Genomic DNA, 57671 nt, shown 5'->3' with positions numbered 1-57671 from the left:
GCACAGTTCTTCGTCGTCGATGGAGACGCTGACTTTGCCGTCGATGGGCGTATCGCATTCCTTGACGGAAATGTCAGGGTAACGGGCTTCTTTCCCGCTGAGGGCAGCGAATTCACGGGACAGGCCGACCATGGAGAAGCAGTCGGCGCGGTTGGCCGTCAATTCATATTCATAGACGACGTCGCGGACCTGCATGTATTCGGCAGCATCGACGCCAAGGGGCGTATCGCTCGGCAGGATCCAGATGCCTTCTTTTTCTTCCGGCAGGAGCAGGCTGTCATCGAAGCCGAATTCGTGAGCCGAGCAGAACATGCCGTTCGACAAGACACCGCGAAGCTTCGAGCGCTTGATTTTGGTACCGCCCGGCAGATGAGCGCCGTGGACGGCGACGGGCACGATTTGGCCGACGCGCACGTTAGTGGCAGCCGTTACGATTTGGAGCTGTTCGTCCCCCATGTCGACCTGGCAGACGACGAGTTTATCGGCGTCCGGATGGCGATCGATTTGAAGGATTTTGCCGGTCATTACTTTTTTGACGTCCCGTCCCCAATATTCAACTTGTTCGACAGGAATACCGGCCATCGTCAATTTATCAGCAAAAGCCTGCGGGTCTTGATTCATATCGACGTCGACATACTCTTGCATCCATGTTAAAGAACTTTTCATTATCTTTTCCCTCCCGAAACTAGAACTGGTTCAAGAACCGCATATCGTTTTCATAGAACAGACGCAGGTCGTCGATGCCGTATTTCAACATGGCAATACGTTCGACGCCCATGCCGAAGGCAAAGCCCGTGACGACGTCCGGATCGTAACCGTTCAGCCGCAGGACATTGGGGTTTACCATGCCGCAGCCGAGGATTTCCAGCCAGCCCGTATGAGAGCAGACACGGCAGCCTTCACCGCCGCACATGACGCAGGAAATGTCGACTTCGGCACTCGGTTCCGTAAAGGGGAAGTAGCTGGCGCGGAAGCGGACTTTCGTATCGTCGCCGAAGATGTCGCGGAGAAAGTCTTCGAGCATGCCCTTGAGGTCGGAGAAGCGGATGTTCTTATCGATGATCATGCCTTCCATCTGATGGAAAACCGGCGAATGGGTCGCATCGTAGTCGCAGCGGTATACCTTGCCGGGGGCAATGATTTTAAAGGGTTCGTTGGGCTTATGGGACTGAAGGGTCCGGGCCTGCATGCCTGACGTATGGGTTCTCAGGAGGATGTTGTCGGTGATGTACATCGAGTCCTGCATGTCTCGTGCCGGGTGGTCTTCCGGCAGATTGAGGCACTGGAAGTTGTAGTAGTCCGATTCGATATCGGTCCCTTCGACGATGGAAAAGCCCATGCGCAGGAAGGAGTCTTCCATAAGGCGCAGGGTCTGATGGAGGGGATGTTCGTGGCCCGTCACCGGTTTACGGCCCGGCAGGGTGATATCGATTTTTTCTGATTCGAGTTTCGCAGCCAATTCCTTGGCTTTGACTTCTTCCAACTTGGCATTCAGCTGTTCTTCAATGGCGCTGCGTGCCGTATTGACCAACTGGCCGACTTTCGGACGATCTTCTTTGGAAAGGTTTTTCATTTCCTTCATAATCGCCGTCAGTTCCCCTTTTTTCCCCAGGAACTTGACGCGGATATCTTGGATATCCTGCAAATGTTCGCTCTTGGCGAGCTCTTCCATTACGGCCGTTTTAATGGCCTCAATCTTTTCACTGATCATGGTTTTCCTCCTACTGGCAAGTACATAAAAAATAGACTCCCGCCCCCTAAGGGGCGAAAGTCTTATCCGCGGTACCACCCTACTTGATTCTCTCATATCCTGTAACGGGAACACCCGTCCTGCCTACTCCGTTCAGCAGGAGACTCTAAAGTGAACGCATGAAGCTTCCGCCTCCGGGCTCTCAATCATGACCCGGATTCCCTGTAAACGGAAGTCCCTTCATGCCCTCTTTATCATCGTCATAATAAATCGCTGTTCAATTCACGATACATTGTATCAGTAAAGTGTCTTATTGGCAATAACTAAGCGCTGAATCTGGTTAGTGCCTTCATAGATCTGCATGATCTTGGCATCGCGCATGTATTTTTCGACAGGGTATTCCTTGATGTAGCCGTACCCGCCCATAACCTGAACGGCGTCGGTCGTAACCTGCATGGCGACGTCAGATGCGTTGCATTTGGCAATGGCAGCTTCACGGCTGAAGTCCATGCCCTGGTCCTTCATCCAGCATGCGCGGTGGACGAGGAGACGAGCGCCTTCGACCTTCATGGCCATATCGGCAATCATAGCCTGGACCATCTGGAAGGATGCGATCGGTTTGCCGAACTGTACGCGAACTTTAGCGTATTCACAGCAAGCCCGGAAAGCAGCTTCGGCAATGCCGACGGAAACGGCACCTACGAAGGGACGAGCAGCGTCGAGGGTTGCCATGGCGATGCGGAAACCGCTGCCTTCGCGGCCGAGACGGTCTTCAACAGGGACGAAGCAGTTGTCGAAAATGAGTTCCGTCGTGTTGGACGCACGGATACCCATCTTATTTTCTTCCTTACCGATGGTAAAGCCCGGAGTGCCCTTGCGGACGATGAACGGCGTAAGGCCGCGAATACCGCCGGTTTTACGGGTATTGGCAAAGACGACAAAGATTTCGGCTAAACCGCCGTTGGTGATGAAACATTTCGTACCGTTCAAGAGATAGCCTTTGCCGTCTTCCGTCTTCGTGGCCCGTGTCGATACGGAGCCTGCGTCGGAACCCGTGCCCGGTTCCGTCAGTGCGAATGCAGCCAGGTTATCTTCATTGATGACGTCAAAATAGCGCTTCTTCTGGTCGTCGTTGCCGGCCAGGATGACCGGGTACGAAGCCAGGGCATTAGCAGCTACCGTCGTTGCGACGCCGCCGCAGCCTTTCGCTAATTCTTCATAAACACCAGCAATGGTGATGGCATCCAGTCCGGCTCCACCAAATTCTTCCGGAATAGCGACGCCCAATAGCCCCTGTGCTGCCAATTTTTCCAAAAGCCCTTCGTGGAGCTTTCCCGTTTCATCCATTTCTGCAGCGTAGGGGACGATTTCTTTTTGCACCAAGTCGCGGACGACTTTGATGATATCTTTCTGTTCGTCGTTATAAGCAAAATCCATCTTGTACTAACCAACCTTCCCTGTAATACGTGAATATCATATTAATCGATTCTTTTTAAAATGTAAAAGGACGACCGCCCCTTTACGACGACAGTACCGTCGGCACCGCGGCATTCACATTCGACGACAATCGTATTCCTGCCGTGATGGATAACCTGTCCGATACCGGTAATGTGCTCGCCGCTGTTGACACTGCGAATGTAATTCATATTGATTTCCAGGGTCGTCACCTGAAAACCCATCGTCCGGCAGGCCATGCCCATGAGGGTATCACAGAAGGCTGCCAGAACACCGCCTGAGGCGATATTGCGATAATTACAAATGTGGCGGCTGATGTGAAAGCCGACGCGAACGCGGCCGACAGCCACCGTTTCGATGGTGCAGGGCATGCTCTTAAAATACGGCGTCCTGGCATAAATGCCTTCGATGATGGCATGCATTCTGGCAGAATCGGACACACCGATGCCGTTTTTTTGCTCATCCATTGGCCGTACCCCCTTGTTCTTCGCCGCCGTAAGGTCCGGTTACGAAAAAGGTTCCCTTGCCATGCGCTAAGTAGCGATTGTCATTATCGTAAAAATCACAAAGAGCGACCATCGTCGTGCGGCCGTTGTGAATGATCTTTGCTTCGGCACGGATGACCGTATCGGCAAAAGCCGGGCGCAAGTAGTTCATGCCCAGATCCAGGGTCAGGACGGCCTTGCCGTGAACGGCACAGGCAGCTTCCATCGCTGAATCGGCCATGGAGTACAGCACGCCGCCGTACATCGTACCATTGGGATTATCCCATTTTGAGCCCTTATTCTCAAAGGTGAGAACAGTACACTCCTGTTCAGCCTTGGCTACATGGAACTGCATAAAGGTGTCAAAAGGATTTCTGTTAATCTCATGCTCTAACCATTCGCGATCCATTATGACTCCACTCCTTAGGCTAATACATAAATCCCTTATATTTTACTATACGAACAATCATCCGTCAAACAAAAAACAACGATTTATGCCCCTTAAACTGAACTTTAAGAATGGGAAAAAACAAGGTCCCGCATAGTGGCACGAGCCTTTATGCGAGACCTTATCACTGTGACATGCCTGACCTGGTCTTTACCCCCACACTCGCCTGCCGGGACCCTTGCTCATAGACTTTTGTCCCCCACTAATAGTCCTCTCGCGTTTTATGACGCGGCAGGTCTTACTTCTAGGCCGCACTATGATCAGTACCGCTTTGGGCACCTTACGTGGATCGCTTCGTCTGCGACTGACATCGACTTTCAACCACAGCACATGTCATTGCTACATTATACGGGACAGGCTGCCCCATTGTCAACGTTAGAACTTATAGCCCATACCGACCTGCCAGCCGCGGACGTCGTCATCATAGTTGTCGACATCGACGCTGCTGCGGCGATATTTGAGATGAGCGTCCCACTGCGGCGTAATGTCGTAGCCGACGCCGATTTCATAGGTATTGACGTCATCGCCGACACCGATGGAAGCAAAGCCCTGCCAGCGTTCGGCAATGGGAACCTGGCCGCGGACACCGATCTGGTAGCCGTAGGATTTTTTCGTGTTGTACGTATCGGTCTTAACGTAGGAAGCACCGGCATAAGCCGAGAGGTATTCCGTCAGGCGGTAATTGCCTACGAGATAGTTTTCATTGATCTTGTGGGAATCGTCGCCCTTCGTATAGTTGTTGATGTACTGTACATTCCAGCGGTCATTCAGAACGTAGGTGACGTCGCCGCCGGTAAAGCGGCTGTCGGCGTCGCCGTGACCTTCTTTTTGGTCAAAGCCATAGTTGATGTTCGCTTTCAAATCACCGGGCTGCTCGTTTTTGATAGGGGCTGCCCACGCTGCTGACGTAATGGCAAATGCTGCCAGTGTCGCCGTTAAGATAAATTTTTTCATGACATGACACCTCCAAATAGAATACAAGATTTATGTTCTTCCATAATAGCGGCTCAGGAGTTCTTCGCCTGCGGCGATGACCTGGCTCATGGGAATAACCGAAATACCTTTATAGTTGCCTTCGCGGATAATTTTCTTCATGCTCTTGCCGACTTCATAATGGTCCGTCGATTCCAGGACGATGGCCCGGTCCGTATAGGGACCGTAGAGCTTGGGATTGCTCGGCCCGTAGAGGGCGACCAAGGGCACCCGTTGGCTGACGGCGATATGCATGGGACCGCTGTCGTTGGTGATGAACAGGGAACACCTGCGAATGGCTGCGGCCAGTTCGCCGATGGTAAAGGCCCCGGTGGCCACAATGGGCTTCGAGGTCATTTCCCCCGTCGCTTCGCTTACCATATCGCGGTCCATATCGCCGCCGAAGAAGACGCATTTGAAGCCTCGGCGGCCAAAGTAGTCGGCCACGGCGGCAAACCGCTTGGCCGGCCACCGTTTTTGAGGAACGGCGCTGCCGATGTTGAAGCCGATGAGGCTGTCTGCCGGCGAGACGCCGTGGGATTCATAAAATTCAGCTGCCTTGTCATCCCAAGCTTTCGACGTGACAAACTGCAGGCCGTCGCTGCGATAGTCGTCGATGCCGAGCTGGGCCAGGACGTTGATGTACATATCGGCGGCGTGGAGATGGATGCGGTCCAGCCGCGTATAGCGGTTCATCAAAGGACGGGCCAGGAAATGGCTCATGCCGACGAATTTCTTAGCATGGATGACGGCTGCCAAAAACGACGTCCGTTCATTGGGATGCAGGTTAATCAGAATATCGTAGTGCGCTTGATGCAGGCGGCGGCCGATATGCCACAAGGCGCTGATCGAATTGTCCTTCCCCTTTTTATCGACGGTAATCAGGTGATCGATATCGGGGTTGTAGCGGACGACATCGGCAACCTTCTCGTCGACGACGAGGGTGATGTCCGATCCTTGGGCGTGGCGGCGCAGGACCTGCAGAAAGGGCGTAATCAGAATGAGATCGCCAAGATGCATGAGAAAGGTGACAATTATTTTCTTCTTGCGTAAGTTAATCATGATTCCACCTTCTTCAATACCTCTTTAAAAAGGTTCCACACCATATCGACGGTAATCTGAGCCATGCAGTCCGGATCGTCTATGAGCGGTTCTTCCGGCGTGGCTTTCGACGTCGGCGAAATGACGAGATGGATGTAAGAACGGTCACTGCCGCCGTAGGGGCCGGTCCGTTCGGGAGACGTCGGCCCGAAGAGGGCGATGAGTTCCTTTTTAAGGGCGTTGGCTATGTGAAGAGGCCCCGTGTCGGCACTGATGTAAACCAGGCTTTCATCGATGGCCGCCAGGAGTTGGCGGAGATCGGTCTTACCGGTATAGTCAAAGACACGGCCCGATCCGTCCCCTTCTTTGAGGACGCGGCCCTTCTCCTGGTCGTCGCCGCCGCCTAGGATGACGGCTGACAGTCCCTTATCGGTCAGGCGCTGCAAAAAGCGGCTCCAATAGTCAAGGGGCCATTCTTTGACGTCCCAGCGGGCACCGGGAACGACGGCGACGTACGGCCCTTGAAGGCCGTCTTGTGACAGGCGCCGGCGCCAGGCCTCCTTCTCTGCCGTAATATCCGGCAGGGGAAAAACCAGGTCGTCGACACGGCCGCCTAAGGCCCGAATCGTATCGAGGTAGCGCTCGATGACGTGGTCGTATTTATGGTCTCCGACCAGGCCTTTACTGACCAAAAAGCTCCCTTCGCGCATTTCCCAGTAGCCGTATTTTTCTTTGGCACCGCTGAGGAAGGCGACGACGGCACTTTTAGCCAAGCCCTGCAGGTCGAGGCAGAGATTGAAGTCGTACGCATGGAGTGTATGGCGCAGTTCCATCCAATACGACGGGGATTTCAGCCGCTTTTTGTCGACATAGATGACGTCGTCAATATAGGGCTTTCCCGGCAAAACCGGGGCGAACTGTTGATGGACGGCCCAAACGATGCGGGCGTCGGGGCAATTTTGTCGCAGTGCATGGAGCGTCGGCAGCGAATGAAGAACGTCACCAAGGGAACTCATCTTGATGACCAATATGTTTTTATACGCTTTCACGTTCCTTCCTTTCTGTGACAATAGCCTTTACAAAATCATCGAGCCTGCCGCCGGTGAATAAGTAGCCGTCCATGCCGGCTCGGCGGCCGCATTCGACGTCGAGGGGCATGTCGCCGATCATAAACGATTGGGACAAGTCGATATCGTAATCGCGGGCGGCTGCCAGAACCATTCCCGGTTCCGGTTTTCGCCAATCGCTTTTTTTATCGTAATCTTTTATCGGCGCCCCTTCGAGGTAGGGGCAGTAGTAAACGGCGGTAATCGTCCCGCCGGCAGAAGCGGCCTCACGACACATCCAGTCATGAAGGGTCTTTACATCGTCTTCGGTGTAATAGCCGCGGGCCACGCCGCTCTGATTGGTGACGACGATGATGGCATAGCCTTCGGCCGTCAGATAGGCCAGGGCTTCTTTGGCGCCGTCCATCCATTCAAAATCCTTGATGAATCCTAAATAAGACTTATCGACGTTTAAGACGCCGTCGCGGTCGAAAAAGACAGCCTTTCTCATGCGAAATAGCCGCCGTTCTTTTCGAGGATGCTGCAGTATTCCTTAACGGCTTCCGACAGGATGGTAAAGCCCTTGTCATAACCGGCTTTCATGAGGTTTTCCGTATCGGCCTGGGTATAGCTCTGATATTTGCCCTTGAGGACGTCCGGGAAGGGAACGTATTCGATGTGGCCCTTGCCGCAGTAGTCGATGACGCCCTGGACGAATTCATTGAAGGTATGGCCGATGCCGGTACCGCAGTTATAGATGCCCGACAGTTCCGGGTGTTCCCAGAAGTAGAAGATGACGTTTACTACATCGTTGACGTAGATGAAATCGCGGATCTGCCCGCCGTCTTCGTAGCCTGCCGTCCCTTTAAAGAGGGTGATCTTCCCCGTTTCCTGGAGTTCGTGGTATTTCTGGTAAACCAGAGATGCCATCTTGTCCTTATGGTTTTCCTGAGGTCCGAAGACGTTGAAATAACGGAAGCCGACGATCTGGCTCTTGGCGATGGGCTGGACACGGCGAACGAAGCGGTCGAACTGGAGCTTGGAATAAGCATAGGGATTGAGGGCTTCTTCGCAAGACGGATCTTCGCGGAAGCCGTTCCGGCCGCTGCCGTAAGTCGATGCCGACGATGCGTAGAGGAAGGGAATCTTCCGGCTCATGCAGTAGCGCAGGAGATTCTTGCTGCCTTCATAGTTGTTTTTCATCATGTAGCGGCCGTCGTAATTCATCGTATCCGAGCAGGCCCCTTCGTGGAAGACGACGTCGATGTAGCCGCAGTCAAAAGTATCGTCGGCCATCTGTTCATCGAAGTCGGCGTAATCCATATAGTCAAAGAAATCGAGGCCCTGAAGGTTGCGGCACTTGCGGCCGTCGGTCAGGTCGTCGACAATGAGGATGTCGTCGATTCCCCGATTATTCAGTTGCTTTACGATATTGCTGCCGATAAAACCGGCACCGCCTGTTACTATTTTCATATTTTCCCCTTCTTTACCAAATCAGCTATTTTCTGAACGAGTCCCGTCGTAGAGTACCCTTCTTCAAATGAAATGATTTCTACGCGCTTTACGGACTCGCGGCCAATGACTTCATCGGCCTTATAATCGCCGCCTTTGACCAGGATATCGGGACGGAGGACCTCTAAGAGTTCCTTCGGCGTATCTTCGTCAAAGATGACGACGTCATCGATGCATCCCAGGGCTCCGAGCAGGACGGCCCGGTCTTCCTGAGCTACGAGCGGTCTCGTTTCCCCTTTGAGGCGCCGTACGGAGTCATCGGAGTTGAGGCCGACGACGAGGTGCTGTCCCAGCATGGCTGCCTGCTGCAAATAGAGAACGTGGCCGCGATGGAGAATGTCGAAGCAGCCGTTCGTAAAGACGACGGTTTCCCCTTTTTTCTGCCATTCCCGGATTTTCTTGGCCATTTCATCCCGCGTAAGGGACCGATAAGGCTGCCAGCGGACGGGGTGCCAGTCTTCCCACAATTTCAGGAGTTCATGGCGATGGATAGGATAGGTCCCGACTTTGGTCACGACGATACCGGCTGCGGCATTGGCCACCTGCAGGCTGGTGCGGATCGACAAGTTGCCGGCAATGGCCGATAAAAAGGCGGCGGCGACGGTATCGCCGGCACCGGAAACGTCGAAGACTTCCTGGGCTGTGGCCGGATTATTCCAGACTTTGCCGTCTTTTCCGACGACGGTAATGCCCTTTTCGGAGCGGGTCACCATGAGGTGAGCAAAGGAGTATTTTTTATACAGCTCGCCGGCTGCTTCGACGACGGCCTGACCTTCATTGGCCACGAATCGTCCCAAGCAGTCGCTTAATTCTTTCATATTCGGCGTCACGAAGTCGGCCCCGTTATACTTGCTCCAGTCGCTTCCCTTGGGATCGACCAGGATGGGAATATGGGCATTATTGGCCGCTTTGATGACGTTTTGAGCCAGAGAATCGGTGAGAACGCCTTTTTTGTAGTCCGACAGGATAATCCCATCGAGGCCGGTTTCCAGCTGATCTTTCAGCCAGGCCAGAAGGGTTTCCTCTTCCGTTTCAGCCAAGGGCGTTACTTCTTCAAAATCGAGGCGAACCATCTGCTGCCGCGAGCCGAGGATGCGCATTTTCGTCGTCGTCGCATGGCCTTTTCGCACGACAAGGCCTGAGCCGTCGATGTGGGACTCGGTCAATAATTCGTGGAGCAAGTCGGCGTTTTCGTCGTCGCCGATGAGACCGCCCAATAAGACATGGCAGTCCAAGTTAGCCAAGTTGGATGCGACATTGGCCGCCCCGCCTAAGACCGACGTCATATGATCGACTTTATTGACCGGCACCGGTGCTTCCGGTGAAATGCGTTCGACCTTGCCAAAGATGTAGCGGTCGACCATAATATCTCCGATAACGGCAATTTTCAGGTTCGGCAAGACATGATAAAAAAAGTGGTCGATGTAATTTTCTGTCATAGCGTTCCTCGATTCAATCTCTTATTTTTGTTCTTTCGTACCCATGAGATACTTCAATTCAGCCATAAAACTTTCCAAGTCGGCAAACTCGCGGTATACGGAAGCAAAGCGGATATAGGCAACGGCATCGACAGAGCGAAGTTCGCGCAAAACCATTTCCCCTATTTTTTCACTGGACACTTCCTGAGCCAGTGTGTTGCGGATATTGCGTTCAACCTTGGTGACAATCTCTTCCAGCTGCCGGCGCGTGACTTCCCGCTTGTTGCAGGCCCGAAGCAGGCCGTTGATCAACTTATTGCGGTCAAACAGTTCATGCCGTCCGTCTTTCTTGACGACGATGAGCGGGACTTCTTCGACCATCTCATACGTCGTAAACCGGCGGCCGCACTGCTGGCATTCGCGGCGGCGGCGGATAGCTTTGCCATCATCGGTTGCCCGTGAATCGGTTACTTTTGTATCTGCACATTGGCAAAATGGGCATCTCATCCTTCTTCCTACCTTCTTTCCGACGATATTTTCAAAAAAAGCGGGTCCGCCGGGATCCGCTTTTTTTCATGCTGATTATCTCATCCACGCAGGAATTTCTACGCCGCCGGCACTATCTTTTTTATCGCCGGATTTTGTCGTTCCGCCCGTTCCCTGTCCGAAAGAAGGAATCGAAGACGGTTCTTTACCGAAACCCGTAGCGACGACCGTAATGCGGATCGAATCTTCCATGTCCGGATCGATGACCGAACCGAAGATGATGTTGGCTTCCGGATCAACGGCTTCAGCCACTTTTTCAGCAGCTTCGTTGATTTCGTACAAGCTGACGTCCGGACCGCCGGTGACGTTGAGCAGGATGCTCTGCGCGCCGTCGATGCTCATTTCTAAGAGGGCACTGTGAATAGCACCGTCGACAGCTTCGACAGCACGGTTTTCACCGGAACCGATGCCAATGCCCATGATGGCTTCGCCCTGGTCGGACATGATGGTCTTGACGTCGGCAAAGTCGAGGTTGATAAGACCAGTCGTCGTAATCAAGTCGGAAATGCCCTGAACGCCCTGGCGGAGTACGTCGTCAGCGACGAGGAAAGCGTCTTTAAGAGGCGTCTTCTTGTCGATAATCTGGAGCAGTTTATCATTAGGAATAGTGATGATGGTATCGACTTTTTCCTTCAAGTAGTCGGCACCTTTTTCGGCAACTTCTCTGCGGCGCTTGCCTTCAAACAAGAACGGCTTGGTAACGACAGCGACCGTAAGGGCGCCCATTTCCTTAGCACATTCAGCTACGATAGGCGCTGCACCGGTGCCGGTACCGCCGCCCATGCCGGCCGTAACGAATACCATATCGGCACCTTGGAGAGCCTTGATGATTTCTTCTTTACTTTCAAGAGCTGCCTGTTCACCGACCTGGGGGTTGGCGCCGGCACCGAGGCCTCGGGTCAATTTTTCGCCGATCTGAATCTTAACATCGGCCTGGGACACTTCCAGTACCTGGTCTTCCGTGTTGACCGAGATGAACTGGACCCCCTGCAACCCACTTTCTATCATACGGTTGACAGCGTTGTTACCGCCGCCGCCGACACCAATTACTTTTATATTCGCAAACTCTGCCATATCGCATTTTCCTCCTTCGGACTCTATACGCACACCTTGTGCAGTAGGATTCTTTATTATTTTACACTATCTTAGAAAAATTATCTAGCTGTTTTTAAAAATCAAGGCCCCAAGCCTGTTTATTTTGCCTTGATGGACGGGGCTCTGAGATCGGTATCGATATACTGGACGTTGATTCCGTTGTTCCGAGCTTCCGTCAGCAGGGTTTCGGTCATCTTAGCCCGTTCGGCCGGATCGTCTCCCCGGCCGAGGCGGATGGGAACGGAATCGGTCGTATAGGCGACGATGCTTTCAGGGTTGCCGACGTTTACTTCAGCAATCGTCTTGAGCAGATCCGGCGGCAGGCTCTGGAGGTATACCATAGCGGCCTGGAGGGTCGGATCATTAATCGTATCGCCAAGGAGCAGGTTGTCGACTTTCTTGCCGGTCATGATGGGCAGGGAAACGCCTTTGATCTGCGGTTCTAAATCGATGACCCGGCCGGTCTTGTCGACGTAGGCAAAGCCGTAGAGCGTCGTAATGATGGCAGCCGGCTTGCGTTCGGTCATGTCGATGCGGATCGTCGCCGGAAATTCACGGGTGACGGTGGCATCGGCAATACGCAGGTCTTTTTTCAACCGTTCTTCGATGCCGTCCGTCGACAGCTGGACGACGTTGACGTAGGAATAGGCTCCGGCGGCGCGGTAGACATCGTCAAAGGACATGTTTTCATTGCCGTCGACGATGAGCGTGCCAAAGGGAACCGGTGCCAGCCGCAGGAAGAGCCAGACGGCAAAGATGCCGATAACCGTAAGGATGATCGTGCATCGGCGCCGGTGAGCCTGCGCTTGTTTCTGCTTCTTTCTCTTTTTCTTCAGTCTGGCAGCCTGACGCATCTGCTGGCGGCGACGTTCCTCTTCTTCAGCCAGTCTCCGATCCTCATCGCTGCCCAGGGGATCCCGGTCAAGATGAGGAGGCACAAAGACGTCATGAGGATCGTTCGGCACCACCGCTCGCGGCCGCCTTCCCGGATATGGATGCTGTTTCATCAAAATTTACCTACCGATGCTTCGAGCAAAATCTTTTCGCATAAATCTTCAAAAGAAAGGCCCATGGCCCGAGCAGCGTCGGGAACCAAACTGGTCGCCGTCATGCCCGGCACGGTATTGATTTCAAGTACAAAGGGATGGCCTTCTTTATCGGTCATCATATCGACGCGGGACACGCCGCTGCAGTGGCAGAGGCGGAATACCTTTAAGGCCAGGTCCTGCATTTCCTTTGTCAGAGCCGGTGAAATGGGCGCCGGGCAGATGTGCTTGGCAATCCCCGGTTCGTATTTCGAATAGAAATCGTATTTCCCCGTGCTGGAGACGATCTGGATGACAGGAAAGGCCAGGTCATCCATGACGGCAACGGTAAATTCATCGCCGTCGATAAAGGCTTCAGCTACGATGGATGCGCTGTACTTAAAGGCTTCTTCAAGGGCCGGTTCCAGTTCTTCCCGCGTCGTTACGATGACCGTACCGATGCTCGAGCCCTGGCCGGACGACTTGATGACCACGGGCAGGGAAAACTGTTTTTCGATGTCGGCCATAATAGCCTGGCGGTCATCACTGGCAAAGTAGTAAGCAAAGGGAGCCGTCGCAATGCCGGCGCCTTTGAAAGCAGCCTTGCTCATGACCTTGTTCATGCCGACGGCACTGGCCATGACGCCGGGACCGGTATAGGGAATGCCGATCATTTCACACAGGCCCTGAAGGACACCGTCTTCGCCGTAACGGCCGTGAAGAGCGTTGAATACGACGTCGATTTTCTTTTCTTTCAAAGTTTCGGCCAGGGTGTGCGGAACGAGTTCAATCGTTTCGATGGCATAGCCTTTTGTCTTCAGTGCTTCGGCAATGGCAGCTCCCGTGCGGCGCGATACTTCCGCTTCGGTCGAAGGGCCGCCGACGACGACGGCAATATGTTTACCTTTCATGTCTTCCATGCGTTATTTCTCCATTTCTTTCGCTTCGGCAATGTACTGTTCGCCGACTTTATAAATGTCTCCGGCCCCCATGGTGATGACTAAATCGAGGGGCTGGGAGTTTTCTTTCAAATAGGAAACCAAATCTTCTTTATGAGGAATGTAAATGACGTCTTGTCCCGTCGTTTCCTTGACCTTTTTGGCAATGAGTTCGCCCGACACGCCGGGAATGGGATCTTCACCGGCACTGTAAACGTCGGTCACGATCAGTTTATCGGCCTTGGCAAAGGCGCTGCCGTACTGGTCGAGGAGGAGCTGGGTACGCGTATAGCGGTGAGGCTGGAAGAGACAGACGACGCGGTGGGTCCCCATGTCGCGGGCAGCCGTCAAGGTGGCGTTGATTTCCGTCGGATGGTGGGCATAGTCATCGACGACCCAGACGTCACCGACAAAGCCCTTGGTCTGGAAACGGCGTTTAGCTCCGTGGAAATGGCTCATAGCCGCTGCGATTTCTTTAAAGGGAAGGCCGCAGGCATCGGCAACAGCCGTCGTCGCAAGTGCGTTTAAGACGTTGTGTCGGCCCGGTACATTCAGGACCATATCCCCCATCTTCTGACCGCCTTTATAGACGCTGAAGTGGAGTTTCCCCTTAAGGTAATGGAGGTCTCTGGCCTGATAGTCTGCCGGCTGTTCGAGGCCGTACGAGACGTAGCGCCGTCCCGTCGTCGGTGCCAGGGCACGGATCTTGTCGTTTTCAAAGCACAAGACGGCCAGGCCTTCTTCGGCATCGAGTTTCTGTATGAATTCCTTAAAGGCGGCGATGACGTTATCGAGGGAGTTGTAATGATCCATATGGTCGGCGTCGATATTGGTGACGACGGCGATATACGGATGCTGCTTGAGGAAGGTGCCGTCGCTTTCATCGGCTTCGGCAATGACATACTGGCCTTTCCCCAAGATGGAATTGCTGTGCAGATAGTCGACTTCCCCGCCAATGACGATAGTCGGGTCCTGCCGGCATTCTTCAAAGACCTGTCCCAGCATGGACGACGTCGTCGTCTTGCCGTGGGCACCGGCAACGGAAATCCCCTTCCCCCAGCTCATGATATGGACCAGGGCGTCGGAGCGGTGGATGACCGGAATGTTCCGGCGGCGGGCTTCGACGAGTTCGACATTGTTGTCGCGGATGGCCGACGAGATGACGACGACCTGAGCGTCCTGCAGATTTTCAGGGCTTTGTCCGATGCAGATACGGGCTCCGCGCTTGGCAAATTGCTCCGTTACAGGCGAGGCTTTGAGATCTGAGCCGGATACGCGATATCCTTTTTCAATAAAAACGTTGGCAATTGCCCGCATTCCGGCGCCGGCAATCCCAATAAAATGAACGTTTGCAACATCGTTCAGATTAACCATAGGTTTATTCCACACCCTTCTTCTCCTGTTACGGATTACGTTTTCGAGAAATCGATAAGGCCAGTTCGGCAATATCGCGGGCCGCCTGGGGCTTACCCATGGAACGGCTGGCCTTGCCCATGGCGGCTAGGGCCGCCGGATCTTCTTTTAAATGGATGATTTCTTCCAGTAATTCCCGTCCGTTCAGCATCTTGTCGAGGATCATCTTGGCAGCGCCGCACATGACCAGGGCCTGTGCATTGTAGCGCTGATGATCTTCCGCCGCGTAAGGATAGGGAATGAGAATCGACGGTACACCGCGGACGGTCAGCTCGGCAAGGCCGACGGCACCGGCTCGGTATACGGCCAGGTCGCAGGCAGCCAAGGCTTCCGGCATGTGGTGAAGATAAGGGATGATACGACTCCCCTTGCCATAGCGGCCGCGGCATTCAATGCCTGACAGCTGCTTTACGACGCGGTCGTATTCGTGATCGCCCGTAACGTGGAGGATCTGGATCGTATCGTCGTTTCGAAAATGTTTATGGACCTCGATCATCGCCGTGTTGATGCTGCGGGCACCGCGGCTTCCGCCGGCGACGAGGAGGGTGAATTTATGAGGATCCAATCCCAGTTTTTTCCGGCCCTCTTCACGGGTGACCGTCAAAATATCCTTGCGGACGGGATTGCCTGTATAAACGAGAATGCTCTTTCTGCGAAAGCGCTCGGCAGCTTCTTCATAGCCGAGAGCGACGCGATTGACAAAGCGGCTCAAAATCGTATTGGTAACGCCGGGAATGACGTTTTGTTCCTGGATCAGGGACGGTACACCGCTGAGACTGGCGGCTAACAGTACCGGGCCGCAGACAAAACCGCCTGTACCGATGACGACGTCCGGTTTAAATTCATGGATAATGCCTTCTGCCTTAATCAGGCTGGCTGCTGTCTTCCCGAGGGTGACCAGGTTGCGGACGGAAATCTTCCGTTCGAGGCCCCGCACGTCGAGGGTGACGAAGGGCAGCCCTTCTTTGGGAATCAAGGTATTTTCCAGGCCGATTTTGGAGCCGACGTAGAGAAATTCGGTAGGCTCGATGTCGGCGATCGCCCGGGCAATGGTAATAGCCGGGTAGATGTGGCCGCCTGTGCCGCCTCCGGAAATAATAACTCGACGCATGTTTCCTGCCTCCTGTCGACTGTGTTAACTATTATCAGATAGCGTTGACAATGCCTTTAAAGACACGGCCCCGCTGTTCAAAATTGTCATACATATCAAAGCTCGAGCAAGCCGGCGAAAGGAGAACGGCCTGAGGAGCTTTGGCGATACTGCGGGCCAGCATGATCGCCCCTTCCATACTATAACCGGTACGGCGGATATCTGCAATGCCCGCTTTTTTAGCAGCTTCTTCAAAACGGTCGGCGGCATCGCCGATGAGGATCAGCGTGTCGACCCTTTTGGCTGCTAAAGCCATAAAATCATCGAGGGGCGTCTGTTTATCATAGCCCCCGGCGATGAGGATGAGATGACCCTTGGGAAAGGCATCCAATGCCTTCATCGACGCATCGACGTTGGTTCCCTTGGAATCATTATAATAGGTCACATCGTGGATGGTGCGGACTTTTTCAAGGCGGTGTTCAACCCCTTTAAAAGACCGTAAGACCTGTCTAATGACGTCAAGGGAGGCCCCGGCAGCATAGGTCAAGAGAATGGCCGCCAGGCAATTCTGTATATTATGCTTGCCAAAGAGATGGAGCTCCGATTCAGCACAGACGACGGTATCCTGCCCATCAAGGCGCAGAATAAGGTCGCCGTCCCGATAAAAGGCTCCTTCAGGGACTTCACCGCTCGTCGAGAAGTAGAGGACGCTGCTGGTCATGGCATCGGCCATGGCCCGGACGCGGGAATCATCATAGTTGAGGACGGCATAGTCGCCCTTGTCTTGATTGAGGAAAATTCGCTGTTTAGCCGCACTGTAGGCTTCCATCGTATGGTGACGGTCCAAGTGGTCCGGCGTGATATTGAGGATAACCGCCGCCTTGGCCTTCAGGCTGTGCGTAAATTCGAGCTGGAAACTCGAAAGTTCAGCTACGACGACGGCTTCTTTCGGAAGATCTTCTGCCTGTTCCGAAAGGCCGTAGCCGATGTTGCCGCCGACGACGGTCTGACGGCCCGTGGCCTTCATGATTTCCCCCACCAGGGTGGTCGTCGTCGTCTTGCCATTAGTACCGGTAATGCCGATGACGTCGGCGTCGGTAACGCGGCAGGCCACTTCGACTTCGCTCCAAATGGGAAGCCCCTTGGCAGCAGCTGCTTTCATGATGGGAATTTCCGGAGAAATGACCGGCGACGGAACGACGACATCCATGCCGTCGAGGAGGCTCGTTTCCTGACTGCCGAAGACGAGCTTCACGCCGCGGGATGCCAGATCAGGCCACGGCTGTTCGCTTACATCGATGGCCTTCATGTCGTTGAGGACGACCGTCCCCCCGTGATCTGCCAAGGCCAGCGAAGCGGCACGACCGCTAATGCCCGCGCCGATGACTAAAAATTTTTTTCCAGAAAAATCCATGATGCTCATTACCTACACCTGCTTTATGTAAAATATGGTCTTAACAATCAGAAAAGGCTGTCTTTATTTTCCTGCCATGACGACGATAATCGCCAAGATGGCCATTAACGCCGAAAAGCTCCAAAATACCGTAACGACTTTGACTTCGCTCCATCCGGACAATTCAAAATGGTGGTGGATCGGGCTCATCTTAAAGACCCGGACGCCCCGCGTTTTGAAGGAAATGACCTGGATGATGACCGATAAGGCTTCGAGGACATAGAGGCCGCCGGCCAGGATGAGCAAGAGTTCGGTCTTGGTCAGGATGGCCATGGCAGCCAGTGCGCCGCCGAGGGCCAGGGAACCCGTGTCACCCATGAACATTTTAGCCGGATGCTGGTTATAGAACAAGAAGCCCAGGCAGGCCCCGGTCAGGGCCGTGCTGAAAATGGCAAAATGAGTATAGCCCAAGGCAACGGCGATGACGACGTAAGCAACGGCCGTAATCGAGCACGAACCGGCAGCCAATCCGTCGAGTCCGTCCGTCAGGTTGACGGCATTGCTGGTGCCGACGATCATGACGAAGACGAAGAGATAGTAGAAAATGCCTAAGTCAACGGTAATGGACGTGAAAGGAATCCACAAAGTCGTGGGAAAATGAAGGAAGGCTTGAAGGATGTAGCAGAAAACGGCAGCCATGACGAACTGGCCGGCCAGTTTCTGTTTTGCCGTAAGGCCCAGGTTGCGGTGCTTGACGGCCTTGATGGAATCATCGAGAAAACCGATGACGCCGTGACCTAAGGTCAGGAACAAGGCCAGGGCCTTTCGCAGTTCCATCGGGTCGAAGAGAAGGCAGGCCACGGTCAGCGCCGTCAAGATGAGGATGCCCCCCATGGTCGGCGTGCCGGCTTTGTACTTATGGCTTTCCGGCCCTTCTTCCCGTTCAGACTGGCGGGCGTGGAACTGCTTCAGTTTTTTGATGACAAAGGGTCCCAGGGCAAGGCCGATGACCAGGCTGACGATGAAGCTGAAAATCAGCATTTTAAACATTCACATTACTTCCTTTCAAAATAAGGCAGTATTTTTTCCATAGCAAAGCTGCGCGAGCCTTTCAAAAGGACGGTGTCACCATCCCGGAGCAAGGCCTTCAGCTGACGGGCCGCCGCTTCATGAGAATCGGTCATATAGACGGCTTTCATGCCGGCTTCCTGTGCCGCACGGGCTATATCTTCAGCCAGATTCCCCATGGTAATGAGGGCGTCGAGCTTCATATCGGCAACTAAACGGCCGATGGCCCGGTGTTCTCTTTCGGCCCAGTCGCCAAGTTCTCCCATGCCGCCGAGGACGGCAATCTTGCGGCCCTTGGTCAAGAGATCCAAGGTGCGGACGGCTTCGGCCATCGAAGCCGGATTAGCATTATACGTATCGTTGATAAAGGTATAGGGGCCGAGGTGCAGGAGTTCCTGACGCATGGCCATGCCCCGGTAAGCCGCAAGGCCGCGCTGCAGTTCAGCATCGCTGAGGCCGGTGAGGTAACCGACGGCAATAGCAGCCAGGGCGTTATAGACATTGTGCCGGCCAATGACCGGAACGGAAACGTCAAAGGTACGGTCGAAGCAGCGGCAGGAAAAACGGACGCCCTGTTCATCACAGACGACATTTTCCGCCCGGATTTGGAGAGACTCGCCCGTCCCGTAGAGGATGGATTTGCCTTGGCAGAGGTTTTTCATGGGCGCGACGAAGGGATCGTCGCCATTTAAGATGGCCGTCCCTTCCGAATCAAGGCCTTCAACGAGTTCAGCCTTGGCCTTGGCAATATTTTCCTGGGAACCTAAGAGCTCGATATGGCTCTTGCCGACATTGGTGACGACACCGATGGTCGGCTCGCCGATATCGACCAGTTCGGCAATCTGTCCGAGGCCGCGCATACCCATTTCGACGACACAGACTTCGTGGTCCGGCGTCAGTTGGAACAGGGTCTTCGGCAGGCCTATTTCATTATTATAATTCTTTTCTGTCTGCAGTACCTTATATTTTTCACTCAAGACGGCAGCAATCAGGCTGCGCGTCGACGTCTTGCCTACCGAGCCGGTTACGGCAATGACGGGAATGGAAAAGCGGCGGCGGTGGAACCGAGCCAGGTCCTGATAGGCTTTCAGCGTATCGGAAACGACGAAAATCGGCACGGCTGCGCCCTTATATTCCGGCCGCAGTTCGGAAACGACGGCACCGGCAGCCCCCGAAGAGAGGGCCTTTAAGACGAAGTCATGGCCGTCAAAAGAGGTCCCCTTGAAGGCGATGAAAAGGGAGCCCTTCTCAACCGCCCGGGTATCGGTGCAAACGTCATGAAAAAGCACACTCTCCACGGGAGAGAGCAGACGGGCTCCCGTCGCTTTCTGTACTTCTTCACTGGTAAAGTCAGCCATTATTTATCTCCTCGATGCAGATCGCGGACGGCATTGCGGGCTTCTTCGCGGTCGTCAAAATGAATCGTACCGTCATTTAAGATCTGGTACGTTTCATGGCCTTTGCCGGCAATGACGATGATATCGTTTTCTTGTGCCAGTTCAACGGCGCGGTAAATGGCTTCGCGGCGGTTGACGATGACTTCATGATGCTGACCCGGCTTGAGTCCTTCTTTGACCCCTGCTTCGACTTCAGCTACGATGGCATCGGGGTTTTCCGACCGCGGATTGTCAGAAGTAACGATGGGAATATCGGCCAGTTCGGCACCGATGCGGCCCATGATGGGGCGCTTCGTCCGATCGCGGTCGCCGCCGCAGCCAAAGACGGCAATGACGTGGTTAGGGTTCATAGCCCGAGCCGTTTCCAAGGCCTTTTCGAGGCTGTCCGGCGTATGGGAATAGTCGACGACGATGGCAAAGGGCTGACCGGCTTCGACGAGTTCAAAGCGGCCGGCTACGGAATGGAAGGACTGGATGGCCTTGTCGATCGTTTCTTCGTCGATGCCTTCGGCATGAGCGGCGCCGATGGCAGCCAAAGTATTATAAACATTGAACAGGCCGGTAATATTCATGTTGAGGTGGACATTGACAAAGGGGCCGACGACGTCGAAGGACGAGCGTTTCAGTTCGACATTCAAATTCGATCCCTTCAGATCGGCTTCTTTTTCGACGCCATAAGTCAGGACCTGGCAGTGGCAGGCCTTGAGGATCTGCTTGGACCAGGGATCGTCGACGTTTACGATGGCCGTTTTATTTTCTTTAACGTGATCGGCAGCGGTCAAGCTCTGGAAGAGTTTAGCCTTGGCGGCAACGTAATTTTCCATGGTCTTATGGAAATCGAGGTGATCCTGGGTGAGGTTGGTAAAGACAGCCGTATCGTATTCGATGCCTGCCACGCGGTCTAAGGCCAGGGCATGGCTGGAAACTTCCATGACGACATGGGTCATTCCCTTTTCATGCATCATGTACAGGAAGCGCTGGAGTTCGACGACATCCGGCGTCGTGTTGTGAATGGGCAGTTCTTCATCGTCGATGAGGGCGTGAATAGTGCCGATGACGCCGACATGATAGCCGGCCGAGCGAAGGATATGGGCGATGATGTGGGTCGTCGTCGTCTTGCCGTTGGTGCCGGTGACGCCGATCATGCGCATCTTTTTACCGGGATAGTCGTAAAAGAAGGGTACCATGTCTTCTAAGGCATGGTGGATATCGGGGACCTGGATCTGGACAGCACTGGACGGCAGGTCGAGATGCTTCGTCGTCAAAACAGCGACGGCCCCTTTTTCAACAGCCTGGGCAGCAAAAGCAGCTCCGTCGACGTGGGCGCCGGAAATGCAGACGAATAAGAAGCCTGCTTCGATTTCCCGAGAATCCGAAGAAATGCCGGTGATTACCGTATCAGCACTGCCGCTGAGGTTATAAATTCCTTTAAGATGTTTACAAAGTTCTCCAATTGTTTTGGTCATCATTATAGAACCTCCTTGACGGTTCATTTCATTTCATTAGTACTGTTCTACATTGTACAGCTTTATCGGATAAATAACAATGAGGTCGTCGCACAAAAGTGCGTCGACCTCTCATTTTAGCAATTATCGACGGTTCCCCTTTGCGGCCTGATCGCTTTGATTCCCGTAGAGAATACGTGATGGTGCCACCATTCCCAGTCCCTTGGTCGCCGTCGTATAAATCCGTTCCGGCGTTTCCAATTTGGAAATTTGGACACGCAACTGCTCATTTTCACTCTGTAACTGCTGTGCCTGAAGTTTTAGTTCCATGAGTTCGCCGCTCTGCTGATACGTCCAAGACGTAATAAGATTAGAGGCGATGGCAATCGCTGCGATCATTCCGATGGGAATCAGAACATACACCGCTCCCTGCTGGACGGCCTGTACTGCGGCCGACCTCCATAGGGGTACGCTTACGCTTTTTTCGTCATGTAGATTTCCGACTTTCCTTGCCAGCATACGCAACACATCCATTTCAATAATCATTAGCTTGGCTCCTTCATTTACGGATACCGACGCGAAGTTTTGCACTGCGGGCCCTCGGATTCAGCTCCAGTTCCTCCTGCGACGGTAAAATGGGTTGTCGCTTTACTTTTAGGATGGCCTGATGATGGCAGGTGCAAACCGGCATATCGGGCGGACAGATGCAGTCCGTCGCCAAAAGCCGCAGCGTCTGTTTGGCAATTCGATCTTCCAGTGAATGGAAGGTAATGACACACAAACGCCCTCCTCGTTTTAAACGCTGAGCGGCATGTTCCAATGAATCCTTTAAGATTCCCAATTCGTCGTTGACTTCGATTCGGATGGCCTGAAATGTTCGTTTGGCCGGATGAGGCCCGTCCTTTCTGGCTCCGGCAGGAATCGCCTTTTTAATGACCTGAACCAGTTCTTCCGTCCGTTCCAAAGGCTTTTCCTGACGCGCTTCGACGATAAATTCGGCAATGCGCTTGGCCCACCGTTCTTCCCCGTAATCCTTGATGATACGGTACAAGTCGGTCTGGCTGTAGCCGTTTACAATATCGTAAGCGCTGCGCCCCTTACTGCGGTCCATGCGCATATCGAGGGGCCCGTCCTGCATATAGGAAAATCCCCGGTCCGGCGTATCCAGCTGGTAACTCGAAACACCGAGGTCGAACATGATGCCGTCAACGGCATCGACGCCCTGTTCGTCAAGGACGTCCGACAGGTATTGGAAATTGCGCTGCACCAGAATATGACGGCACGACGTACCTGCCAGGCGTTCACCGGCAGCGGCAATGGCATCGCGGTCCTGATCGAGACCGATAATCATCGCCTGGTCCGTCAGCTCATCGGCTAAGGCCTTGGAGTGGCCGCCGCCGCCGAGGGTACAGTCGACGTAAATGCCATTGGGATCGGTTATTAAATTGGCTATGGTTTCCTTACGAAGAACACTGACGTGATGAAAATCCATGATTCCTCCTAAAAGTCCAGGTTCAGAAAATCGTCGAGACTTTCAGCAATCTCTTCCATGGCCGGAACGGTCTTGGCCACATAAGCTTCGTATGCGTCTTTACTCCAGATTTCGACCTTGTCTCCTGTTCCCAGAACGGTCACATCCTTAACCAGCTTCGCATAGGCCCGCAAAGTAGCCGGAATAAGGATGCGACCTTGCTTGTCGAATTCGACTTCAGCTGCACTGCCGAAGACGAACCGCTGGAACGCACGGACGTTTTCCTTGGATGCCTTCAACTGTTTTAAACTCGCGGCAAACCGCATCCATGCTTCCATCGTGTAAACGGAAAGGCAGCCTTCCAAACCTCGGGTCACGATGAAGGTAGGTCCGAGTTCATCCCGAAATTTGACAGGCAAAATGACGCGACCTTTGGCGTCGATTGTATGTTCGTATTCTCCCATAAACATTAGGCGCGTCACTCCTTTCACTCTCCCCCACATTCTACCACATTTACACACCTTGTGACAACAATATGTCAACAGAATGGAAAAAAAAAATAAGCTGCCACAAAGGCGACAGCCTATTTTTTTAAATATGTCGTTTAGTAAACCGATTTACTTGATGTCTTCCGTTATGACAATCGGTTCGGTACGCAGTTTTCTGAAGTCACAGACCTGCACCAATTCGGCCCGATCGTATCGGCGCCGTTCCGGAACCAGGCCGCCGGCAAAGGCCAAGTGGGACAAAATCGTCTCGGCATCGAGGCCCTCTGCCCGAAGGGCGCGGACCGTAATGCCCTGCTGGCGCTTTGAAAGGCGGTTCCCATCACCGTCGATGAGCATCGGCACGTGGGTATAATGAGGAGCTGCATAGCCCAGGGTCTTCATGAGCCAAATCTGCTGGGCCGTCGACGACAGTAAGTCTTCGCCCCGCAGGACGTGGGTAATGGCCATCATCCCGTCATCGACGGAAACGGCCAGCTGGTAGGCATACATGTCGTCGGCCCGGCGGACGACGAAGTCACCGCAGGAGTGGGGCAGATTCCCAGCCTGCCGGCCGTAAACCCCGTCGGTAAAGTAAACGGTTTCGTCCGGTACGTGGAGGCGCCATGACGGTTTCTTGGTCATCTTGCGGCGCTCAGCCTCGCTCAGGCCGAAGCAGTGGCCGTCGTAAACGGTATGCTCGCCGGCATGGGGCGCACCGATGGCCTGGAGCCGGGTCCGGCTGCAGTAGCAGGGATAGAGCAGCCCCATTTCGCGAAGCTCGTTCAAGGCCTTTTCATAATGGTCATATCGTTCCTGCTGGATATAAGGTCCGTACGGGCCTCCCACGTCGGGTCCTTCGTCCCAAGTGAGGCCCAGCCAGGAAAGGTCTTCCATGAGGGCCCGGGTGTAAACGGCCTTCGAGCGCTGCTCATCGATGTCTTCAATCCGAAGGACCAGGGTGCCGCCGGCCTGACGCACTTGGAGCCAGGCCAAGAAGGCCGACCAGACGTTTCCCAAATGGATGTATCCCGTCGGGCTCGGGGCAAATCGTCCTCGCATGGAAGCCACGCCTTAATCGGGAAGAGAAACGAGGTTCGTAAACAGGTCTTTTTCCTGGCGAATCGTCGCTTCACTGCCCATGACGCACACCTGATTATCGGCCATGACCGATCCGATGAGCGGAGCCAAAGCCCGAATATCGGCAGCCGTCGTCGCCAGGAGCTGATCCCGACGGGCTTGGGCAACGGCTTCCGTCGTTCCCGTAAAGTAGCGGGTCATGGCCTTTTCGCCGCGCAGGGACGGCGTAAGGGGTACGTCGATGCGGCTCAAAGTACCGATGACGTATTTCGTCATTTCCCGGTCCGATACGTCGAAGTCTTTCAGGTAATCGGCTAAGCCGTCATAGGCTTCGATGCTCGAGCGCAGATTCGGGTCGCGGTAAGAGCAAAATACCATGTCGCCGTTGTCATAGAAGCGGGTAAAGGCACCGTAGGCACCGCCCTGAACACGGACCTTGGTCCATAAATAGCCGTACTGGAGAATCGTGTCGAGGACCATCAAGGCACCGGCATAGTCATAGCCGTGGCTGCGGAAGTTGCCGCCTTTAGCGACGTACTGAACGGTACCGCTGGTCATGATGCCTTCGTTCTTGGCACTGAGGCCAAAATCGCAGAGGCCCGTTCTCTTTTCACCCTGAGGCAGGGCCTTAATGAAAGCGGAAGCTCCGGCTTTAGCCGTATCCCAATCGCCGTCGCTGGCCGTCATTTCCAAGGTCAGGGCCGAACGAGTGAAGATTTTTTCCATGAGAGCGGCCAGTTTCCCGCCGATTTCAGCGGCATCGGTCTTGATCCGTTTAGCAATGTCGGCAATGAATTCATAGTACGACAGTTCGCCGGCATCGCAGAAGGCTTCTACAGGCGATACATAGGACAAGACGCGGTGCATGACGATGGTATGGCCGCGGCGGAAGGTATCCATATCCCAGCCGGCCTTCGTTTCTTCGACGAGCTCAATCAGTCGTTCCTGATTGGTAAATACCGTTTCGAGAGCGATTTCACGCAAGAGGTCAATCAATTTATCCAAGTTGAGGGTCAAGCCCTTGGCTTTAATCCGGAACACCGGCATGTAATCGGTATTGTCCAGGCGGTTGGAATAAGCCGATACACTGTAGCCGATGCCGCCCGTATAGAGGTCGATGAGGGCTGCCAGTTCGCCGTAGGAGTGGGACTTGGTGTCGATGTCGCCGAGGATATCGCTCAACAGGTAAGCATAGGAAATTTCTTCCCTCGTCAGGCCGTGAAGGTCGAAGTAAGCATTGACGTAGGTGATGCCGTTCGTTTCGTCAGGAACGCGGCAGAGAGTGACGCCGTCGACCTGTTCTTCCTTCATGACGACGGTATCGACTTTCTTTTCGAGGTCGTCCCGGGACAAGGTCGGAATCGATTCCAAGGCTTCCGGCGAATCAGGCGTTGCTTGACGCTGTTTCAGCGAGTCCGATTCAGCGACGATGGCATCGATTTCTTCTTTCGAAAGGGACGCTTTGTAGGCCGCCAATTTATCGGCCAGGGCCTGGTCGCGTTTTTCCGTAAGGCCCGGTTCCGGTACCAGTGATACCAGGGCGTAGTAAGGATTATCGAGGATATAGCGGCGGATCAAATCTTCAAAGTAGCCGTTGTCGATGCCCTTTCGCAGTACATCGAGGGATTTTTCATAAGACAGGGATTCCAAGGGATCCATGTCGTAGAGCCAGGTATCCATGCAGCGGATGGCATAGATCAGTCCCTTCGGACGGCCGACGAAATCGGCTTCCCGCAGGGTAAATTCCGTCCGGTTCAAGGCACCGGTCAACAAGGTCTTATCGAGGCCTTCCTGTACCGTGCGCTGCAGGACGTCAGTGACGATGGGCATGATCTTATCCTGTTTATCCGGGTCGGAACCATTGACGGAAATGCTCCACAGCGGCTGGAGGATGCCGTCCTGGAAGTCACCGGAAATATCTTTGCCGAGACCGGCGTCGACGAGGGCCTTTTTAAGGGGTGCTGCCGGCGACTGGAGGAGGACGTAGGTCAAGACTTTAAAGGCCAGGGCCACCGTCGGATCCAGGGCGTCATCGATGACGTAGGTCAGACTGTGGAGGGTCTTGTGTTCCGTCTTTTCACCGGAAGCAATGCCGTACGGGTAGGTTTTGACGGCACTGCCCGGGAAGGCCTGACGGCCGATAGCCGAATCGACGGACTGGATTTTGAACTTGCTCAGATATTCCCCGTCGATGAAGGCCAAGGTCTGATCGATGTCCATGTCGCCGTAGAGGAAGATGTAGCTGTTCGCCGGATGGTAATACGTGCCGTGGAATTTGACGAAGTCTTCCTGGGTCAGGTCGGGAATGTCGGCAGGATCGCCGCCCGATTCAACGCCGTACGTCGTATCGGGGAAGAGATTTTCCATGACGTGCCGTTCGAGCTGGGAGTCCGGCGACGAAAAGACGCCTTTCATTTCATTATAGACGACGCCGCGGTAAATGAGGTCGCTGTCGGCAGAATCGAGGTGGTAATGCCAGCCTTCCTGCATCAGAACCTGTTTGTCCTGCAGCATGTTCGGGAAGAAGACGGCGTCGAGGTAGACGTCCATCAGGTTCTTGAAGTCGGCCGCATTGCGGCTGGCAACGGGATACATGGTCTTATCGGGGAAGGTCATGGCGTTGAGGAAGGTATTGAGCGAGCCTTTGACCAATTCGACAAAGGGTTCCTTCAACGGGAATTTCCGGGAGCCGCAGAGGACGGAATGTTCGCAGATGTGGGGCACACCGGTGCTGTCCGACGGCGTCGTCCTAAAGGAGATGGAAAAGACCTTGTTGTCGTCGTCGTTTTCAATGTAGAGCAGGCGGGCGCCGGACTGAACATGGCGCAGTTCATAAGCCTGGCTGTGGAGTTCCGGAACGTACTGCGAACGCTCGACGGAAAAGCCGTGAATCATCTGTTTTTCTTGTAACTTCATAAAAACGCTCCTTATCATTATATGTTTTAAATAACATAAATTATATAAAAATCAGTATATACTCATCAGTACGGCACACCTTGAGTCCGTGGCCGCCACCGAGTCAATCGGAAAGCAGCAGCTTTTCCAGGTCCTCTACGGTTTCGGCGATGTAGTCAGGGCCGTATTCCTTTCGCTCGGCCGGATTGCCGTAGCCATAGGCGGCGTAAATGACGGGCAGTCCCAATTCATGGGCGCCGATGATGTCGAATTTGCGGTCGCCAACCATGACGGCTTCTCCCTTTTCAACGGGACCGATGCCTTTCAAGATCCGGGCCATGACGTCGGACTTGGTGTCGGTACCTCCCACAGCCGGACCGGCAATAGATTCCAAATACGGTGCCAGGCCGAACTTTTCGCAAATCGCTTCGGCGTGGACTTGCGGCTTCGACGTGGCGACAAAGGAACGGATGCCCTTCTCTTTTAAATTCTTTAATAAAGGAACGATGCCTTCAAAGGCACGGTTTTCAAACTTACCTATGGTGCTGTACCGTTCCTGAAAGAAGGCATAAGCCCGGCGGGCCTTTTCCGGAGAAAAGCCGTAGTAGCCTTCAAAGGTATCTAAGAGCGGAGGTCCGACGATGACGTGCGGATCGAGGCGGCCTTTGGAAGGGACACCGAGCTTTTCTAAGGCATAGGCCACAGAATTGATAATGCCCTCTTGGGAATCGGTCAAGGTTCCGTCGAGGTCAAATAAAACGTATTTATACATTAGCTGTACTCCTAAAATCTATACTTATTGTGTACGCTATCTATTTTAGCGTGCTTTACTGTTATTTGCAAACATAAACCATTTTGTATTACGTTCCTTTTGGCACAATATTGACCATTTTCGTACACTTATGCTATAATGCATTTAGCAATAACAAAGAATTATTTTTATTTAAAATATCAAATTATACGAAAAGGGAGTGTTTATTCATGGAAAATGCAATTCGCTCATCTTACGACCTCTATATTAACGGCAAATGGGTTCCCGCCAGCGACGGCGCTACCTTCAAAGCCTTCAATCCTTCGAACGGTGAACAGCTTTCGGTTTGTGCCGAAGCAACTAAGGAAGACGTCGACGCTGCCGTCCGCGCAGCCGAAGCCGCTTTCCCGGCTTGGAAAAAAGTATCGCCCATCGACCGGCAGAATATCCTCTTGAAAATCGCTGATGTTATCGACCAGAACGCCGATAAATTAGCGCTCATCGAATCCCTCGACAACGGCAAGCCGATTCGTGAAACGAGAAACATCGACATCCCCTACAGTGCCGACCACTTCCGTTACTTCGCCGCCGTCCTCCGCGACGAAGAAGGCCGCGTATCGAGCCTCGATGAAAACATGATGAGTATCGTCATCCATGAACCGATTGGTGTCGTCGGCCAGGTCATTCCTTGGAACTTCCCCTTCCTCATGGGTGCTTGGAAACTGGCTCCGGCCCTGGCTGCCGGCTGCACGATCGTCCTCAAGCCGTCGAGCTCGACGTCCCTCAGTCTCCTCGAATTGATGCACCTCTTAGAAGGCGTCCTGCCTGACGGTGTCGTCAACATCATTACCGGCAAGGGCTCCCGCTCCGGCCAGTATCTCCTCGACCATCCGGACATCCAAAAATTGGCCTTCACGGGCTCGACGGAAATCGGCCGCGACGTCTATAAGGCAGCTCAGGAAAAACTCATTCCAGCTACGTTGGAACTTGGCGGTAAATCGGCCAACATCTTCTTCGAAGACTGCAAATGGGACATGGCTATGGAAGGCGCCGAATTCGGCATCCTCTTCAACCAGGGCCAAGTCTGCAGCGCCGGTTCCCGTATCTTCGTACAGCGCAGCATTTACGACAAATTCGTAAACGAACTGGCTGAACGCTTCAACCGCGTCAAAGTCGGCCTGCCTTGGCTGAAAGAAACGCAGATGGGCGCTCAGGTCGACGAACGGCAGCTGGAAAAGATTTTGAGCTACATCGAACTCGGCAAACAAGAAGGTGCCCGCTTGGTATGCGGCGGTGAAAAGATCACCACCGACGGCCTCGAAAAAGGCAACTTCATCCGTCCGACTATCTTTGCCGACGTCAAGAACAGCATGCGCATCGCCCAGGAAGAAATCTTCGGGCCCGTCGTCGTCATCATCCCCTTCGATACGGAAGAAGAAGTCATCGATATGGCTAACGACAGCATCTACGGTCTCGGCGGCGCCGTATGGACCCGCGACATCAACCGTGCCCTGCGCGTAGCGAAAGGTGTACAGACGGGCCGTATGTGGGTCAACACCTACAATGCCCTGCCTGCCGGCGCTCCTTTCGGCGGCTACAAGCTCTCCGGTATCGGCCGTGAAACGGATAAGTCGACTATGTTCCACTACATGCAGACCAAGAACATCCTCATCAACTTCTCGGAAAAACCGAACGGCTACTACGAATAATACTCCGCCCGCTCATTTCCTATCATAAATTGACAAAAACCTCCTTTCTTCATATAATATAGCATTGTGAAGAAAGGAGGTTTTTCCATGAAAAAGATGCTGTCCAAAAAAGAAAAGGCTCGCCGACAAAGCATTCGCCTGTCGCCGGCCATCAAAAAAACGATCCGGACACTCAACCCGGCCCGCATCCTGACCCTCGATTTAGAGACGACAGGACTTACGGCAGATGCCGAAATCATTCAGCTTTCCATCATGAACGGTTTTGGCCAGGTTCTCTTGAACCGCTATTTCAGACCCATCCACACGGAGCGATGGGACGAAGCGATGGAAGTCAATCACATCACGCCGGAGCAAGTGGCCCACGAAGATCCCTTCATCCTCTGGGCCGATGAAGTCAGCCGTCTTTTCATGGACGCAGACCTCATCGTCGGCTACGGTACCTTTAACGATATCGAACGCCTCTATGAATCAGGCGTCGTCCTGCCCGACCGCGACATCTATCTCGACTTGGCCGAGGCTTTTTCCCTCATCCATTATAAGGAAACGAAGACCATCACCTATGACAAGCTTCGAAATTGTGCCGCCTATTACGGCTATGACAGCCGCCGCAGCTGGCACGACAGCCTGACCGATACGGACGCGACCCTGTTCTGCTTCCACCAGATGCTGGAAGATGACCGGGCCATCTTTAAAAAACGCCGTTACCCGCAGCTCTGCGGATAACGGCGTTTTGTCGTTTCAAAGTCAAACCCCTCGCAAATCGGGGTTCCAAATAATCTTGTGGAGCTGAATCTGGAGATGCCAGTCAGTCAACTCATGTTCCTTCATAAAATCTACGATGCGCGAAGGCTCTATTTTCCCGAAAACGGCACCGACGTAGACGGCGCACTTCGGCTGATAGCGTTCATAGACGGCCAGGGCCTGCTTGAGGTCGGCTTCATCGCCGACGACGAATTTCAGGACATCCTGGGGGCGGAGCTTTTCAAAATTCTCCGAAAGCATCCGGCCGGACATGTCCGACGACAGGCTCTTATAGTCGACAGTGAACCAGACGTGGTCATACTTAAAATACGGTTCGATGTCGACGCTGCCGTTGGTTTCGATATTGACGCTGTGGCCTTTAAGGGCCGAAAGGAGTCCGTCTACATCCTGACAGAGGGGTTCCCCGCCGGTCAGGGTGACGTTGGGATACGTCACCTGGCGCAGGATATCGTCGACGTCCATATCCTTGCCTTCCGTAAAGGCGTAGGTCGTGTCGCAGTAGGAGCAGCGCAGGTTGCAGCCGCAGAGGCGGATGAAGGTGGCCAGCTGACCAGCCTTCTTCCCTTCGCCGTCGATGCTGTCGAAGATCTCATTGACGCAGAGGCTATACTTCATAGACAGCCACGTTCCCTTCGCTTTCCTGAACCTGTACGCGGACGCAGTTCGGTACGGTGTCACAAATCCACTTGGCAATGTTTTCTGCCGTCGGATTGAAATCAAAGACGTCGTTTAAATTCTGATGGTCCATCTTAGTGTGGACCAGGTCCTTTATCTTTTTGAAGTCGACGACCATGCCGTTGCTGTCAAGCGTTTCTGTCTGGCAGGTCACGTGGATGATCCAGTTGTGACCGTGGAGATTCTCACATTTGCTGGCGTAGTCGAGGACCAAGTGATGAGATGCGGATACTTCCAGCCGCTTGGTTACAGTATACAAACAATTTCCTCCCTTATCGTGCATCAAAAGGCTTATAAGCCCAGCTTGTAGATGCGGTTGGCATTATTAAAGAATACGTCATCCCAATAGGCTTCGGGGATGAAACCTTTTACAAATGAAACGTAGTCGGAAATATTGGCCAGAGGCCAGTCCGTTCCGAACATGACCCGGTCGTAGGCACCGAGGTATTTGAGCCAGTCCCGCAGCATGGAAATGTAGCCCCGCTTACTGCGCAGGAAAGCGACCATATCGGGGACCTTGCCTTCGAGGAGGCCCGACAAATCGACGGCGACATTGTGGTTCTTTTCTAAGACGGCAATGGCGTCCTGTAAGAAAGGATTGCCGATGTGGCACATGACCAGCTGAACGTTCGGATGGCGCACGGCGGCCTCGTCGAGGGTCAGGGGATGGCTGTACTTTAAAAGGGCATTGGCCGTCGCCGTCAGCCCCGTATGGATAGCTACGGGCTTATCGTATTTTTCGGCCAATTCATAGATCGGGTCATACCACTCATCATAGACGTAAATATGGCTGTAGCCCGGATAGAGCTTGATGCCGCAGCACTGACTGCGCTTCAGGTTTTCTTCGACATTGGCGGCGATATTTTCCATATCGTCCTTGCCGGTCAGGCTGTCGATGCCGATGCAGTAGCTCATGTAATCGGGATAGTTATGTTTTTTGGCATCTAAGGTCTTATTGCTCATGACGACGCCGTGGACGACGTTGTTTTCTTCAAAAGCCTGATGCAGTGATGCTTCCGTATTGGTATAGCCCGCAGCCAGAGCTACCTGGTCGAAACCGGGGAAGTCACAGAAGTGAAAATGGCTGTCGATAATTCGTAATTCTTTCGCTTTCATAATTACCTCATTCCAAGATGGCCGTTTCCAAGGCGATCTGGATCATATCATCAAAAGAAGTCTGCCGTTCTTCTGCCGTGCAGGCCTCGCCGGTCAGTAAATGGTCACTGACGGTAAATAAGCCCAGGGCCTTGGCACCGTGTTTGGCAGCTGCCGTATAGAGGCCGGCCGTTTCCATTTCAACGGCCATGATGCCGTACTGGGTCAGTTTTTCATTGTCGATTTCTTCGTCGTAAAAACGGTCGACGGAGACGACGTTGCCCACCCGGGCCGGAACGCCGAGGGCCGCCGCCTGGCCGTAAGCCTGGCACAGCAGGGTAAAGTCAGCTAAGGGTGCGTAGTTGATCGAGCCGCCGAAAATGTTGCGGATGATCGACGAATCGGTCGTCGCCCCCTGGGCCATGATGACGTCGCGGAGCTTGATATCGCGGCGCATGGCCCCGCAGGTACCGACGCGGATCAGCTTTTTCACGCCGTAGTCGCGCATCAGTTCCGTCGCATAAATAGAAATGGAAGGAATCCCCATACCTGTCCCCTGGACGGACAGGCGGACGCCTTTATAGGTTCCCGTATAGCCGAGGATATTGCGGACGCGGGTATAGCAGAAGATATCATCTAAGAAATTTTCAGCAATATATTTGGCACGCAGCGGATCGCCGGGAAGCAGGATTCGATCGGCGATTTCACCGTCGCGGGCGGCAATATGAAGACTCATGTACAGTTCCTCCTTTAAGCATCATCCTATTAAAATTCTGTCACAACTTGCATAAAAGGGCTGTTATGGGGTGAAAATCATGGAAGCCCATGGATTATTTTTCTACGTCCCCAACTTCATATGATACCACATTACTCTAGTTTTCGTCACACTATTTTCGCTATTTTTCATGATTTTTTCAGACAGCACCCATTTGACAAGGTGCGGAGAATTTCATATAATAAAGAAATTAAGGATGCCCCATTTTGACTGCCCTTATTGCGGTGCTTGGCGGGCATCCTTTTGTCGTATTGCAGTTTGAAATTGCTTCTCTCTATGCTACAATGTATAAGAAGCATTCAAAGGAGCGGTCCTATGTACGAAAATCCCTTATCCCACATCTTAGAATATAATTTGGACCTGGGCAAGACGAAGCCCGACACGGTCCACCGCGACGAAAAGTACTGCCCCTTCTGTGACGTCCCCCATTTAAAGAACGTCATGGAAAAGAGGGGCCACATGATTTGGCTTGAAAATGCCTTTCCGGTCCTTAAGGACTCGTGGCAGACACTCATCATCGAAACCGATGACTGCGACGGCGAGTTCTCCGATTATACCCCGGAATACGCCCAAAAGCTCATCGAGTTCGGCCTCGAAAAGTGGCAGCAAGTCAAGGAGATGGGCAAATTTAAATCGGTCGTCTTTTACCGCAACCACGGCTATATGTCCGGCGGGACGATTCACCATCCTCATTCGCAGATCGTCGGCTTCAAAGACTATGACTACCATGAAGACATTAAGCCTTTCCACTTCGTCGGTCCGACCATCTTCGAAGAAGACGGCCTGACGATTACCCTGTCCAAACGGCCGATCATCGGCTTTTACGAAGTAAATCTCATCTTGAAGGACCGGGCGAAACTCGAAAAATTCGTGCGCTGCATGCAGACGACGGCCCATTATTTCATGCACTCCTTCATCCGCTTCAACGACAGTTATAACATCTTCTTCTATGACTTTCCCGACGACGATGCCTTGTACGTCAAAATCATCCCGCGCTTTTTGACCAATCCCCTCTTTGTCGGCTATATGATCCCGCAAATCGCAAACGGAGGCCATTCAGCGCATTTCATCCAAGAACTGCAGACACGGCTGCATGAACTATAGAAAGGACGGTCCTTATACATTTATGCGTTTATTTGCAATAGGTGACTTACATTTATCGGGCAATCCGCCAAAAAAGCCGATGGAAGTCTTCGGCCCCCGCTGGAAGAACCATTGGCAGCGCATTGCCGACGATTGGAAAGAAAGAGTCACCGATGACGATACAGTCCTCATCGCCGGCGATACGTCGTGGGCCATGCGCCTCGACGAAGCCCAGGAGGACCTCGACGAAATCCGCGCCCTGCCGGGCAAAAAAATCATCATCCGCGGCAACCACGACTATTGGTGGGCCAGTGCGGGGAAACTGAACCGCATGGATGCCGAAAATAATATGCACTATCTCTACGGTTCGACAGCCGTCCTCGACAACGGCAACTTCGTCATCTGCGGCACCCACGGCTGGATCTGCCCGGGCGACATCCATTACCAGGAAGAACGGGATGCCAAGCCGTACCGCCGCGAACTGCTGCGCGTCGAACGGACCCTGCAGGAAGCAGAAAAGCTCCAGTGCCGCCATACGATCCTCATGCTCCACTATCCGCCGGTCTGCGACCTTACCAAGCCCAGCGGATTTACGGAACTCTTAGAGAAATACCAGGTCCCCCTGTGCATCTTCGGCCACCTCCACGGCATGCAGCCGGGAACGATGTTCCCCCGCCGCTACAACGGCACCCTGCTCCATCTGGTATCGGCCGACTATCGGGACTGCAAACTGCTTGAAATCAAATTTGACGGTGAGGAGGCCCTGCCATGAGTCAAATAGCCAAAAAACATCTCTTAGCCGGCATCATCTTCGGCGACGCCGAAACGGGCGAATACATCTACCTTCCCGGCGGTGAAGTCGGTACCGACCAGCCGCTCTGCGTCTTTGAACACGACGGTCAAAAAGAAGATATCGACCTCGAACAGGCCGGCTATCTCGTCGACCACTTGACGCTGAAAAAATGCAGCCACCCCGTCTTGGGGAACCGCTCCTTTTAAAAGACAAAAAAGAACCTCTCTGCCCTTCTGAAACGGCCTCATTCGTCAGATATGATAGCTGACGACGAAGCCCAAAGGGTCAGGGAGGTTCTTTTATTATGTTTCATCCGGTCCTTGTCCGGCATCTTTTCGCAGGGTAAACCAGAAGGTGACGCCGTCTTTTTCGTTCTTCACGCCATAGGATTCACCGTGGAGCTTCACCAAAGCTGCCACCGTGCCCAAGCCCAGACCGTGGCCGCCGAAGATGCGTTTCGGACTGCGGGCCCGCGACGAGTCGACCTTATAGAAAGGTTCCCAAATACGCTGCTGATGTTCTTCTTCAATATGACTGCCTTCATTGTAGACGCAGATTCGGTAGCGTTCGCCCAGATCTTCCGCCCAAAGACGGATGTGCTGGTCGGCACCGGTATAGTCGATGGCGTTGCTCAGGAAGTTGGTCAAAATCGTATCGATCCGTTCCGGGTCGCCGTAGACGGTCATCGACTCGGGCAAATCTAATTCGGCAATGATTCCCTTGTCTTCCATGACCTTGGAGAACCGTTCCCGGCTTTCTTCCGCCAGGGCACTGAAGTCAAAGACGGTCTGTTCCAGATGGAAGGATCCCGTTTCCAGACGGGACAGGTTCAAGAGATCGCGAACCAGTTTGTCCATCTTCTGGGTCTCGCTGTGGATGACCGAACAGTATCGGCGCTGCGTCTCTTCGTCGATGTCAAGGGTATCGAGGCCTTCGGCATACCCCTGGATGATGGCCAAGGGCGTCTTCAATTCATGAGACACGGCCGACAGGAAGGCTTTTCGCATATGCTCGACTTCTTTAGCGACATCGAGCTGCTTCTTCAGTTCTTCGTTGGACTGACGCAGGGCTGTCAGGGCCACATTGAGCTGGTTGGACAAGATGTTCAGGCTCTCGCCGAGCTCGCCGATTTCATCGCTGAGATTTCCCTTCCACTTATTGGAAAAGTCGAGGTGGGCCATGGCGAAGGCCAGGTTCTTCAATTCGATGAGAGGCTTGGTCATGCGCCGCGTCAGGTACAAGGTACTGACACAGGCCAGGATCAGCCAGACGATGCCGCAGACGATGATGAAATGCTGGACAATGTAGATATTTTCCTGCATCGGTGCCACCGACTGGTTGATGATGACATAGGTATCATCCTGAATGCGGTCGATGAGGTTAAAATACTCAAAGTCGGGCATATCCTTATAGAGATGGACTGCCCCCAGCACTTTTTCATCGGGTGCCCGGCCGTCGAGAAGGTCCAGGAGTTCCTTGATGTGTACCGGCGGTTTCCCGTCCGGTCGTTCGGCAGGGACTTCATTTTCCTTGCCTAAGGCTATGATTTCCTGGTCTTCGGGAACTTTTTCCGGCGGCAGATGAACCCGCCGTCCCGGCCGCGAAGAATAGACCAGTTTATGGTTGTCGACGATGAGGATGTCGACGCCGTAGCGTTGACTCAGTGAGTCCAGCGAATGTTCGTCAGGGCCGTTTTTCTTCTGATAAGTAGCACTGATTTTCTGACTGGCTTCAATCATGGCTTCTTTTTTCATGGAGTAGTAATAGCGGTCAAAGCCGAGGCCGACAGCTATCATGAGGCCGATGATGAAAAAGATGGAAAAGCAGCCGACGTAGACGCCGGTCTTAACCTGTAAAGACAGTAATCCCTTTCGTCTCATTTGGAGTCGTAACGGTATCCGTAGCCGCGGACGGTTCGAATGTAGCGGCCCTTGTCGCCGAGCTTAATGCGCAGGCGGTTGATGTGGGTATCGACGGTGCGCAGATCACCGTAGTAATCGTAGTTCCAGACCTGGTTCAAAATCTGGCGGCGGCTCAAGGCCTTGCCGGTATTGCTCATGAGGTAGTTTAAGAGTTTGTATTCCGTCGGGCTGAGGTCGACGTTCTTGCCGTCGAGGACGACTTGGCGGGCATCGCGGTCGATGGCGACGCCGGCTTCCGTTTCGTGGGTTTCCGAATCGTTCTGCGTACGGCGCAAAAGGGCCTTGATCTTAGCGACTAGGATTTTCGGGCTGAAGGGCTTGGTAAGGTATTCGTCCGCACCGAGATCGTAGGCAAAGAGCTGGTCGATTTCTTCGCCTTTAGCCGTCAGCATCATGATGGGAACCGTCGATTCCCGGCGGATTTCGCGGCATACGGTCCAGCCGTCGTAACCGGGCATCATGACGTCAAGAAGGACTAAGTCCGGATGTTCCTTGTCGTAGATATCCAGTGCTTCTTTGCCGTCAACGGCTTCTAGAATTTCGTAGCCTTCGGGCTTCAAAAAATCAATAACCAATTGGCGCATAAGTTGTTCGTCGTCTGCAATAAGTATTTTTTCCATAGTTAATCCTTCTTTCTGATAGCGTCTGTATCTGGCAGCTGAGCGAGCCAGTCATCAATCGGCCGGCCAAAGAGGATGAGGTCCGGCACCAGATCCCGCAAGGGGACCAATACAAAAGCCCGTTGTGTTAAATACGGATGAGGCAGAGTCAGGGACTCCGTCTGATACTGCTCGTTTGGGCTGTAAACGAGGTCGATATCAATGGTCCGAGCCCCCCATTTTTCATGGCGGACCCGACCCAGCCGCCGCTCAATGGCAAGGCAGCGCTCGAGGAGCTCCGGACCGGCGAGGTGGGTCTCGACGGCAACGGCCCCGTTGATAAAAGGCGGCTGATCTTCTTTTCCCCACGGCGGCGTTTCATAAAAAGGCGATACGGCCGTCACCGATATGTCCGGTTCGGCATCGAGAAGGGCCACGGCCCGTTTCAAGGTCGCTTCCCTATCGCCCAGATTGGCGCCGATACTGAGGTAGAATTCATTCATGGCGGCGCCTTTCGAGGACGACAGCTGCATCGTCAAAGAGACCGCCGATAGGAGCCTGGGGCTTGTGGACAGTTACCGTCACAGCCTGAACAGGCGGAAAAGCACGGATAATTTCTTCAGCAATGACCGTCCCTAAGCGCTCGATGAGATGATAGCGGCGGTTTTCGACGATGTCTTTCACCACCGAATAGACGACGCTGTAGTCGACGGTTTCGTGGAGGTCGTCGGATGCACCGGCCGCCGAAAGGTCGGTTTCCAGCACTAAGTCGATATGAAAAGGCTGGCCAAGTTCCCCTTCGGAGGCCAGGCAGCCGTGGTATCCCCAAAAGTGAAGGCCTTTGAGCATGATCTTATCCATCTTGTTTTTCCTCCATTACGAGATTCCAAGCCTCTTTATAGGCATCGGTGCCTTCTTTCAGGCAGCCCGCTGCGGCCGTCGTCATGATATTGGAATCGATGGCCAGCTGGTCGCGCATGGTCAGGCACAAATGGGTCGCCTTGACGACGATCAATACGCCTGCCGGGTCGAGGCCGCGGACGATGGAATCGCACAGGGCATCCGTCATCCGTTCTTGAAGCTGAGGACGACGGGCCAGGATATCGACGGCTCGGACGAAATGGCCAAAGCCGGCGATACGGTTGTCCTTAGGGTAGTATACTACATGAACGGTGCCAAAAAAAGGCAGTAAATGATGTTCACACAGGGAATGGAATCGGATGTTGCGGACACTGACCAGCCCATTGGACCGGGTGATGATGGGATTTTTCCATTCGTCGTCAGGATTTTCCTGAAGGCCTGAGAAAAATCGGGCAAAGGCCTGAGCTACGCGGTGCGGGGTCTTTTCCATTCCCAGCGCCGTCAGGTCGAGGCCTAAGGCTTCTAAAAATTGCCGCATAGCGGCGACAGCTCTTTCGTTTTCTACCAATGTGGCGGCTCCTCCTTTTCCGTTATGATTATAAAATGAAGTAGTAGGCCGTGATAAAGATGAGGCCTCCGATGACGATGAACAGCGGGCTGGCATATTGCTGCCACAGGCTTTGGACGCGGTGGAGGTAAATCTCTTCGGGATTAGCCGGATTGTAGCGCAGGGGCAGGACATCGCCGGCAGTATAGTTCCACTCGGCATTTCCAAAGGCATAGCGGGCCTTGTAGGTCTTGCCGTCGCGGGACGAAAAGCGGACGACAGGATAATAAAGAGTCCCACTTCTCATCTTCTTTTCTTCAAATCCCAAGAGAGTCCCCGTCCCTTCCACGGTACAGCGTCGGGTAAGGCTGAAAAATTTAGAGCCGTGATACAAGCCGACGGCGATGAACAGGGTGCCGAGAATGGCCGGGATAAAATAAAAGATTTGCAGTAACATATCAAAAATCCTTTCTATTCATGGCGGCGCTTCAGAAACCGGCTCAGCTGCAGGCCGAGGAGGGCTCCGATGACGCCGGTGATGACCTGAGGCCAACTCATAGCCGTCAAAAGCAGGTGCCGCAGAACCGGGGGAAATTCAATTCCGGCAAAGAGCAGATAAAATAAGGCGTAGAGGACAAGGGCCTTGATAAGGGCTCCGACGGCAAGGGCCGGAAAGCCGTACCGCTGCCAGCGCCAGGCACAGTAGACGTAGACGCTGTTGCCGGCGGCAACAGGAAAGACGAAGAGAAAGAAAGGCAGCATCCCTTCGAGCCAGGCAAAGATTGGCGTACAAGCGGCGACGACAAAGCCTGCCCTGCGGTCAATGGTGAGGACCGCCGTGATCAGACAGGCGTTGACCAAGGACCCGATGAGGAACAGGCTGACTTGGGGCGGAATGGGTATGATGAGCCTCAGGCCCTGTAAAATCAATGTCGCTGCCAGTATCAATCCCGTCCGGGTTACCTTTTGTGTATCGTCGCTCATACAGTCTCCCTGTCTATTTTGCCAAAATTTGTTATAATAAGATATATTATTATTATCTTTAGTATCTATATTGTATCTTCAGAGGTGTCAGATGTCAAAACGATTTATTCATTCTATCAATTATATGCGCGGACTTTGCATGCTCGGCGTCATCGCCATCCATGTCGGCTCGGTGGCCATCGTCAACCCGTCGCCCAATTTGGCGCTCGTTGCCGTCTTAGAAATCTTATCCCGATTTTCCGTACCGGCCTTCTTTTTCCTATCGGCCTTCGGCATGTTTTACAGCCAGAGCATCCACGAGCCCTTTGACTACAAAGACTATCTGAGACGCCGCCTGCGGACGGTCTTCGTCCCTTATTTGGCCTGGTCCCTGTTCTACATGGTATACGTATCAGCCATCAGCCGCAGCCTCAGCCTCTTTCATCCTTACGCTATTTTCCGCACCTTATGGTACGGCCTGGCCATGTACCACATCTACTTTCTGGTCATCCTCTTGTGGTTCTACCTCTTCATGCCTTTGTGGCGGCCTTTGCTGCGCCTTATGGACCGCTGCCCGGCCGTCACCTTTACGGCCCTGTTTATCGTAAACATGATCTTTAACTTTTATTCGAGCTACAGCTGGAATTTCCATTCGAACAATCCCTACCTCGAAGATGCGTCCAACCTGCGTCTGAACTACATGGTCCTGCACTACTTATTCATCTTCATGTTCGGTGCCTTTACGGCAGAACACTTTGAATCGATTACGGCATGGCTCAAAAAGCACGGATTGGTGATCAACGTCTTCCAGGCCTTCACTACCGTCGGCATGCTGGCCTCCTATTACGGCGTCATGCACTACCTCGGCTATGATCCCTTGTCGGCGGTCTTCACCATCCATCAGCTGAGCCCGATCGGCATGGCCTACACCTTATCGACCATGCTCTTTCTCCTCTACTGGTGGGAATGCCGGCCCGTTCCGACGATCGTTCACCGGTTCTTCTCCCGCCTGGGAGACTACTCGTACCCCATTTACTTGGTACATCCGGTCTTCCTCAGTCTCTGTACGGGCCTGGCCGCTTATCTTCACATCTATCTGCGGGCCGTTCACATCATCGCCATTTACATTATCGTCGCCGTCTGCTCGGCTGCCTATTCCTGGGTCGTCGTCGAACACCGGCTTCCGAAATGGCTCAGTATCTGCGTCAAAGGAAAATAATAAAGATAACAAAAGAGGGACTGCTGCATGAAGAAAACCGCTCCATGCAGCAGTCCCTTTTGATTGCGTTCTCTTGCCTGTCCGCCGAAAACCGGCCTTTTCGGCTATGCACTGAAAGGCTTCAAGGCAGATGAGGCACGCTTCGGCAGCCCGTTCGCCGCCAAGGGCTTACTTCTTAGCATTCTGCTTTTCCATGACCTTTTCCAATACGTCCGTGGCCATGCGGGCTCTGGCTTTGATGACAGCGTTGCCGTCTTTGATCGCTTCGGGATAGAAACTGCTCTTATACTTATGTTTCTTAGTCTGAGTAATCATCTTTTTCAGCTGAATCGTCTGGTCGTCGATGTTATACACATAGGTACAGTAATCCGTCGTATCGCCGGATTTTTCCACTGTATTGAAGGACAGAACCTGGCGGCCCATATCGTAATAGAGTTTCGCCGAATTCATGTCGATCGATGTATATTGATTATACTGCCACATATTGTCGGCCGCAAAGACCGAGGCTGACAACGCCAGGGAAAAACCGAGGGCCAAAAGCACTTTTTTCAATTTCACAGATAACACTCCTCACTCCTATGATTTATACTTTATTATACCATGGATTATCTGGAAAAGGTAAGAAGTTTCATCGATTATCTACTTTTTCGGGATATATGTCATGTTGGGACAACCGCTGCCAGGCAACATCTTCCCAAGGCGTGCCGGGACGGCCGTAATTGCAGTAGGGATCGATACTGATACCGCCGCGGGGCAGGAATTTCCCCCAGACTTCGATATACTTCGGATCCATGGCGTCGATGAGGTCGTCCATGATGATGTTGACGCAGTCTTCGTGGAAGTCGCCGTGATTGCGGAAGCTGAACAGATAGAGCTTCAACGCCTTGCTTTCGACCATCCGTTCATCAGGGACGTAGGAGATGTAGATTGTCGCGTAGTCCGGCTGGCCCGTCATGGGGCAAAGGCTGGTAAATTCCGGGCAGTTGAACTTGACGAAATAGTCCCGGTCGGGATGTTTGTTAATGAAGGTTTCCAAAAGGTCCGGATTGTAGTCCGTCGGGTACGTCGTGTGCTGGTTGCCAAGGAAGGTGATGCCCTGCAAATCTTCGTGATCTCGACTCATATTATAACCCCTTTTCTAAGACGTAGTGCTGACGAAGCGCCTGAATGAGCAGGACGCCGCAAATCGCCGGCGGCAGCTGACCGACAGCCAGGCTGCTGACCAGTACCGTGTAAGGCAGATTCAATAAATAAGACAGCCAGGCACTGACAAACAAGGCCGGTACCCACCAGATTGGAAGGGCTGCCAGCCAGGGACTGCCCTGGTGCTGCCGGATTTGAACGATGAGCCAGGTCGTAACGATGCCGACGACACAACCGCCGACCATGTCGATAAGGCCCAGGCCGCCAAAGAGAAAGTTGGCGATGAAATTCGCGATTCCCAAGGGAAAGACCAAGAAGGGATAGAGAAATGCCAGTCCGTAGAGAGCCGTCGCAATGCGGATCTGGTAGGGACCGAAGGAAATTCCCTGGGTCACATAGAGGATGGCAATATAAAGAGCCATGACCAAGGCGGAAAAAGTCATCCGCCGAGTTGTAAGAATAAAGTTATACATAAAACTCGCCTTTCTAACAAATAAAAAAGACGGGGCTGTAAAAACAATCCCGTCTGCACTGCACCAATTCTTGTAATGCGTCCTAGTTTTTTTTTAGCGACAGGATGGATTGCGAACTGTCGTATTAAATTGTCGGGAAAACCGATTACCAGATGACGCGGCCTAAGACGTGGTCGATAGGCACGGGCCCGATAAAGCGGCTGTCACTGCTGTGGTTGCGGTTATCACCCATGCAGAATACGTAGCCTTCCGGGACTTTGACTTCTTCCCGGCTGCTGTATTCCATAGGACCATTGATATACGGTTCATCCAAGGGCTGTCCGTTGCGCCAAACCTTTCCGTCATGGAAAGCCAGCGTATCACCGGGACGGCCGATAACCCGTTTGACCCAAACATTTTTAGTCTGTAAATCATGGTCAAAGAACGCCAAGTAGTTGTTCATCGGTTCAGCTACATCGTCCTTCCACGTGCGCGGATATTGGACACGGCTGTCGATAATGACGATATCTCCATAATTGGGGACTTCTCCCATGACATGACTCCACTTAGACACGATGAGGTATTCACCGTTTTTAAGGGTCGGCATCATGGACTCGCCGGAAACGCGAGTCGGCTGGAAGAAGAAAATATGTATGACCATGGCAATGGCCAAGGCGATGACAATGGAGTAAAGCCATTCACAAAGTTCATGCAAAAACGTATTCACACTGAGACCTCCTCACTTGCGTACTCGTATATTGTAGCAAACCGCCGTTATAAAAGCAAGTAGTCCAGCGGGTCCCCTTCGCTAAAAACCTCAATCCCCTCGGCCTTTAAGAGCGCTGCCGTCACGCCGTCGCCTTCGGTAAGGGTCCGGGTAAAGGTGCCGTCGTAAATCAGTCCGCAGCCACAGGACGGGCTCTTGGCCTTTAAAATCGCCTTCGTGCAGTGAAAGAGGCGAGCTAAATACAAGGCTGCTGCCGCTCCCCTTTCATACTGGTCGGTCACATCGAGCCCTCCTTCGGTTACGACCCGTCCCCGACAGCGCTCAGCCGGCGGGCGCGGCGTCGCAAGGCCTCCGGCCTGTTCCGGACAGACGGGAATGAAATGAAGGTCGTCGCGGCCCAATAAGGATTCAACGGCTTCATACGTCTTGGTCTTCCCGTCATAGCGGCAATACTGTCCTAAGAGACAGCTGCTGATCAATATATTCATTACATCCCCTTCCCTTTCTGATGCAAAGGCCATGCCGCTCGGCCCATCCGGCTCATCGCGGCGGCCTTGCCGGCCTCTTTTACGGCATCACGCCGAATTGTACAGTCTCAAAATACAAGTAAGTCATTGAAAAAGGTTCTGTACCATATTATAATACAGGTTACAACAGCAATTTTTAATTTATCCATTATCTTCAAAGGAGTGTTCTCTGAATGGTACAACAAAAGATGCGCAACACGGCGGATTTTCTTATCGAATGCCTTGAAGAAGAAGGCGTCCATTATATTTTCGGTATCCCCGGTGAAGAAAATTTAGCCATCATCAATGCCTTAGAGCATTCAAAGATTGAATTCATCACCGTCCGTCACGAACAGGGCGCTGCCTTCATGGCCGATGTCTACGGCCGCCTGACCGGCAAAGCCGGCGTCTGCATGGCCACCCTCGGCCCCGGTGCAACCAACCTCATCACCGGCGTCGCCGATGCTGACTGTGACGGAGCTCCCGTCGTCGCCATCTCCGGACAGGTCGGAACCGATAAGATGCACATCACGGCCCACCAGTACCTCGACCTCAGGGCTATGTTCGAACCCATCACCCGCCGGTCCTACACCGTCGTCCGGCCAGACACGATGGCTGAAATCACCCGGTTGGCCTTTAAATACGCCGAACGTGAAAAACCGGGCGCCACCTTCATCGACCTTCCGGTCAACATCAGCGAAATGCCCGTCGGCCCTGACGAAAAACCGCTGCAGCACAAGACGATCCAGCCGGAAACGGCCTTAGAATCGCAGATCAAAATGGCTGCCTCTATGATTTCCTACGCCAAGAATCCGGTCATCCTGGCCGGCAGCGGCGTCATCCGCAGTCAGGCAGCCAAACAGCTGACGGCCTTTGCCGAAAAACTCAAACTGCCGGTCATCAACACCATGATGGCTAAAGGGGCCATTCCCTTTGACAACAAGTATTCCATGTGGACCGTCGGCATCCCCATGGACGACTATCAGACGAAGATTCTCGAAAAGGCCAGCCTGGTCATCGCCGTCGGCTACGACATCATCGAATACGCTCCGGCTAAATGGCACCTGACCAACGCCGACATCATCCACATCGACACCATGCCGGCCGATATCAATAAAAAGTATCAGCCCCAGGTCGAAGTCGTCGGCAACATTCCCGACTCGTTGGAACGGATCATGGAAAAGGCCGCCCGCCTGCCGGAACCGCGGGCCTTCCTGAACATCCGTCAGAAAATGGTCGACGAACACGAAAGCTATGCCGAAGACATGTCCTTCCCGGTCAAGCCGCAAAAGGCCCTCATCGACTGCCGGAAGATCATGGGCAAAGACGACATCGTCATCTCCGACGTAGGCGCCAACAAAGTCTGGATCGCCCGTCACTACAACTGCTATGAACCGAACACCTGCCTCATTTCCAACGGGTTCGCCACCATGGGCATCGCCGTTCCCGGCGCCATTTCGGCCAAACTCGTTCACCCCGACAAAAAAGTTCTGGCCATCACCGGCGACGCCGGCTTCTTGATGAACGTCCAAGAATTTGAAACGGCATACCGTCTGGGCACGAACTTCGTCACCCTCATCTTCAACGACAGCAGCTACGGCCTCATCAAGTGGAAGCAGGATATGCAGTACGGCCACCACGAATGCGTCGACTTCACCAATCCGGACTTCGTAAAACTCGCCGAAAGCTTCCACGCCATCGGCTACCGCATCGAAAAGACGGAAGACCTCCTGCCGACCTTGAAAAAGGCCTTCCAGCAGGACAAACCGGTCATCATCGACTGCCCCATCGACTACGAAGAAAACATGAAGCTCACGGCTCATCTCGAACACTTGATGAAAACCTTATAAATCCAAAAACAGCCTTGCATGATGCGTTTTGTCACTCATGCAAGGCGTTTTTTATGCCTCGATTACCTCTCAAGGCGACCCTTATTTTTTCGGCATCTTATTGGCATCCTTCAGCATATCCGTTACCGTGCTGATGATGTCGTCATCACCGGATTTTGCCACATTGCCTAAGATGACGGCAATTTCCATCGTATCTCCATGCTGCCAGGCCAGGCCGTGAATCGTTTCCGTAAAGGCATTGCTGTTGATGACTAAGGACTTTTCAACGGTCCATTCATAAAAGACCCGGCCCTTATACTTCTTAGCCGTAACCGGTTCGGTCAGGCGGAAGCCGTCGGGCAGGCGGCTGGCCATATTTTGATTGAGCCGGTCCATGAGAACCCGCATATCAGGGCGGCTGCCGATATCGCGCAAATAGGTGTTTTCCCGGTTTTCACCGTAGACAGCGGCTTTGACGTCCCAAAGACTTACACTATAATGCATCAAATAGGCATACTGAAAATCGGCGTCATCCTTCTTTACGACCTGATAGGTCTCCGGTTGGATGGGAAAAATCTTTTCAAACAGGGCCGTCACATCGTTGCCCGCAACGGACGCCGTCAGCATCGGCTGCGTCCCATTCTGCATGTATATATCGTTCGGCACGGTAATGACGCCCCAGTTCGGGAACTTAGTCAAGGTGCCCTTGTCTTTCGCCAGCGATGCCGTCCCAATAGAGAGGACTGCCGCCGCAATCAGGCAAATTCCTTTCAGTTTCATGTTTTCACTCCCCATTCCTCTGAAAAATATAGTTTCATTGTATCCTATGGTGCTTTTTCTGTCAAAAGAACCTGCTTTTTTTAATTGGCTGCGCCTCTTTCGGCACGACTTCAGCAAACAAATTGCTGTCAAAAAAAGGCGAAGTGTGATATGATATGGTTATGTAAATTGCCTGCATCGATATGCTTTAGGCATATTCTTACCGAAATTGAGGAGGTTATACACGATGGAATTCAATATCAAAGAAAACTCAGCAGCAGAAATTTCTGAAAAATGCACGGAAAATAATACGGCCATTAAGTTGGGCAGCGGCAAATCACCGGTCTACGCTACACCGGCCCTGGTCGCCCTCATGGAAAACGCAGCTATCAACGCCTGCGATCCCCAGCTTCCGGAAGGCTATAACACCGTCGGCATCGCCATGAACGTCAAGCACGTCGCCGCTACGCCGATTGGCCTGACCGTTACGGCCAAAGCAACCCTCGTCGAACAGGACCGCAAAAAACTGACCTTCAAGATCGAAGCCCATGACGACGCCGGCCTCGTCGGCGAAGCCACGCACGAACGCTTCATCATCGAATCGGCTCCGTTCTTAGCTAAAGCAGAAGCCAAAAAGGCCGCTGCCAAATAAAACTCACAACAACATGAAAAGAGGTTCGTCAGCAACATGCCGACGGACCTCTTTTTTATCATATTCCTTTGTCGCTATGGCTTTTCTTAGGCCATGATAACTGCCAAGACGTCACCGGTTTTGACATTGTCCCCTACTTTGACGCGCATTTCGTGAAGCTTGCCGTCAGCCGTTGCCGTAATGTCGTTCTGCATCTTCATGGCTTCCAGTACGAGGAGGACGTCGCCGCGTTTGACATCCGTTCCTTCTTCGACTTTGAGAGCCGAAATCTTGCCCGGCATCGGGGCTTTTACGGTGATGGCACCTTCGGGAATGGGGCCGCCTACGGCCGGGGCCGGAGACTGTACCGGTGCTGCCGGAGCCGGAGTCGGTGCCGGAGCTACTGGTGCTGCCGGAGCTGCTGCCTGCACGGGTGCTGCCGGGGCAGGAGCTGCCGGAGCCGCGCCGCCTACTTCTTCTACTTCAACTTCATAGGACTTGCCATTGACTGTAATCTTAAACTTTTTCATATCCGTATCCTCCTGGATTCAAAGACTTTTTCCTTAACGTTTCATACCACCCAGGCGGGCTGCCATAGCCCAATTATCCCGATGGCGTTTATATCCGCGATGCGCAAGCCGGATGGAGCGGATCCCTGCCGGCGAATACCCGTAGGCTGCCACGGCTGCCATGATGACGGCAACGACGTCATCAGAGAGTTCGTCGGAATCAGAAGCCTCACGGCTTTCAGGCACCGTCGCCAAAGGACGGGCTTCGACAACAGCCGGCTGACGCTGGCCAACGGGAACGATCGGATTGGCCTTGTCTTTGTTTTCAGGAACAGGCTGTGTCTTTGTTTCTTTTTTTTCAGCGGATTTTAAATCATAGACGGCTTCAGAAAGGTCTTTGACACTCTGCTGAAAGGCTGTCATGTCTTCCATCTTTTTTTCTAAAGCCCGGAAGCGGGTATCGTAGTATCGGCTTAGGACCAAGATCAGGACGATCAGTACGCCGATAGCCGCAAATAGGATTTCTAACATACGGCCACCCCCTTATAACGGCATGTTGCCGTGTTTCTTGGCCGGCCGTTCTTCTCGTTTGCTGTAGAGCATCGCCAAGGCACTGATGATGCGCCGCCGCGTTTCCTTCGGTTCAATGATGCAGTCGATCTGGCCGTGTTCAGCCGCTTTATAAGGCGAGAGGAATTCATCGATGTATTCCTGTTTTCTCTTTTCTTTATCCGGATCGTTTTTAAAGATGATATTGACGGCTCCATCAGGACCCATGACGGCGATTTCAGCCGACGGCCAAGCCATGACCATATCGGCACCGAGCTGACGGCAGCACATGGCAATATAGGCACCGCCATAGGCTTTGCGGGTGACGACGGTAATCTTGGGCACCGTAGCTTCGCAGTACGCATAAAGCATCTTTGCGCCGTGGCGGATGATGCCGCCGTATTCCTGATTGGTACCCGGCAAAAATCCCGGTACGTCGACGAAGGTGACGACAGGAATGTTGAAGCTGTCGCAGAAGCGGATGAAGCGGGCCGCCTTGTCCGAAGCGTTAATATCGAGGCAGCCTGCCAGGAACTTCGGCTGGTTGGCAATGATGCCGACAGTCTGACCGTCGAAGCGGACAAAGCAGGTGATCATATTCAGGGCATAATTTTCAAGGACCTGGAAGACGTTTCCGTCGTCGACACAGGAGCGGATGATATCGAGCATATCATAGGGCACGTTGTTGTCGTCGGGGATGATCGAATTGAGGCTTTCGTCTTCGCGGTTGGGATCGTCGTTGGTATCGACGACCGGTGCTTCTTCCATGTTGTTGCTGGGCAGGAAATCGAGGAGGGCTTTGATCTTTTCAAAGCAGTCATCTTCGCTTTCACAGGCAAAATGAGCAACGCCGGAAATGGAATTATGAGTCATGGCACCGCCCAGTTCTTCCGCCGTAACTTCTTCCGCCGTAACCGATTTGATGACGGCCGGACCGGTGAGGAACATATTGGACGTATTCTTGACCATGAAGACAAAGTCCATCAAAGCCGGGCTGTAAACGGCACCGCCGGCACAGGGCCCCATGATGACCGCCAACTGGGGAATGACGCCGGAAGCCGACGTATTATTCATGAAAATGCGGCCGAAACCAGACAAGGCATCGATGCCTTCCTGAATGCGGGCGCCGCCGGAATCGTTGATGCCGATGACAGGAGCACCCATCTTGAGGGCCATTTCCTGCATCTGAGCAATCTTATGGGCGTGCATTTCGCCGAGAGAACCGCCTTCAACGGTAAAATCTTCGGCATAGGCAAAGACCAGCCGGCCTCGTACGGTGCCGTAACCGGTAACGACGCCGTCGCCGGGGATTTCCTTTTCCTGCAGGCCGAAATGGGTCCCGCGATGATGAATGAACTGCCCCATTTCCGTGAAGCTGCCTTCATCAAATAATTTTGCCAGCCGTTCGCGGGCCGTCAACTTACCTTTTTTATGCTGCGAATCGATTCGCTTCTGACCGCCGCCGAGCTCGACTTTTGCGAGCTTTTCGCGGAGCTGGTCAATCTTTTCCTGACCTGTAGCCATTCATATACCTCCCGTACATAAATTTATAGCATTTAATTATACCATGGAATAACCGATTTTTACAAATCCCCCCCCTTTCCCTACACAAAATCGGTCCTTGTTTATTGAAAAAATTGCATCAAAATACTTTTTTGATGATAGCTGAAGCGTTATTTTTCCCGGCCCGGCCGTCGCTGGGCGTCGCGGCCTGCACGACGACATAACGGTCATCGCCGTAGTAAATCGTCTTGTAGTGGCCGCCGTCATGTTCGATTTGAAAGCCCAAAGCCTCAAGACCCCGCTTCACCCTTGGCGTCATGCCGCCATAATTGTTGAGCAGCTGCCTCACTTCGGCAGCCTTCACATCACTGATGCGCTGATAATCATTGGCCTCAATGATGTCTTTCACCACATCGTATCGCCGCGTGCCGGCGGCCAGACTGCCCTTTAAGCCGGCATCCAGCGTCTTTAGCAGCAAGTCCTTTATCTCACCGGCATAGAAGTCGTCTTCATCGCCCATGAACAAGACGGGAGCCCGGGTCTGAGAATCAAGTTTGGAACGCAGGCCCATATTTTCATACTCCAGTCGTTCGATCTGACAACGGAGGCGTTCATTGTCTTCCTGGAGCTTCTTCATATCCCCGTCAAAGATTTCCAACAGCTTATCCGCTTCCTCTTTGGCTTCGGACACGTCTTCTTCATATCGGTCCTGTAAGGCCAGCAATTTATACAAAGCATCGTGCCGATCCTTTTCGGCCGCTGCATAGGCTTCTTGAGACTGGAGATACTGTTCCCGATAGATGGCTCCGGTTACGCCGCCCCAAGTATAGAGGGGCGACACACGCTTGGCATTGCCGTACTGAATGACGCTTTCGATGATCTTTTCCGTCAGTTCAACATCGTAGCCCGGATTGCGGCGATAGACGTATCGCTTATGGCCGACGACGGGATTGGGAAAATAAATGTCGATGCCGCCGCCTAAGTGCTCAGTTCCGCTGTACTCCTGAAGGGCAGCTGCCGTCCCATAATCCCCTTGGACCAGAACATGGGCCGCCCCTTTTAAGCGGCCGGCCAGGCGCTCTACATCAATGGGATCTTCGTTGTCCGACGTCTTGGAAATGAAGACGACGGGAAGGTGATGGCGCGTCTTCCCCTTCATGATATCGACGATGATATCCAAATGCTCCTCATCGATGATAAGCGGCGTCCGCCGTACGTCGAGACCGTTGTCGGCTTCTAAATAGCCTCCGCTAATGAGCATGGAAATAAAGTGAGGCGTAGAAAATTTCGGATCGACCTTGAGTGCCTCTTCCAGGTAACTTCGATCCAAGCGGATGGACATCTTCATGTCCTTAAAATTCATGATATAGTCCGAATCCCAGATAACGTCTTCGGCGTCGCGCTTTTCATAGCGGACGGCGACGATATTTTCCCTGCGGTATTCCTTTATATCGAGGAGGAGATTATCAGTCTCATAGGAAGTATTGTACTGACCGTCCCACACCAGATTGGGAATAATATTTTCCGGATAATTGCTGCTTTGATTCCAATCGATTACCAGTTGGATAAACTTTTCCTGGGTCATCTTCTTATTTATTTTTAAAATAGTCGAAAATAAGAGCACGACTGCACCTGCTTTCAAAAAATAGCTGATCCTGACAGGAATGAATCCGAAACGATTCCTGCTGTCATCTGCAGAAATAAAGTCTTTATTTTATTATAACAAGGTTCTGCTAAAACCAAAAGAGATTGTCCACAACGGCATCGCTCTGGACAATCTCTTTTTAACAAAAATCAGCTTTCAACTGCGGTTATCACAATTCCGTAAAGGTGACGTCACTGACGCAGTCGGACTGGCTTTTGAGCCACATCTTAACGCCCTTGCCGTAGACTTCGGCTTCAATCTGGTAGGCTCCATCATCTTCACTCAATATCTTTGCCGTCGGCAGGCGGTCTAAGATGGCATCGATATCGTAACCCGTATAAGTAAAGGTCACGCGATGGAGAGGACCGCCGTACATGAACTGGACCCGCTTGCGGAACTCCCCTTCCTGGAATCGCCGGTTATAGGGAATGCGGAAGGTTTCCTTTTCTACTTCCAAAGTCTTGATTCGATCCAGGCGGTAAATGGTCGGTGTCATATCGTGGGCGCCTTCATATACTTTCTGGATATCCTTATCGTCTATAAAGGCGATGAGATAAAAATAATACTCCGAAAAGAGCAGGGCCAAGGGCTTCAACCGCCGTTCAACGACCTTCCGGTCCTTTATCCGGCCGTAAGTAATGTTCGCATAACGGTGCTGGTGAATGGCCTCGCCGAGCTTCCACATCGTATCGAGAAAACTCGTCCGGTGCCGCGGCTCAACGTAGTGATAGGTCTCATTATTGACCAGCTTGGTAATCAAGGCCTGATTCGATTCGGGCACACAGCAGGCAATGACCTTGTGCAGCATGTCCGCCATCTCGGTTTTGACGAAGGCCCGGCTGTCGAGGAGAATCTTGCACAACGCCAGAACCTCGCTGTTAGACAGCTTCGGCGCCTGCCGCCGTTCCAGTCGATAGCCCTTATCGATATAATCGTAGATCAAGTCGCCGGGCATGCTGTCGCCAAGGGCCATACAGTTGCGGCAAAAAGCCCGGATATCTTCAATATCTCGCTGGATACTGCGCTCGTTGACGCCATATTTTTGAGCGGCTACGGATTTTTTGATCATCCGGCCCTCCATTAACTGCGAATATAGTGATAATACTCGTGAAACTTTATCTTCTTTCATACCTCTCATCTCTTTCGTTATGACAGAAAATAACTTGTCAGATCGTCAGACAAGATATTTCCCACCTTGATATCATTCAGCGTCTCTGATACGTCCCCTATCCATCAGGCATGAATTGTGGTATCTCATGCCGTCAGGTCCGATGGCTTACAGCCTGCAAGTCCGGTTCATCAGATCTGCTTTTACTTCCTCAAATGCCAATTCTCGATTTCAAATCCGACTTATGGTTAGCCTCCCGTCCTCACAACGGGGAAATCGCCAAACAGGGGCATCCACATTTGGCTCAAGCTGCGGCAGAACTGCCATTTCTGATGAGTGAAGGGTTGAATGTCACTCCAAAAAATCACGGGTCGAATTTCCATACACGATCACTCCTTACCATTTATATTTTTACTTGTATTTATCTTATCATTTGACAAAGACAGGTCCTGTCATGATGAAAAAATAATCAACAAAAAAAAGTCATGAATCTCAGATTTCCCAAGATTCATGACTTTTGCAACCCAAAATGATGTAATTATAAGCAAGCAAAAACTCCCCCTCCGCAGCAAAATGCCATAGAGGGAGAGCCTTATGAACTATGCAAAATAGATTCTAAAAAACGTATTCCTTAGAACTTCCAGGAGATACCGCCGTTGAATTCCCAGTTATTGCTGTAAGAACCGCTGAATTTGCGTTCAAATTCAAACCATAAGCTGCTGGCAGGGCTTAATTCTGCCGTAAGGCCTACGCCTAAGTCGTACCAGGTGTCCTTGCCGTCGCGGTTGTAATCGATGCGTTCCAAGCCATTGGCTGAGGTCAGCATGATGCCGCCGTCACCGGAGAATTCATGGAGGATGTCGCCTTTCACGTACCAAGCCGTCTTGTCATTGATGCGCTGCCCCAACCGGAAGCCCAAACGGCCTATGAAGCTGTTGACGCTGTCTAAGTCGTGGTTGATGCCGTCGCTGCTGGTGTAGGACTTACTGTTCATGTGCGTGTACTGCAGCTGGGCCTGGGGTTCAAAGTACCAGTTGTCTTCCAGGTCGTAGGTTTTGCCTGTTTCAACACTGGCCTGTTGGTACCAGGTACCGAAGGAGCTGTCAGACTGGTCGCCATTGACCAAGAAGGTGTGGCTGTTGCCCATGACCTTGCCCATACGGCCGACGACGTCAACGTACTGGCCGTTATTGCCAAGCCAGGTGTGATAGAGGGCGCCGGAATAGCGTTTGTATTTCCCGTTTCCGTTGTCAAAAGAATCACTGCTGCGAAGGTAGGTAAAGACGGCGCCCTGATGGACGACATTGCCGTCATCACGGGAGGTTACGAAATCTTTGCCCAGTTCAAAGCGATTGCTGTGACCGGAGTAGGAATCGCGGCCCTGATGGGTATAGGTCGTGCGGGCCCACCAGCCGTCGGGATCGGTGTTCATATTCCGAACGTCGCCCATACGCTTGTTCAAGGTGTCGACATCGGTTGCCAGGTCGTACACGATGTTCGAATTGATACGGCCCGTTTCGACGACAGGGCTTTCGGTATAGCCGACGGTGCCGAAGAACCAATCCGTCGTCGTATCCGCCGCAGCTCTGTCGGCCATCGTGTCGGCAGCATCTGTTGTCGTTATCGTTTCCGATGTAATGCCGATTGTGTAATCATATAAGCTGCCCTTGGTTACATTTTGCTGAGTAATGGGACTGGTAAAGACAGCATCGCTGTTGGTCAAGGTAGCAAAATAGAGGCGGTCGTCAATGCCCATGGCATCGAGATGCATGGTCGCCGGATCGCTCACGATGGCCTGGGTCCCGGTCGCACTTTCCGTAGCGACGATATAGTCACTTTGTTCGGTCTTTTCTTTGGCGCCGCCATTACTGGTCCAATCGAGATCCATGTGAATCGTGCCCGTACCGGACAGATTCTTCGCCGTGATAGAGGTGCCGCTGCGCGTTCCATCAGTCATATTAACTAAGGAGTCATTGTCTAATGTAGTCAACGTGCTGTCGCCGGTGACATCCCAGAAGGCCCCGTTTCTCAAGGTAATATTAATGTGAGAGACTTCATCGACAACTGGCTCTTCACAGCCTCCATAATCTACACCACCGCCACAGTCACCGGGTTCAGCTGGGCAAGTACTTTCATCTACAATTTCCTCATCGGGGTACTCTACGCCACCGCAATCACCAGGTCCCGGCTCAAGCGGGCAGGTACCATCGTTGTCTTCAGAGTCTTCTTTATAAGAATACCCTTTGTGAATCTCGCGCAGTTCCGTAAAACCGGTGAAGGAGGAATCCGGCGTATCAAAGAGGACATCGATCTGACCGTTATAGGCCCGCATATTGCCGATTATAACCTTGTCGACACCGGAAGCAAGAGCCTGTATCCGCCCGGCCCATTTCGTATAAAATGCATCCCCTTCGGCTTGAATATTGAGAGCATCGTTGAAAACAATATCACTGTTAAGTTTAGCCACCGCCCCGGTCTCAGCCTGGACAATTGTTAGCGGTCCGTCAAAAGTGATTTTTGACAGTTCATCGTAATCATCTTCATACCCAGGCTCGTCATCTGTTTCATCCAAATCGTCGTCATAGGCTTGTCTCACAGCAAGACTATCATTAGTAAGTTTGGCAAAAGACCGGCTTTCAGCCTGATCAAGTCTCTGCGTCCCGTTAAAATCTATCTCTGATGATTCATCGTCCCTGTACCAGGGTTCGTTATCGGTTTGAGCCCAGACACCGATACCAACATTCGACATGACCGTACCAACTTTAAAATTAATCTTCCCACCATTTTCCGACTTAGCACCGATTCCGGCCTCGGGTATAATCGTATTGCCGTTAAAATCAATCTCACCCCCATATTCCGCCAGGGCCGCGATAGAGCCCTTATTATCGATGGAAATCTTTCCATCTGTCGTCGTCAAATCGATTTTTCCGTAAATAGCCCACAGATTCGCTTGATACTTATGGGCATCATCATAGTAGTAAGCATAATCCTCATTATAGTAGTCAGTACTGCCGGGATCATTACCGACATTATGCAAATAAATCGAGTCTCCTGCTTTTATCGTGACATAACCACCTTCATAGGTATGTATTAACGTAGGCGTCACCTCGGACGATAACCTAAGTGTGCTGGTAACATCAAAATCAACCTCTCCCCTTTTAGCAAAAATCATACTGGTATCATCGGTATTATATGCCCATTCGTTATCTTCCACTTCCTGCCCTTGGGCGACCCACTCAATATCATTGGCTTTTAAAGAAAGGTAATCATACCCGTCCATATATACAAAGCGCTGCATATCCCCCTTGATGGTCTGTGCTTCCATTTGAAGATTTGCGCCATTTTTTAAATTAATTGCAGAAGAATTACTGGCTTGGTCCTCATGGAAAATAATATTCCCTTCTTCGGCAGTTATAGTAGCAGTTGCAGCTCCCTTTCTAGGCGTGAGATTGGTATAATTCAATTCAATAAAAGTCCCGTCTTGAACGCGGTTAAAAATAATATCATTCTTTGCCGTCAGCATTGCATTGCTTCCTGCATCGATGTACAAATTTGGTGAGTCTGATTCAGCATTGGTCTTATTAAAAATGATTTTATGACCAGAATTCATTTCAACGTTAGCTTTATCTTGAACATTAACACTCGTATTATCCAACTTAATATCATTTCCGGCGTCCAATTTAATCTTCGCGCCACTTTGAAGATCAATGCCCGCATTATCAAACGTAATGCCCTTATCGGAATTCATTTCAAGCGTGGCTTCCTCTTTAGCCTCAATATCCGCTTTATCAAACGTAATCTGTCCGGCTTCCATCTGAAGGATTCCTCCGCCATTAAGATCCATTCCGGCAACCCCTTCACCGTTGACCTTGATGTCATTGCCGGCCTTCATCTGAAGCTCACCTTTACGCCAAACATTGATATCAGCCTCATTAAAAGTGATATCATTACCGGCCTCCATCTCAAGAAATCCTCCACCCCAAGAAGTGATGTCGCCCTTATTCAAAGCAATATCATTACCGGCCTCCAATGTAGCCTTAGCTTCTCCACCAATACTCATCAGAGACTCTGACAAATCATTTTGCAATAGGATGTCATGGCCGGCATTCAAGTTCAACTGATTATCGCCAGCTACGCCTAAAGAAGAATCCCAAGACCCATCTGCTTGGATTAACCGGATATCCTTGTTGGCCTGAAGGCTGATAGAGTTTCCACTCTGTTCATAAGCATTCACGATTGCGCCAAAACGAGCCGTCACTTCAATCGTATCGGCATCATGAATATTTACCTGCGTATCAGACTGATTGATAAAGAAAATTTCAGAATCAGAACCTGAATCGATAGTCAGGGAATGGCTATTCATATTCAAATCCAGTTTTCCCTTGGTTTCACTGCCCTCAGTTTCGTCGCCCTCGGTTTCGTTACCGTCAAAAATGTATACCGGGTCTTGAATATCGTAATTCATTTCTGAAAGGACGGAGACATCACCCGTTGCCGTTACTTTCTGCTCGCCATTAAGTTTGAACAAGGAATACTGTCCCTGAAGATTATGCTCCCCTGAAATAGTATTGCCTTTTATCGGATAAGGCTCCTTAGGAATATCCTCAGCTCCTACCCCCATATAGGGTGTACTCAACAGGGCCGCCAACACTAAAGCCCGCAATAGCTCTCGTCTAGCTTTTTTACCGCTCATAATTGCCTCCTCATCATAAAAGAATAGATTGTCCGTTCAGCGTAATCCATAATAATTTCATAAATATTATGTCTTATTCGTCCGTAACTTGTATAAATTATTATACTTATATTTCTATTGTAAGTTTATTATGTATCTATTTCAAGTTAATCGTGCATTTAGATAATGCGTTATCTATAATCAATCAAGCCACTCCATGATAAAAAATCATCGCAATGTTATAAATCAGAGTAAATATGCTTCTACGGTGCCTCATACAACAAAATCCCCTTCACCGACGCCGTTACGTCTCTATGAAGGGGATTGTATATCATGTAACTATATGAAATTGAATCGGAAATATCTTGCTTAGAACTTCCAGGAGATTCCGCCGTTGAATTCCCAATCGTTGCTGTAGGTGCCGCTGAATTTGCGTTCAAATTCAAACCATAAGCTGCTGGCCGGGCTTAATTCTG

59 protein-coding genes (1 of these 59 running past the window's edge) are annotated in these 57671 nt (G+C 52.4%); 8 read left to right on the top strand and 51 right to left on the bottom strand.

The annotated features are described in order from the left end of the window. From pheT to QZQ46_RS04870, 27 genes are all read right to left on the bottom strand, one after another. A protein-coding gene (gene pheT / locus QZQ46_RS05000) for a phenylalanine--tRNA ligase subunit beta (RefSeq protein ID WP_296827409.1) crosses the window boundary here: on the bottom strand, positions 1–666 show its beginning. Its footprint begins 1761 nt before the window's first position; only the first 666 of its 2427 coding nucleotides appear in the window; it begins with the start codon at positions 664–666; its stop codon lies beyond the left edge, outside the window. Positions 667–685: 19 nt separating this feature from the next. After that, positions 686–1711 (bottom strand): phenylalanine--tRNA ligase subunit alpha, encoded by a 1026-nt coding sequence (gene pheS, locus QZQ46_RS04995; RefSeq protein WP_296827406.1) that lies wholly within the window; start codon positions 1709–1711, stop codon positions 686–688. 276 nt (positions 1712–1987) lie between these two features. Then, positions 1988–3127, bottom strand: a complete 1140-nt coding sequence (locus QZQ46_RS04990) for an acyl-CoA dehydrogenase family protein (RefSeq protein ID WP_044504204.1) — start codon at positions 3125–3127, stop codon at positions 1988–1990. A gap of 41 nt (positions 3128–3168) precedes the next feature. Further along, a complete protein-coding gene (locus QZQ46_RS04985) occupies positions 3169–3612 on the bottom strand; it encodes a PaaI family thioesterase (RefSeq protein WP_296827404.1) in 444 nt (147 codons plus the stop codon). Beyond that, complete coding sequence (locus tag QZQ46_RS04980; RefSeq protein ID WP_296827401.1) at positions 3605–4039, bottom strand: PaaI family thioesterase; 435 nt, start codon at positions 4037–4039, stop codon at positions 3605–3607. Before QZQ46_RS04980 ends, QZQ46_RS04985 begins: the two co-directional genes overlap by 8 nt. Positions 4040–4453: 414 nt before the next feature. Beyond that, the gene (locus QZQ46_RS04975; RefSeq protein ID WP_296827398.1) at positions 4454–5032 is read right to left on the bottom strand and encodes an outer membrane beta-barrel protein; all 579 of its coding nucleotides are present in this window, start codon (positions 5030–5032) and stop codon (positions 4454–4456) included. 30 nt (positions 5033–5062) lie between these two features. Beyond that, a complete protein-coding gene (locus tag QZQ46_RS04970; protein ID WP_296827395.1) occupies positions 5063–6112 on the bottom strand; it encodes a glycosyltransferase family 9 protein in 1050 nt (349 codons plus the stop codon). Then, positions 6109–7140 carry a glycosyltransferase family 9 protein gene (locus QZQ46_RS04965; RefSeq protein WP_296827392.1) on the bottom strand — a complete coding sequence of 344 codons (1032 nt, stop codon included), beginning with the start codon at positions 7138–7140 and terminating at the stop codon, positions 6109–6111. The genes QZQ46_RS04970 and QZQ46_RS04965 overlap by 4 nt, the downstream gene beginning before the upstream one ends. Then, positions 7127–7648, bottom strand: a complete 522-nt coding sequence (locus QZQ46_RS04960; protein WP_296827389.1) for an HAD family hydrolase — start codon at positions 7646–7648, stop codon at positions 7127–7129. Before QZQ46_RS04960 ends, QZQ46_RS04965 begins: the two co-directional genes overlap by 14 nt. Further along, a complete protein-coding gene (gene rfaD, locus QZQ46_RS04955; RefSeq protein ID WP_296827385.1) occupies positions 7645–8610 on the bottom strand; it encodes an ADP-glyceromanno-heptose 6-epimerase in 966 nt (321 codons plus the stop codon). Before rfaD ends, QZQ46_RS04960 begins: the two co-directional genes overlap by 4 nt. Next, positions 8607–10088 (bottom strand): D-glycero-beta-D-manno-heptose-7-phosphate kinase, encoded by a 1482-nt coding sequence (gene rfaE1 / locus QZQ46_RS04950; RefSeq protein ID WP_296827383.1) that lies wholly within the window; start codon positions 10086–10088, stop codon positions 8607–8609. The genes rfaD and rfaE1 overlap by 4 nt, the downstream gene beginning before the upstream one ends. Positions 10089–10109: 21 nt before the next feature. Then, positions 10110–10574, bottom strand: a complete 465-nt coding sequence (nrdR, locus tag QZQ46_RS04945) for a transcriptional regulator NrdR (protein WP_044504218.1) — start codon at positions 10572–10574, stop codon at positions 10110–10112. A gap of 75 nt (positions 10575–10649) precedes the next feature. Continuing rightward, positions 10650–11687 (bottom strand): cell division protein FtsZ, encoded by a 1038-nt coding sequence (ftsZ, locus tag QZQ46_RS04940; protein ID WP_044504219.1) that lies wholly within the window; start codon positions 11685–11687, stop codon positions 10650–10652. Between the two features lie 119 nt (positions 11688–11806). Continuing rightward, complete coding sequence (locus QZQ46_RS04935) at positions 11807–12676, bottom strand: cell division protein FtsQ/DivIB (protein WP_296827381.1); 870 nt, start codon at positions 12674–12676, stop codon at positions 11807–11809. 38 nt (positions 12677–12714) lie between these two features. Continuing rightward, complete coding sequence (locus QZQ46_RS04930) at positions 12715–13653, bottom strand: D-alanine--D-alanine ligase (RefSeq protein WP_296827379.1); 939 nt, start codon at positions 13651–13653, stop codon at positions 12715–12717. 3 nt (positions 13654–13656) lie between these two features. Next, on the bottom strand, positions 13657–15045 hold the full coding sequence (gene murC / locus QZQ46_RS04925) for a UDP-N-acetylmuramate--L-alanine ligase (protein WP_296827441.1): 1389 nt from the start codon (positions 15043–15045) through the stop codon (positions 13657–13659). A gap of 28 nt (positions 15046–15073) precedes the next feature. Continuing rightward, the gene (gene murG, locus QZQ46_RS04920; protein WP_296827377.1) at positions 15074–16195 is read right to left on the bottom strand and encodes an undecaprenyldiphospho-muramoylpentapeptide beta-N-acetylglucosaminyltransferase; all 1122 of its coding nucleotides are present in this window, start codon (positions 16193–16195) and stop codon (positions 15074–15076) included. A 34-nt stretch (positions 16196–16229) separates the two neighbouring features. Beyond that, positions 16230–17597: a UDP-N-acetylmuramoyl-L-alanine--D-glutamate ligase gene (murD, locus tag QZQ46_RS04915; RefSeq protein ID WP_296827374.1), complete on the bottom strand. Its 1368-nt coding sequence runs from the start codon at positions 17595–17597 to the stop codon at positions 16230–16232. Between the two features lie 54 nt (positions 17598–17651). Beyond that, complete coding sequence (gene mraY, locus QZQ46_RS04910) at positions 17652–18617, bottom strand: phospho-N-acetylmuramoyl-pentapeptide-transferase (RefSeq protein ID WP_296827372.1); 966 nt, start codon at positions 18615–18617, stop codon at positions 17652–17654. 5 nt (positions 18618–18622) lie between these two features. Further along, entirely contained in the window at positions 18623–19993 is a 1371-nt protein-coding gene (gene murF, locus QZQ46_RS04905) for a UDP-N-acetylmuramoyl-tripeptide--D-alanyl-D-alanine ligase (RefSeq protein ID WP_296827370.1), read from the bottom strand. Beyond that, positions 19993–21498 carry a UDP-N-acetylmuramoyl-L-alanyl-D-glutamate--2,6-diaminopimelate ligase gene (locus QZQ46_RS04900; RefSeq protein WP_296827437.1) on the bottom strand — a complete coding sequence of 502 codons (1506 nt, stop codon included), beginning with the start codon at positions 21496–21498 and terminating at the stop codon, positions 19993–19995. The genes murF and QZQ46_RS04900 overlap by 1 nt, the downstream gene beginning before the upstream one ends. A 123-nt stretch (positions 21499–21621) precedes the next feature. Next, entirely contained in the window at positions 21622–21900 is a 279-nt protein-coding gene (gene ftsL, locus QZQ46_RS04895; protein WP_296827368.1) for a cell division protein FtsL, read from the bottom strand. Between the two features lie 136 nt (positions 21901–22036). Next, positions 22037–22969, bottom strand: coding sequence for a 16S rRNA (cytosine(1402)-N(4))-methyltransferase RsmH (gene rsmH, locus QZQ46_RS04890; protein WP_296827365.1), 933 nt, complete (start codon positions 22967–22969; stop codon positions 22037–22039). A gap of 8 nt (positions 22970–22977) precedes the next feature. Then, positions 22978–23418 (bottom strand): division/cell wall cluster transcriptional repressor MraZ, encoded by a 441-nt coding sequence (mraZ, locus tag QZQ46_RS04885; RefSeq protein ID WP_296827361.1) that lies wholly within the window; start codon positions 23416–23418, stop codon positions 22978–22980. 147 nt (positions 23419–23565) lie between these two features. After that, positions 23566–24495 carry a tRNA glutamyl-Q(34) synthetase GluQRS gene (gluQRS, locus tag QZQ46_RS04880; protein ID WP_296827358.1) on the bottom strand — a complete coding sequence of 310 codons (930 nt, stop codon included), beginning with the start codon at positions 24493–24495 and terminating at the stop codon, positions 23566–23568. 12 nt (positions 24496–24507) lie between these two features. Next, the gene (locus QZQ46_RS04875; RefSeq protein WP_296827356.1) at positions 24508–27429 is read right to left on the bottom strand and encodes an insulinase family protein; all 2922 of its coding nucleotides are present in this window, start codon (positions 27427–27429) and stop codon (positions 24508–24510) included. A 103-nt stretch (positions 27430–27532) separates the two neighbouring features. Continuing rightward, the gene (locus QZQ46_RS04870) at positions 27533–28180 is read right to left on the bottom strand and encodes an HAD hydrolase-like protein (RefSeq protein ID WP_296827353.1); all 648 of its coding nucleotides are present in this window, start codon (positions 28178–28180) and stop codon (positions 27533–27535) included. A 209-nt stretch (positions 28181–28389) separates the two neighbouring features. Between QZQ46_RS04870 and QZQ46_RS04865 the strand changes: the two genes are divergently transcribed. Beyond that, entirely contained in the window at positions 28390–29868 is a 1479-nt protein-coding gene (locus QZQ46_RS04865) for an aldehyde dehydrogenase family protein (RefSeq protein ID WP_296827351.1), read from the top strand. Positions 29869–29955: 87 nt separating this feature from the next. Beyond that, the gene (locus tag QZQ46_RS04860; RefSeq protein ID WP_296827349.1) at positions 29956–30591 is read left to right on the top strand and encodes an exonuclease domain-containing protein; all 636 of its coding nucleotides are present in this window, start codon (positions 29956–29958) and stop codon (positions 30589–30591) included. Between the two features lie 21 nt (positions 30592–30612). Here the strand turns inward: QZQ46_RS04860 and QZQ46_RS04855 are convergent, their stop codons facing one another. The 4 genes from QZQ46_RS04855 to deoD are packed head-to-tail and all read right to left on the bottom strand — an operon-like array spanning position 30613 to position 33136. After that, on the bottom strand, positions 30613–31245 hold the full coding sequence (locus QZQ46_RS04855; protein WP_296827346.1) for a radical SAM protein: 633 nt from the start codon (positions 31243–31245) through the stop codon (positions 30613–30615). Beyond that, on the bottom strand, positions 31235–31564 hold the full coding sequence (queD, locus tag QZQ46_RS04850; protein WP_296827343.1) for a 6-carboxytetrahydropterin synthase QueD: 330 nt from the start codon (positions 31562–31564) through the stop codon (positions 31235–31237). The genes QZQ46_RS04855 and queD overlap by 11 nt, the downstream gene beginning before the upstream one ends. Before the next feature lie 32 nt (positions 31565–31596). Then, positions 31597–32421, bottom strand: a complete 825-nt coding sequence (locus QZQ46_RS04845; protein ID WP_296827341.1) for an amidohydrolase family protein — start codon at positions 32419–32421, stop codon at positions 31597–31599. A gap of 7 nt (positions 32422–32428) precedes the next feature. Further along, complete coding sequence (gene deoD / locus QZQ46_RS04840) at positions 32429–33136, bottom strand: purine-nucleoside phosphorylase (protein WP_296827338.1); 708 nt, start codon at positions 33134–33136, stop codon at positions 32429–32431. Between the two features lie 354 nt (positions 33137–33490). Here deoD and QZQ46_RS04835 point away from each other — a divergent pair, with 354 nt between their 5' ends. Genes QZQ46_RS04835 through QZQ46_RS04825 form a run of 3 tightly spaced genes read left to right on the top strand, consistent with a single transcriptional unit; the run spans position 33491 to position 35257 of the window. Continuing rightward, positions 33491–34279: a DUF4931 domain-containing protein gene (locus QZQ46_RS04835; RefSeq protein WP_296827336.1), complete on the top strand. Its 789-nt coding sequence runs from the start codon at positions 33491–33493 to the stop codon at positions 34277–34279. Between the two features lie 22 nt (positions 34280–34301). Next, positions 34302–35030: a metallophosphoesterase gene (locus QZQ46_RS04830; protein ID WP_296827333.1), complete on the top strand. Its 729-nt coding sequence runs from the start codon at positions 34302–34304 to the stop codon at positions 35028–35030. Beyond that, on the top strand, positions 35027–35257 hold the full coding sequence (locus tag QZQ46_RS04825; protein WP_296827328.1) for a hypothetical protein: 231 nt from the start codon (positions 35027–35029) through the stop codon (positions 35255–35257). Before QZQ46_RS04830 ends, QZQ46_RS04825 begins: the two co-directional genes overlap by 4 nt. Positions 35258–35353: 96 nt before the next feature. On the opposite strand, the gene QZQ46_RS04820 is transcribed toward QZQ46_RS04825, so the two are convergent. From QZQ46_RS04820 to QZQ46_RS04790, 7 genes are read right to left on the bottom strand one after another with little or no spacing between them, the layout of a single operon-like run. After that, positions 35354–36931, bottom strand: a complete 1578-nt coding sequence (locus QZQ46_RS04820) for a sensor histidine kinase (protein WP_296827323.1) — start codon at positions 36929–36931, stop codon at positions 35354–35356. Continuing rightward, entirely contained in the window at positions 36928–37593 is a 666-nt protein-coding gene (locus QZQ46_RS04815) for a response regulator transcription factor (protein WP_296827320.1), read from the bottom strand. Before QZQ46_RS04815 ends, QZQ46_RS04820 begins: the two co-directional genes overlap by 4 nt. A gap of 2 nt (positions 37594–37595) precedes the next feature. Beyond that, positions 37596–38075: a 2-amino-4-hydroxy-6-hydroxymethyldihydropteridine diphosphokinase gene (gene folK / locus QZQ46_RS04810; protein WP_296827317.1), complete on the bottom strand. Its 480-nt coding sequence runs from the start codon at positions 38073–38075 to the stop codon at positions 37596–37598. After that, positions 38068–38433: a dihydroneopterin aldolase gene (gene folB, locus QZQ46_RS04805; protein ID WP_296827315.1), complete on the bottom strand. Its 366-nt coding sequence runs from the start codon at positions 38431–38433 to the stop codon at positions 38068–38070. Before folB ends, folK begins: the two co-directional genes overlap by 8 nt. Beyond that, positions 38426–39001, bottom strand: coding sequence for a GTP cyclohydrolase I (folE, locus tag QZQ46_RS04800; RefSeq protein WP_296827313.1), 576 nt, complete (start codon positions 38999–39001; stop codon positions 38426–38428). The genes folB and folE overlap by 8 nt, the downstream gene beginning before the upstream one ends. 28 nt (positions 39002–39029) lie before the next feature. Continuing rightward, positions 39030–39437 carry a DUF3592 domain-containing protein gene (locus QZQ46_RS04795; RefSeq protein ID WP_296827310.1) on the bottom strand — a complete coding sequence of 136 codons (408 nt, stop codon included), beginning with the start codon at positions 39435–39437 and terminating at the stop codon, positions 39030–39032. Between the two features lie 14 nt (positions 39438–39451). Then, positions 39452–39964, bottom strand: a complete 513-nt coding sequence (locus tag QZQ46_RS04790) for a hypothetical protein (RefSeq protein WP_296827309.1) — start codon at positions 39962–39964, stop codon at positions 39452–39454. Positions 39965–40055: 91 nt separating this feature from the next. On the opposite strand from QZQ46_RS04790, the gene QZQ46_RS04785 reads away from it, so the two are divergent. Next, the gene (locus tag QZQ46_RS04785) at positions 40056–41162 is read left to right on the top strand and encodes an acyltransferase (protein ID WP_296827306.1); all 1107 of its coding nucleotides are present in this window, start codon (positions 40056–40058) and stop codon (positions 41160–41162) included. A gap of 168 nt (positions 41163–41330) precedes the next feature. On the opposite strand, the gene QZQ46_RS04780 is transcribed toward QZQ46_RS04785, so the two are convergent. From QZQ46_RS04780 to QZQ46_RS04760, 5 genes are all read right to left on the bottom strand, one after another. Further along, positions 41331–41720, bottom strand: coding sequence for a hypothetical protein (locus tag QZQ46_RS04780; protein ID WP_044504255.1), 390 nt, complete (start codon positions 41718–41720; stop codon positions 41331–41333). 70 nt (positions 41721–41790) lie between these two features. Continuing rightward, complete coding sequence (gene queF, locus QZQ46_RS04775) at positions 41791–42285, bottom strand: preQ(1) synthase (RefSeq protein WP_044504257.1); 495 nt, start codon at positions 42283–42285, stop codon at positions 41791–41793. Between the two features lies 1 nt (position 42286). Next, positions 42287–42778, bottom strand: a complete 492-nt coding sequence (locus QZQ46_RS04770; RefSeq protein ID WP_296827302.1) for a QueT transporter family protein — start codon at positions 42776–42778, stop codon at positions 42287–42289. Positions 42779–42923: 145 nt separating this feature from the next. Continuing rightward, positions 42924–43484 carry a signal peptidase I gene (gene lepB / locus QZQ46_RS04765; protein WP_296827299.1) on the bottom strand — a complete coding sequence of 187 codons (561 nt, stop codon included), beginning with the start codon at positions 43482–43484 and terminating at the stop codon, positions 42924–42926. A gap of 47 nt (positions 43485–43531) precedes the next feature. After that, positions 43532–43972: a DUF523 domain-containing protein gene (locus QZQ46_RS04760; RefSeq protein WP_296827297.1), complete on the bottom strand. Its 441-nt coding sequence runs from the start codon at positions 43970–43972 to the stop codon at positions 43532–43534. 212 nt (positions 43973–44184) lie between these two features. Here QZQ46_RS04760 and QZQ46_RS04755 point away from each other — a divergent pair, with 212 nt between their 5' ends. Beyond that, positions 44185–45840 (top strand): acetolactate synthase large subunit, encoded by a 1656-nt coding sequence (locus QZQ46_RS04755; protein WP_296827294.1) that lies wholly within the window; start codon positions 44185–44187, stop codon positions 45838–45840. An 81-nt stretch (positions 45841–45921) separates the two neighbouring features. Here QZQ46_RS04755 and QZQ46_RS04750 read toward each other — a convergent pair whose 3' ends face one another. Continuing rightward, positions 45922–46599 (bottom strand): hypothetical protein, encoded by a 678-nt coding sequence (locus QZQ46_RS04750; protein WP_296827292.1) that lies wholly within the window; start codon positions 46597–46599, stop codon positions 45922–45924. A gap of 226 nt (positions 46600–46825) precedes the next feature. On the opposite strand from QZQ46_RS04750, the gene QZQ46_RS04745 reads away from it, so the two are divergent. Continuing rightward, positions 46826–47230, top strand: a complete 405-nt coding sequence (locus QZQ46_RS04745) for a thioesterase family protein (protein WP_296827289.1) — start codon at positions 46826–46828, stop codon at positions 47228–47230. A gap of 86 nt (positions 47231–47316) precedes the next feature. Here QZQ46_RS04745 and QZQ46_RS04740 read toward each other — a convergent pair whose 3' ends face one another. The 7 genes from QZQ46_RS04740 to QZQ46_RS04710 all read right to left on the bottom strand — a co-directional run bounded on the left by QZQ46_RS04740 (position 47317) and on the right by QZQ46_RS04710 (position 57051). Beyond that, complete coding sequence (locus QZQ46_RS04740; protein ID WP_296827286.1) at positions 47317–47739, bottom strand: biotin/lipoyl-containing protein; 423 nt, start codon at positions 47737–47739, stop codon at positions 47317–47319. Between the two features lie 33 nt (positions 47740–47772). Then, positions 47773–48249 carry a hypothetical protein gene (locus tag QZQ46_RS04735; RefSeq protein WP_296827283.1) on the bottom strand — a complete coding sequence of 159 codons (477 nt, stop codon included), beginning with the start codon at positions 48247–48249 and terminating at the stop codon, positions 47773–47775. Positions 48250–48261: 12 nt separating this feature from the next. Next, complete coding sequence (locus QZQ46_RS04730; RefSeq protein ID WP_296827281.1) at positions 48262–49791, bottom strand: acyl-CoA carboxylase subunit beta; 1530 nt, start codon at positions 49789–49791, stop codon at positions 48262–48264. Positions 49792–49909: 118 nt separating this feature from the next. Further along, positions 49910–51394: a hypothetical protein gene (locus QZQ46_RS04725; protein WP_296827279.1), complete on the bottom strand. Its 1485-nt coding sequence runs from the start codon at positions 51392–51394 to the stop codon at positions 49910–49912. Between the two features lie 190 nt (positions 51395–51584). After that, on the bottom strand, positions 51585–52484 hold the full coding sequence (locus QZQ46_RS04720) for a YafY family protein (RefSeq protein WP_296827276.1): 900 nt from the start codon (positions 52482–52484) through the stop codon (positions 51585–51587). A gap of 287 nt (positions 52485–52771) precedes the next feature. Next, positions 52772–52906 (bottom strand): hypothetical protein, encoded by a 135-nt coding sequence (locus QZQ46_RS04715; RefSeq protein WP_296827274.1) that lies wholly within the window; start codon positions 52904–52906, stop codon positions 52772–52774. A 248-nt stretch (positions 52907–53154) separates the two neighbouring features. Continuing rightward, positions 53155–57051, bottom strand: coding sequence for an autotransporter outer membrane beta-barrel domain-containing protein (locus tag QZQ46_RS04710; protein ID WP_296827270.1), 3897 nt, complete (start codon positions 57049–57051; stop codon positions 53155–53157). Between the last annotated feature and the right edge of the window lie 620 nt (positions 57052–57671).

Source organism: uncultured Megasphaera sp. (genome assembly GCF_900539295.1).
Lineage (GTDB): Bacteria > Bacillota > Negativicutes > Veillonellales > Megasphaeraceae > Megasphaera.
This window is presented reverse-complemented; position numbering and strand designations above follow the sequence as displayed.

Coding starts and splice junctions, on each gene's coding strand:
- QZQ46_RS04900 (WP_296827437.1), bottom strand. CDS start 21,498: ATGACCAAAACAATTGGAGAACTTTGTAAACATCTTAAAGGAATTTAT.
- QZQ46_RS04745 (WP_296827289.1), top strand. CDS start 46,826: ATGGAATTCAATATCAAAGAAAACTCAGCAGCAGAAATTTCTGAAAAA.
- QZQ46_RS04795 (WP_296827310.1), bottom strand. CDS start 39,437: ATGTTACTGCAAATCTTTTATTTTATCCCGGCCATTCTCGGCACCCTG.
- QZQ46_RS04960 (WP_296827389.1), bottom strand. CDS start 7,648: ATGAGAAAGGCTGTCTTTTTCGACCGCGACGGCGTCTTAAACGTCGAT.
- QZQ46_RS04760 (WP_296827297.1), bottom strand. CDS start 43,972: ATGAATATATTGATCAGCAGCTGTCTCTTAGGACAGTATTGCCGCTAT.
- QZQ46_RS04830 (WP_296827333.1), top strand. CDS start 34,302: ATGCGTTTATTTGCAATAGGTGACTTACATTTATCGGGCAATCCGCCA.
- QZQ46_RS04835 (WP_296827336.1), top strand. CDS start 33,491: ATGTACGAAAATCCCTTATCCCACATCTTAGAATATAATTTGGACCTG.
- QZQ46_RS04825 (WP_296827328.1), top strand. CDS start 35,027: ATGAGTCAAATAGCCAAAAAACATCTCTTAGCCGGCATCATCTTCGGC.
- QZQ46_RS04735 (WP_296827283.1), bottom strand. CDS start 48,249: ATGTTAGAAATCCTATTTGCGGCTATCGGCGTACTGATCGTCCTGATC.
- QZQ46_RS04785 (WP_296827306.1), top strand. CDS start 40,056: ATGTCAAAACGATTTATTCATTCTATCAATTATATGCGCGGACTTTGC.
- murC (WP_296827441.1), bottom strand. CDS start 15,045: ATGGTTAATCTGAACGATGTTGCAAACGTTCATTTTATTGGGATTGCC.
- rfaE1 (WP_296827383.1), bottom strand. CDS start 10,088: ATGACAGAAAATTACATCGACCACTTTTTTTATCATGTCTTGCCGAAC.
- QZQ46_RS04870 (WP_296827353.1), bottom strand. CDS start 28,180: ATGTATAAATACGTTTTATTTGACCTCGACGGAACCTTGACCGATTCC.
- QZQ46_RS04820 (WP_296827323.1), bottom strand. CDS start 36,931: ATGAGACGAAAGGGATTACTGTCTTTACAGGTTAAGACCGGCGTCTAC.
- pheS (WP_296827406.1), bottom strand. CDS start 1,711: ATGATCAGTGAAAAGATTGAGGCCATTAAAACGGCCGTAATGGAAGAG.
- folB (WP_296827315.1), bottom strand. CDS start 38,433: ATGGATAAGATCATGCTCAAAGGCCTTCACTTTTGGGGATACCACGGC.
- QZQ46_RS04990 (WP_044504204.1), bottom strand. CDS start 3,127: ATGGATTTTGCTTATAACGACGAACAGAAAGATATCATCAAAGTCGTC.
- deoD (WP_296827338.1), bottom strand. CDS start 33,136: ATGAGTCTTCATATTGCCGCCCGCGACGGTGAAATCGCCGATCGAATC.
- QZQ46_RS04975 (WP_296827398.1), bottom strand. CDS start 5,032: ATGAAAAAATTTATCTTAACGGCGACACTGGCAGCATTTGCCATTACG.
- queF (WP_044504257.1), bottom strand. CDS start 42,285: ATGAGTCGAGATCACGAAGATTTGCAGGGCATCACCTTCCTTGGCAAC.
- QZQ46_RS04860 (WP_296827349.1), top strand. CDS start 29,956: ATGAAAAAGATGCTGTCCAAAAAAGAAAAGGCTCGCCGACAAAGCATT.
- QZQ46_RS04740 (WP_296827286.1), bottom strand. CDS start 47,739: ATGAAAAAGTTTAAGATTACAGTCAATGGCAAGTCCTATGAAGTTGAA.
- QZQ46_RS04845 (WP_296827341.1), bottom strand. CDS start 32,421: ATGAAAGCGAAAGAATTACGAATTATCGACAGCCATTTTCACTTCTGT.
- murD (WP_296827374.1), bottom strand. CDS start 17,597: ATGAGCATCATGGATTTTTCTGGAAAAAAATTTTTAGTCATCGGCGCG.
- ftsZ (WP_044504219.1), bottom strand. CDS start 11,687: ATGGCAGAGTTTGCGAATATAAAAGTAATTGGTGTCGGCGGCGGCGGT.
- murG (WP_296827377.1), bottom strand. CDS start 16,195: ATGCGTCGAGTTATTATTTCCGGAGGCGGCACAGGCGGCCACATCTAC.
- QZQ46_RS04790 (WP_296827309.1), bottom strand. CDS start 39,964: ATGAGCGACGATACACAAAAGGTAACCCGGACGGGATTGATACTGGCA.
- gluQRS (WP_296827358.1), bottom strand. CDS start 24,495: ATGCGAGGACGATTTGCCCCGAGCCCGACGGGATACATCCATTTGGGA.
- QZQ46_RS04875 (WP_296827356.1), bottom strand. CDS start 27,429: ATGAAGTTACAAGAAAAACAGATGATTCACGGCTTTTCCGTCGAGCGT.
- QZQ46_RS04815 (WP_296827320.1), bottom strand. CDS start 37,593: ATGGAAAAAATACTTATTGCAGACGACGAACAACTTATGCGCCAATTG.
- mraY (WP_296827372.1), bottom strand. CDS start 18,617: ATGTTTAAAATGCTGATTTTCAGCTTCATCGTCAGCCTGGTCATCGGC.
- QZQ46_RS04750 (WP_296827292.1), bottom strand. CDS start 46,599: ATGAAACTGAAAGGAATTTGCCTGATTGCGGCGGCAGTCCTCTCTATT.
- murF (WP_296827370.1), bottom strand. CDS start 19,993: ATGGCTGACTTTACCAGTGAAGAAGTACAGAAAGCGACGGGAGCCCGT.
- QZQ46_RS04865 (WP_296827351.1), top strand. CDS start 28,390: ATGGAAAATGCAATTCGCTCATCTTACGACCTCTATATTAACGGCAAA.
- QZQ46_RS04970 (WP_296827395.1), bottom strand. CDS start 6,112: ATGATTAACTTACGCAAGAAGAAAATAATTGTCACCTTTCTCATGCAT.
- QZQ46_RS04720 (WP_296827276.1), bottom strand. CDS start 52,484: ATGATCAAAAAATCCGTAGCCGCTCAAAAATATGGCGTCAACGAGCGC.
- folK (WP_296827317.1), bottom strand. CDS start 38,075: ATGAATGAATTCTACCTCAGTATCGGCGCCAATCTGGGCGATAGGGAA.
- rsmH (WP_296827365.1), bottom strand. CDS start 22,969: ATGGATTTTCATCACGTCAGTGTTCTTCGTAAGGAAACCATAGCCAAT.
- QZQ46_RS04730 (WP_296827281.1), bottom strand. CDS start 49,791: ATGGCTACAGGTCAGGAAAAGATTGACCAGCTCCGCGAAAAGCTCGCA.
- mraZ (WP_296827361.1), bottom strand. CDS start 23,418: ATGTTTATGGGAGAATACGAACATACAATCGACGCCAAAGGTCGCGTC.
- QZQ46_RS04930 (WP_296827379.1), bottom strand. CDS start 13,653: ATGGAAGACATGAAAGGTAAACATATTGCCGTCGTCGTCGGCGGCCCT.
- QZQ46_RS04980 (WP_296827401.1), bottom strand. CDS start 4,039: ATGGATCGCGAATGGTTAGAGCATGAGATTAACAGAAATCCTTTTGAC.
- QZQ46_RS04715 (WP_296827274.1), bottom strand. CDS start 52,906: ATGGAAATTCGACCCGTGATTTTTTGGAGTGACATTCAACCCTTCACT.
- QZQ46_RS04770 (WP_296827302.1), bottom strand. CDS start 42,778: ATGTATAACTTTATTCTTACAACTCGGCGGATGACTTTTTCCGCCTTG.
- QZQ46_RS04985 (WP_296827404.1), bottom strand. CDS start 3,612: ATGGATGAGCAAAAAAACGGCATCGGTGTGTCCGATTCTGCCAGAATG.
- QZQ46_RS04755 (WP_296827294.1), top strand. CDS start 44,185: ATGGTACAACAAAAGATGCGCAACACGGCGGATTTTCTTATCGAATGC.
- rfaD (WP_296827385.1), bottom strand. CDS start 8,610: ATGAAAATAGTAACAGGCGGTGCCGGTTTTATCGGCAGCAATATCGTA.
- QZQ46_RS04855 (WP_296827346.1), bottom strand. CDS start 31,245: ATGAAGTATAGCCTCTGCGTCAATGAGATCTTCGACAGCATCGACGGC.
- nrdR (WP_044504218.1), bottom strand. CDS start 10,574: ATGAGATGCCCATTTTGCCAATGTGCAGATACAAAAGTAACCGATTCA.